This is a genomic window from Azotobacter chroococcum, assembly GCF_004339665.1.
Classification (GTDB): Bacteria; Pseudomonadota; Gammaproteobacteria; order Pseudomonadales; family Pseudomonadaceae; genus Azotobacter; species Azotobacter chroococcum.
On record NZ_SMMU01000014.1, the window covers coordinates 1 to 57,671 of the forward strand.

46 protein-coding genes and 1 pseudogene (1 of these 47 running past the window's edge) are annotated in these 57,671 nt (G+C 66.6%); 22 read left to right on the plus strand and 25 right to left on the minus strand.

Features of this window, described 5'->3' with window-relative positions:
* Positions 1-107 precede the first annotated feature (107 nt).
* Positions 108-362 carry a hypothetical protein gene (locus EV691_RS13190; protein ID WP_131297379.1) on the plus strand — a complete coding sequence of 85 codons (255 nt, stop codon included), beginning with the start codon at positions 108-110 and terminating at the stop codon, positions 360-362.
* On the opposite strand, the gene EV691_RS13195 is transcribed toward EV691_RS13190, so the two are convergent.
* Positions 359-1,588 carry an MFS transporter gene (locus EV691_RS13195; protein WP_131297380.1) on the minus strand — a complete coding sequence of 410 codons (1,230 nt, stop codon included), beginning with the start codon at positions 1,586-1,588 and terminating at the stop codon, positions 359-361. The genes EV691_RS13190 and EV691_RS13195 overlap by 4 nt on opposite strands.
* 175 nt (positions 1,589-1,763) lie before the next feature.
* The gene (locus EV691_RS13200) at positions 1,764-2,042 is read right to left on the minus strand and encodes a peptidylprolyl isomerase (RefSeq protein WP_039803822.1); all 279 of its coding nucleotides are present in this window, start codon (positions 2,040-2,042) and stop codon (positions 1,764-1,766) included.
* 122 nt (positions 2,043-2,164) lie between these two features.
* Between EV691_RS13200 and EV691_RS13205 the strand changes: the two genes are divergently transcribed.
* Entirely contained in the window at positions 2,165-3,322 is a 1,158-nt protein-coding gene (locus EV691_RS13205; RefSeq protein WP_131297381.1) for a PilT/PilU family type 4a pilus ATPase, read from the plus strand.
* A 45-nt stretch (positions 3,323-3,367) separates the two neighbouring features.
* Here EV691_RS13205 and EV691_RS13210 read toward each other — a convergent pair whose 3' ends face one another.
* Positions 3,368-4,747, minus strand: coding sequence for a substrate-binding domain-containing protein (locus EV691_RS13210; RefSeq protein ID WP_131297382.1), 1,380 nt, complete (start codon positions 4,745-4,747; stop codon positions 3,368-3,370).
* A 134-nt stretch (positions 4,748-4,881) separates the two neighbouring features.
* Entirely contained in the window at positions 4,882-5,694 is an 813-nt protein-coding gene (gene xthA, locus EV691_RS13215; RefSeq protein WP_131297383.1) for an exodeoxyribonuclease III, read from the minus strand.
* Positions 5,695-5,829: 135 nt separating this feature from the next.
* Here xthA and EV691_RS13220 point away from each other — a divergent pair, with 135 nt between their 5' ends.
* The 4 genes from EV691_RS13220 to EV691_RS13235 all read left to right on the plus strand — a co-directional run bounded on the left by EV691_RS13220 (position 5,830) and on the right by EV691_RS13235 (position 13,410).
* Positions 5,830-6,468: a GNAT family N-acetyltransferase gene (locus tag EV691_RS13220; RefSeq protein ID WP_131297384.1), complete on the plus strand. Its 639-nt coding sequence runs from the start codon at positions 5,830-5,832 to the stop codon at positions 6,466-6,468.
* A gap of 76 nt (positions 6,469-6,544) precedes the next feature.
* A complete protein-coding gene (locus tag EV691_RS13225) occupies positions 6,545-8,269 on the plus strand; it encodes an autotransporter assembly complex protein TamA (protein WP_165496515.1) in 1,725 nt (574 codons plus the stop codon).
* Entirely contained in the window at positions 8,266-11,961 is a 3,696-nt protein-coding gene (locus EV691_RS13230) for a translocation/assembly module TamB domain-containing protein (RefSeq protein WP_131297385.1), read from the plus strand. The genes EV691_RS13225 and EV691_RS13230 overlap by 4 nt, the downstream gene beginning before the upstream one ends.
* A 105-nt stretch (positions 11,962-12,066) precedes the next feature.
* Positions 12,067-13,410, plus strand: a complete 1,344-nt coding sequence (locus EV691_RS13235) for an alanine/glycine:cation symporter family protein (protein WP_131297386.1) — start codon at positions 12,067-12,069, stop codon at positions 13,408-13,410.
* A gap of 209 nt (positions 13,411-13,619) precedes the next feature.
* On the opposite strand, the gene EV691_RS13240 is transcribed toward EV691_RS13235, so the two are convergent.
* Positions 13,620-15,002 (minus strand): aminotransferase-like domain-containing protein, encoded by a 1,383-nt coding sequence (locus EV691_RS13240; protein ID WP_131297446.1) that lies wholly within the window; start codon positions 15,000-15,002, stop codon positions 13,620-13,622.
* Positions 15,003-15,126: 124 nt separating this feature from the next.
* Between EV691_RS13240 and EV691_RS13245 the strand changes: the two genes are divergently transcribed.
* The 7 genes from EV691_RS13245 to nfuA all read left to right on the plus strand — a co-directional run bounded on the left by EV691_RS13245 (position 15,127) and on the right by nfuA (position 28,606).
* Positions 15,127-15,990 (plus strand): DMT family transporter, encoded by an 864-nt coding sequence (locus tag EV691_RS13245; protein WP_131297387.1) that lies wholly within the window; start codon positions 15,127-15,129, stop codon positions 15,988-15,990.
* Positions 15,991-16,447: 457 nt separating this feature from the next.
* A complete protein-coding gene (locus tag EV691_RS13250; protein ID WP_131297388.1) occupies positions 16,448-17,752 on the plus strand; it encodes an MdtA/MuxA family multidrug efflux RND transporter periplasmic adaptor subunit in 1,305 nt (434 codons plus the stop codon).
* Entirely contained in the window at positions 17,749-20,844 is a 3,096-nt protein-coding gene (locus EV691_RS13255) for an MdtB/MuxB family multidrug efflux RND transporter permease subunit (RefSeq protein ID WP_131297389.1), read from the plus strand. The genes EV691_RS13250 and EV691_RS13255 overlap by 4 nt, the downstream gene beginning before the upstream one ends.
* Before the next feature lie 88 nt (positions 20,845-20,932).
* A complete protein-coding gene (locus EV691_RS13260) occupies positions 20,933-24,040 on the plus strand; it encodes an efflux RND transporter permease subunit (protein ID WP_131297390.1) in 3,108 nt (1,035 codons plus the stop codon).
* Positions 24,037-25,569 (plus strand): efflux transporter outer membrane subunit, encoded by a 1,533-nt coding sequence (locus EV691_RS13265; protein WP_131297391.1) that lies wholly within the window; start codon positions 24,037-24,039, stop codon positions 25,567-25,569. Before EV691_RS13260 ends, EV691_RS13265 begins: the two co-directional genes overlap by 4 nt.
* A 73-nt stretch (positions 25,570-25,642) precedes the next feature.
* Positions 25,643-27,913, plus strand: a complete 2,271-nt coding sequence (locus EV691_RS13270; RefSeq protein WP_131297392.1) for a fatty acid cis/trans isomerase — start codon at positions 25,643-25,645, stop codon at positions 27,911-27,913.
* 108 nt (positions 27,914-28,021) lie between these two features.
* Positions 28,022-28,606 carry a Fe-S biogenesis protein NfuA gene (gene nfuA, locus EV691_RS13275; RefSeq protein ID WP_131297393.1) on the plus strand — a complete coding sequence of 195 codons (585 nt, stop codon included), beginning with the start codon at positions 28,022-28,024 and terminating at the stop codon, positions 28,604-28,606.
* Between the two features lie 163 nt (positions 28,607-28,769).
* Here nfuA and EV691_RS13280 read toward each other — a convergent pair whose 3' ends face one another.
* Together EV691_RS13280 and EV691_RS13285 are read right to left on the minus strand one after the other, a co-directional pair.
* Positions 28,770-29,036: a hypothetical protein gene (locus EV691_RS13280; RefSeq protein WP_039803844.1), complete on the minus strand. Its 267-nt coding sequence runs from the start codon at positions 29,034-29,036 to the stop codon at positions 28,770-28,772.
* 209 nt (positions 29,037-29,245) lie between these two features.
* The gene (locus EV691_RS13285) at positions 29,246-29,857 is read right to left on the minus strand and encodes a hypothetical protein (RefSeq protein WP_039803845.1); all 612 of its coding nucleotides are present in this window, start codon (positions 29,855-29,857) and stop codon (positions 29,246-29,248) included.
* Between the two features lie 373 nt (positions 29,858-30,230).
* Here EV691_RS13285 and EV691_RS13290 point away from each other — a divergent pair, with 373 nt between their 5' ends.
* Genes EV691_RS13290 through EV691_RS13300 form a run of 3 tightly spaced genes read left to right on the plus strand, consistent with a single transcriptional unit; the run spans position 30,231 to position 32,272 of the window.
* The gene (locus EV691_RS13290) at positions 30,231-31,064 is read left to right on the plus strand and encodes an undecaprenyl-diphosphate phosphatase (protein WP_131297394.1); all 834 of its coding nucleotides are present in this window, start codon (positions 30,231-30,233) and stop codon (positions 31,062-31,064) included.
* Between the two features lie 13 nt (positions 31,065-31,077).
* Positions 31,078-31,725 (plus strand): DUF1294 domain-containing protein, encoded by a 648-nt coding sequence (locus EV691_RS13295; RefSeq protein ID WP_131297395.1) that lies wholly within the window; start codon positions 31,078-31,080, stop codon positions 31,723-31,725.
* 34 nt (positions 31,726-31,759) lie between these two features.
* Positions 31,760-32,272 carry a DUF1993 domain-containing protein gene (locus tag EV691_RS13300; RefSeq protein ID WP_131297396.1) on the plus strand — a complete coding sequence of 171 codons (513 nt, stop codon included), beginning with the start codon at positions 31,760-31,762 and terminating at the stop codon, positions 32,270-32,272.
* A gap of 48 nt (positions 32,273-32,320) precedes the next feature.
* Here the strand turns inward: EV691_RS13300 and EV691_RS13305 are convergent, their stop codons facing one another.
* The 4 genes and pseudogenes from EV691_RS13305 to EV691_RS13320 form a co-directional block, all read right to left on the minus strand.
* A complete protein-coding gene (locus EV691_RS13305) occupies positions 32,321-33,910 on the minus strand; it encodes an ABC-F family ATPase (RefSeq protein ID WP_131297397.1) in 1,590 nt (529 codons plus the stop codon).
* Between the two features lie 37 nt (positions 33,911-33,947).
* Positions 33,948-34,153, minus strand: a pseudogene (locus EV691_RS24360) (site-specific integrase); the annotation flags it as partial.
* Between the two features lie 608 nt (positions 34,154-34,761).
* Entirely contained in the window at positions 34,762-34,983 is a 222-nt protein-coding gene (locus EV691_RS13315; protein ID WP_131253991.1) for a hypothetical protein, read from the minus strand.
* A 188-nt stretch (positions 34,984-35,171) separates the two neighbouring features.
* Positions 35,172-35,885, minus strand: coding sequence for an SOS response-associated peptidase family protein (locus EV691_RS13320; RefSeq protein WP_131297398.1), 714 nt, complete (start codon positions 35,883-35,885; stop codon positions 35,172-35,174).
* Positions 35,886-36,148: 263 nt separating this feature from the next.
* On the opposite strand from EV691_RS13320, the gene EV691_RS13325 reads away from it, so the two are divergent.
* Together EV691_RS13325 and EV691_RS13330 are read left to right on the plus strand one after the other, a co-directional pair.
* Positions 36,149-36,727 (plus strand): putative antibiotic biosynthesis monooxygenase, encoded by a 579-nt coding sequence (locus tag EV691_RS13325; protein WP_207390136.1) that lies wholly within the window; start codon positions 36,149-36,151, stop codon positions 36,725-36,727.
* A 620-nt stretch (positions 36,728-37,347) separates the two neighbouring features.
* Complete coding sequence (locus EV691_RS13330; RefSeq protein WP_131297399.1) at positions 37,348-39,837, plus strand: bifunctional diguanylate cyclase/phosphodiesterase; 2,490 nt, start codon at positions 37,348-37,350, stop codon at positions 39,835-39,837.
* Between the two features lie 29 nt (positions 39,838-39,866).
* Here the strand turns inward: EV691_RS13330 and EV691_RS13335 are convergent, their stop codons facing one another.
* Together EV691_RS13335 and gspG are read right to left on the minus strand one after the other, a co-directional pair.
* Positions 39,867-41,057, minus strand: a complete 1,191-nt coding sequence (locus EV691_RS13335) for a type II secretion system F family protein (RefSeq protein ID WP_131297400.1) — start codon at positions 41,055-41,057, stop codon at positions 39,867-39,869.
* A gap of 12 nt (positions 41,058-41,069) precedes the next feature.
* The gene (gspG, locus tag EV691_RS13340; RefSeq protein WP_131297448.1) at positions 41,070-41,498 is read right to left on the minus strand and encodes a type II secretion system major pseudopilin GspG; all 429 of its coding nucleotides are present in this window, start codon (positions 41,496-41,498) and stop codon (positions 41,070-41,072) included.
* A gap of 373 nt (positions 41,499-41,871) precedes the next feature.
* Here gspG and EV691_RS13345 point away from each other — a divergent pair, with 373 nt between their 5' ends.
* On the plus strand, positions 41,872-42,486 hold the full coding sequence (locus EV691_RS13345; RefSeq protein WP_131297401.1) for a lytic transglycosylase domain-containing protein: 615 nt from the start codon (positions 41,872-41,874) through the stop codon (positions 42,484-42,486).
* On the opposite strand, the gene queD is transcribed toward EV691_RS13345, so the two are convergent.
* Positions 42,487-42,843, minus strand: coding sequence for a 6-carboxytetrahydropterin synthase QueD (queD, locus tag EV691_RS13350; RefSeq protein ID WP_039803863.1), 357 nt, complete (start codon positions 42,841-42,843; stop codon positions 42,487-42,489).
* 276 nt (positions 42,844-43,119) lie between these two features.
* Here queD and EV691_RS13355 point away from each other — a divergent pair, with 276 nt between their 5' ends.
* Genes EV691_RS13355 through EV691_RS13365 form a run of 3 tightly spaced genes read left to right on the plus strand, consistent with a single transcriptional unit; the run spans position 43,120 to position 45,424 of the window.
* A complete protein-coding gene (locus EV691_RS13355) occupies positions 43,120-43,437 on the plus strand; it encodes a PepSY domain-containing protein (RefSeq protein WP_207390137.1) in 318 nt (105 codons plus the stop codon).
* Entirely contained in the window at positions 43,437-44,102 is a 666-nt protein-coding gene (locus tag EV691_RS13360; protein ID WP_131297403.1) for a response regulator transcription factor, read from the plus strand. The genes EV691_RS13355 and EV691_RS13360 overlap by 1 nt, the downstream gene beginning before the upstream one ends.
* On the plus strand, positions 44,099-45,424 hold the full coding sequence (locus EV691_RS13365) for a sensor histidine kinase (protein ID WP_131297404.1): 1,326 nt from the start codon (positions 44,099-44,101) through the stop codon (positions 45,422-45,424). The genes EV691_RS13360 and EV691_RS13365 overlap by 4 nt, the downstream gene beginning before the upstream one ends.
* Positions 45,425-45,520: 96 nt before the next feature.
* On the opposite strand, the gene nuoN is transcribed toward EV691_RS13365, so the two are convergent.
* The 11 genes from nuoN to nuoC form a co-directional block, all read right to left on the minus strand.
* A complete protein-coding gene (nuoN, locus tag EV691_RS13370; RefSeq protein WP_131297405.1) occupies positions 45,521-46,993 on the minus strand; it encodes an NADH-quinone oxidoreductase subunit NuoN in 1,473 nt (490 codons plus the stop codon).
* Positions 46,994-47,001: 8 nt separating this feature from the next.
* A complete protein-coding gene (gene nuoM, locus EV691_RS13375) occupies positions 47,002-48,531 on the minus strand; it encodes an NADH-quinone oxidoreductase subunit M (RefSeq protein WP_131297406.1) in 1,530 nt (509 codons plus the stop codon).
* A 27-nt stretch (positions 48,532-48,558) separates the two neighbouring features.
* Entirely contained in the window at positions 48,559-50,406 is a 1,848-nt protein-coding gene (gene nuoL / locus EV691_RS13380) for an NADH-quinone oxidoreductase subunit L (RefSeq protein ID WP_131297407.1), read from the minus strand.
* Positions 50,403-50,711 carry an NADH-quinone oxidoreductase subunit NuoK gene (gene nuoK / locus EV691_RS13385; protein WP_039803875.1) on the minus strand — a complete coding sequence of 103 codons (309 nt, stop codon included), beginning with the start codon at positions 50,709-50,711 and terminating at the stop codon, positions 50,403-50,405. The genes nuoL and nuoK overlap by 4 nt, the downstream gene beginning before the upstream one ends.
* A gap of 4 nt (positions 50,712-50,715) precedes the next feature.
* Positions 50,716-51,216, minus strand: coding sequence for an NADH-quinone oxidoreductase subunit J (gene nuoJ, locus EV691_RS13390; protein ID WP_131297408.1), 501 nt, complete (start codon positions 51,214-51,216; stop codon positions 50,716-50,718).
* A 13-nt stretch (positions 51,217-51,229) separates the two neighbouring features.
* The gene (gene nuoI / locus EV691_RS13395) at positions 51,230-51,778 is read right to left on the minus strand and encodes an NADH-quinone oxidoreductase subunit NuoI (protein WP_039803878.1); all 549 of its coding nucleotides are present in this window, start codon (positions 51,776-51,778) and stop codon (positions 51,230-51,232) included.
* A gap of 14 nt (positions 51,779-51,792) precedes the next feature.
* Complete coding sequence (gene nuoH / locus EV691_RS13400; protein ID WP_131297409.1) at positions 51,793-52,782, minus strand: NADH-quinone oxidoreductase subunit NuoH; 990 nt, start codon at positions 52,780-52,782, stop codon at positions 51,793-51,795.
* Positions 52,779-55,493: an NADH-quinone oxidoreductase subunit NuoG gene (gene nuoG / locus EV691_RS13405; protein WP_131297410.1), complete on the minus strand. Its 2,715-nt coding sequence runs from the start codon at positions 55,491-55,493 to the stop codon at positions 52,779-52,781. The genes nuoH and nuoG overlap by 4 nt, the downstream gene beginning before the upstream one ends.
* A 160-nt stretch (positions 55,494-55,653) precedes the next feature.
* A complete protein-coding gene (gene nuoF, locus EV691_RS13410; protein WP_131297411.1) occupies positions 55,654-57,003 on the minus strand; it encodes an NADH-quinone oxidoreductase subunit NuoF in 1,350 nt (449 codons plus the stop codon).
* Positions 57,000-57,494 (minus strand): NADH-quinone oxidoreductase subunit NuoE, encoded by a 495-nt coding sequence (gene nuoE / locus EV691_RS13415; protein WP_131297412.1) that lies wholly within the window; start codon positions 57,492-57,494, stop codon positions 57,000-57,002. The genes nuoF and nuoE overlap by 4 nt, the downstream gene beginning before the upstream one ends.
* 1 nt (position 57,495) lies before the next feature.
* Positions 57,496-57,671: the 3' end of an NADH-quinone oxidoreductase subunit C/D gene (nuoC, locus tag EV691_RS13420; RefSeq protein ID WP_089168244.1), read on the minus strand. It continues 1,606 nt past the right edge of the window; the window shows 176 of its 1,782 coding nt (coding positions 1,607-1,782); its start codon lies beyond the right edge, outside the window — the gene reads right to left on this strand; its stop codon occupies positions 57,496-57,498.

Consider the following 57,671-nt stretch of genomic DNA (forward strand, 5'->3'; position numbering starts at 1 on the left):
CCACACGTTATGAGAAGAAGGCCAGCCATTTCAAGGGAATGCTGGCCTTTGCGGCTGCTCTGCTATGGCTACGCTGATACGTCAACAGAACCTAGGGAAAGCTTCAGATGAACAATAATGATCCTGCACGTCCGACGGTGCGCAGCGCTCGATGCCGCCGGATCTTCGATATGCGGGCCCTTGTGCTGGCAACTTCGGTGGCTGGCCTCGTCATGCCGGGCACCGTCGAGGCGGCGACGCCGGGCAATGCCACTTACCTGAAGCCCTGCTGTCCCCAGTTCAACTTCAGCCCGCATCGAGAAGCTGGGACTGGCGCGGCCGGAGCGGCGGCACTGAGGCTTTCCGGTCGGCTGGGGCGCTAATCCACCTCGACCGTCGCCAGTTCCGTCTCGGCTTCGCTGGGTTGACGGGTGCTGCGGTACTGCAGGGCCAGGGTCAGGCCAAGGCCCAGGAAGGAGGCCAGCGCGCAGACCAGAAAGATCGAGCGGAAGCCGTGGCTGCCGATCAGCAGGCCGATCAGCGGGCCGGCGACGCCCAGCGCCAGATCGAGGAACAGCGAATAGGCGCCGATCGCCGCCCCGCGGTTCGATGCCGGTGTGCTTTTCACCGCTTCCACGCCGAGGGCGGGAAACACCAGCGAGAAACCGAAGCCGCTCAGCCCCGCGCCGAGCATGGCCGAGAGCGGGCCGGGCGCCGCCCAGAGCAGCAGCAGGCCGCCGCCCTCGACCAGCAGGCAGACGATGCCCACCCGGTAGCCGCCGAGACGGTCGATCGCCTGGGCGAACAGCAGGCGGGCGGCGATGAAGCTCAGGCCGAAGGCGGTCATCGCGTATGCCGCCCAAGACCAGCCGCGGCTGTCGTAGTAGAGGGTGATGAAGGCGGCGATGGTGCCGTAGCCGAGGGTCCCCAGGGCCATGGTCAGGCCGTAGGGGCTGACCCGTCCGAGCACGCTCATGAAGCTCAGCCGCTCGCCGACGACCACCGGCACGCCCGCCTTGCGCCAGGCCAGGGCGAGTCCGCACAGGGCGATCAGCAGCACGCTGGCGCCCATCCAGGGCAGGCCGTAGCGCTCCACCAGCCAGACCCCGAGCGGCGCACCCAGGCCGATCGCGCCATAGCTGGCGATGCCGTTCCAGGAGATCACCCGGGCGGTACCCGCGCTGCCGACCTGGCCGATGCCCCAGGCGATCGCGGAGGCGCCAAGCACGCTGTGGGCCGCGCCCAGCACCAGGCGGCTGAGCACCAGGGCGAGCAGGCTGAGCAGCGGCAGGGCCGGCCAGAGCGTGGCCAGCAGCATCAGCAGGCCGCCCAGGGCGCAGCCGATCAGCCCGTAGACCAGGGCCGGCTTGGGACCTGCGCTGTCGATCACCCGGCAGGAAAACGGGCGCACCAGCAGGGTGACCAGGTACTGCAGGCCGATCACCAGGCCGGCGATCAGGGTGCTGAAGCCCAGGTCGTGGTGGATCAGCCCCGGCAGGACGGCCATGGGGATGCCGATGCTCATGAAGCCGAGAAAGGTGAGGCAGACGATGGAAAGGATCTGCAGGGTGTTGCCCTGGACGGGCGGTGCCGAAGGCTCGCGGGACATTGGGGTTTTCCGGGCTGGATGCTCTGGTGAGGTATGTCATCAGACAACTATTTTGAGAGCGGCGCAACCGATGAGTGGTTCGCGGATGATTGATTCGTCCCCGAATGCCGGCGCTGGAAGCGCCTGACCGGAAAAGGCGTTCGCTGATCGCCCCAAAGGCGGCGGGCAGCGCCCCTCAGTCGCGATAGAACACCTGCACCAGGTGATAGCCGAACTGCGACTTCACCGGGCCATGGATCTCGCGCAGGGCCTTCCTGAAGATCACCTGGTCGATCGCGCGCACCATCTGCCCCGGACGGACCTCGCCGAGGTCGCCGCCACGCTTGCCCGAGGGGCAGAGCGAATGGCGGCGGGCTAGCTGGGCGAAGTCCTCGCCCCTGGCCAGGCGCTGCTTCAACTGCGCGGCTTCGGCCTCGCTGCCGAGCAGAATGTGACGTGCCATCGCTTTGGCCATAGAAGGAGTCCTCAACTTGGAAGTCTGCGCATTGTGCCAGATCGGAGGGGCTGGCTAGAGTGCCGCGAGCCGGTTTGACAACCGTTTGATTTTGAACGACATATGCCTCGCGGACTTATTCCATGGATATTCAATCGATGCTGAGAGTCCTGGCTACCCAGGACGGTTCGGACCTTTACCTGTCCACCGGCGCGCCGCCCTGCGCGAAGTTCAACGGCGTGCTCAAGGCGCTCGGCCAGGAGCCGCTGCAGCCGGGCGCCGTGGCGAAGATCGCCGAGGGGTTGATGGATGCCGAGCAGCGCGTCGAGTTCGAGCGCGAGCTGGAAATGAACCTGGCGATCTCCCTGCCGAACATCGGCCGCTTCCGCATCAACATCTTCAAGCAGCGCAACGAGGTGTCCATCGTCGCGCGCAACATCAAGCTGGACATCCCGCGCTTCGAGGACCTCAAGCTGCCGAAGATCCTCCTCGACGTGGTGATGGAGAAGCGCGGCCTGGTGCTGTTCGTCGGCGGCACCGGCTCGGGCAAGTCGACCTCCCTGGCGGCGCTGATCGACTACCGCAACCGCAACAGCGGCGGGCACATCATCACCATCGAGGACCCGGTGGAATACGTGCACCGGCACAAGAAGTCGATCATCAACCAGCGCGAGGTCGGGGTGGACACCCGCAGCTTCCACGCCGCGCTGAAGAACACCCTGCGCCAGGCGCCGGACGTGATCCTGATCGGCGAGATCCGCGACCGCGAGACCATGGAGCACGCCCTGGCCTTCGCCGACACCGGCCACCTGGCGATTTCCACCCTGCACGCCAACAACGCCAACCAGGCGCTGGACCGCATCATCAACTTCTTTCCCGAGGAGCGCCGCCCGCAGCTGCTCAACGACCTGGGCAACAACCTCAAGGCCTTCGTCTCCCAGCGCCTGGTCAAGACCCAGGACGGCAAGCGCCGGGCCGCTGTGGAGGTGCTGCTCGGCACGCCGACGGTGCGCGACCTGATCAAGCGCAGCGAGCTGTCCGAGATCAAGGAGATCATGGCGAAGTCGCGCAACCTCGGCATGCAGACCTTCGACCAGGCGCTGATCGAGCTGGTCAACGAGGGCGCCATCGGCGAGGAGGAGGCGCTGAAGAACGCCGACTCGGCGAACAACGTGCGCCTCCAGCTGAAGCTGCACCGCGACGGCGGGGTAGCCGGCGCCGACAAGCAAGGCGGGGAAAGCGCCTGGCAGGGGCTGAGCCTGGAGATGGTCGAGGAGCCGGAGGAGGCCGGCAACGGCTGAGTGGTTCGGGCGGGGCGCCGGGCGGGCGCCTCGCCGCCGCTGGAGTCAGTACACCCAGACCTCGACCCGGCGGTTCTTGATCCGGCCTTCCTCGCCGCTGTTGGCGGCCACCGGCAGGGCGTCGCCGAGGCCGGTGATTTCGCGGAAGGTCACGCCGCCCTTGGCCAGTTCGCGGCGCACCGCCATTGCCCGCAGCTTCGACAGCAGGGCGCTGCGTTCGCTGTCCTGCTTGGGATCGCCGAAGCCGACCAGCACCACCGAATTCTCCAGCTTGCCCTTCTCGCGCAGGTAGGCGAGCACGCGCTCGACATCGCGCAGGGCCTTGTTGTCGAGCAGGGCGCTGCCCTCCTGGAAGCGGAAGTTCACCGACAGGCGATTGGCCTCGCGAGCCAGCTGCAGGTAGCTCGGCGGCATGCCGGCGTGGGGGGCGACGTGTACCGCCTGTACCTTCTGGGCGATGAAGCCGTTCTTCGCGACCACCTCCTGGCCGCGCGGGCTGTGGGCGAACTCGACCAGGGCCTTGGTCCAAGCGCTGGGCTGTTGCGGCGGGTTGTAGAGGAACAGGCGCCGCGCCAGGGGATAGTCCTCGGTGGCGATCAGCGCGGGCTCGGGCGGCATCGGCCGGGAGTCGCCGGAGGAGATCGCCAGGGGCTTGGCCTGGCGCACGTAGGGCAGGCCGATGAAGCCGATGCCTGCCGGATCCTGGCTGACCGAGGCGGACAGCTGGCTGCTCGACTCGAAGCGCCTGGCGCCGATGGCGAGGGTCTTGCCCTGGGGCTTGAGCACCAGTTCGTTGAAGGTGTCGAAGGTGCCGGACTGGGCATCGCGGGCATACAGCTGGATCGCGCCGCCGCGACCGCCGAGTTCTTCCCAGGTCTTCAGCTCGCCGGCGAACACCCGGGCCAACTGCTCGAGGCTGAGCGCGCGCAGCGGGTTGTCCGGATGGAGGATGACCGCCAGGCCGTCGATGGCGATCACCTGCTCGGCCGCCGGGCTGCGCAGGTCGCCCAGCGCCGTCAGTGCGGCGACCTCGCTGTCCTTGATCGGCCGCGAGGAGGCGGCGAGATCGGCGCTGCCGTCCTGCAGAGCGGCGAAGCCGGTGCTGGAGCCGTGGGCGCTGATTTCCGCCAGCACCTGGCGGCCCTGGGCATCCAGGCCGACGACCCGCTGTTCGTTCGCTTGCGCGCCGTTCTCGACACGCACCTCGCGCAGGCCCTGCTGCTCGAACAGGCCGACCACCAGGGCCGGGCCGAGTTCGGCACCGATGGTGTTGGAACCCTGGATGCGCAGCACGGGGGACGGCGTGGCAGGCTTGGGCTGGGCAGCCCCCGCGCTCCACGGCAGGCTGGAGCAGAGCAGGGCGATCAGCAGGGAACGGGCAGGGCTTCGCGGGAATCGGGCAGGCACAGGCAGGGCGCGCGACATGGGAAGGGCACCTTCTTACTACACAGGGGGGAGGGTCGCGCGAGAATAAGTCTGTTTGGTTGCGGTTATGTGACGGTCGATCGACGGTGCCGACCAGTGTGCCCAGTTGTGAAGCCGGTCACGGTCTGCGGCGATCAGTCGAGTTCCAGCCAGACCGGCGCATGGTCGGATGGCTTGTCCATGGCGCGCAGTTCGTAGTCCACGCCGGCCTGGCGCAGGCGCGGACGCAGGGCGCGGGAGGTGAGGATCAGGTCGATGCGCAGGCCGCGCCGGGGATCGTCCTCGAAGCCGCGGCTGCGGTAGTCGAACCAGCTGAAGCGGTCGCAGACCTCCGGGTGCAGTTCGCGGAAGCTGTCCTGCAGGCCCCAGCCCTTGAGCCTGGCCATCCATTCGCGCTCCTCCGGCAGGAAGCTGCACTTGCCGGTGCGCAGCCAGCGCCTGGCGTTCTCCGCGCCGATGCCGATGTCGCCGTCCTCCGGGGCGATGTTGAAGTCGCCCATCAGCGCCAGGGGCTGGTCGGGGGCGAAGCGGCTTTCCAGCAGGGCCTGCAGGTCGGCGTAGAAGCGCGTCTTGGCGGGAAACTTCAGCGGATGGGCGCGGCTTTCGCCCTGCGGGAAGTAGCCGTTCATCACCGTGACCGGCTGCCCGCCGGCGTCGGCGTAGGTGCCCCAGATGAAGCGCTTCTGCGAGTCCTCGCCGTCCTCGGGAAAGCCCTTCTGCACCTCCAGCGGCGGCTGCCGGGAGAGCAGCGCGACCCCGTAGTGGCCCTTCTGCCCGTGGTAGTGCACGTGGTAGCCGAGCGCCTCGATCTGCTCGCGGGGGAATTGCTCGTCGGCGACCTTGGTTTCCTGCAGGCCGATCACGTCCGGCCGGTGCTTGTCGATGAGTGCCGAGAGCTGGTGCGGGCGGGCGCGCAGGCCGTTGATGTTGAAGGAGACGATCTTCATGGGGGACTGCCGGTTCGAAGCGGGGCCGCCATGCTAGCCGATCACCGCGCGGCCGGGCCAGCTGCCTGGCGGCTGCCGGAGCCCGGTGCTAACGTGCAGGAAGGGGAAACGAACCGCTGCCAGGAGGCCCTGCCTATGACCGCGCCTGCCGAAGTCCGGCTCATCGACGGGGGCTACCTGCGCGAGTCCTGCTCGCTGCTCTACCACGCCTACCGCCGCACGCCGACCTTCTCCTACCTGTTCGAGGCCGACCGGCCCGGCTACGACCAGCGGGTGCGCGCCACCGTGCGCGAGCTGCTGTCGCGCCACTTCGCCGACGACCTGCCGGCGCTCGGTCTGCTGCTCGGCGAGCGGCTGATCGGCGTGGCGCTGATCTCCCCGCCGCAGCGCCGGCTGGAAATCACTGAAAGCTGGAGCTGGCGGATGCGCATGCTGCTGACCGCCGGCTTTCGCTGCACCCGGCGCTACCTGGACTACCACGAGGCGGTGATCGCCTGCCTGCCGCCGGGCGCCTACCACATGCTGCCGCTGATCGGCGTGCGTCCGGAGTTCCAGGGCATGCACTACGGCGAACAGCTGCTCGGGGCCCTGCACCGCTGGTGCGTCGGCGACAGCAACTCGCGCGGCATCGTGCTCGACACCGGCGATCCGCACTATCTGGAGTTCCTCCAGCGCCAGGGTTATCAGGAGGTCGGTCTGGTCGAGCTGGGACCGGTGCACGAGCACATCCTCTTTCACCCCAGCCCGCAGCCGCTGGCGGAAACGGATGCCTGACCGGCACGCGAGTGCCGTGTAAACGCTTGGTAAGAGCGGTCGGAGCGCTCGAACAGCCGTGCTAGCATCCTTGCCCATGAGAGTTTTCATCCATACAGGGACGTTTCTGGGCCTGCTGCTCTGCGCTTCTGCAGTGTTCGCCCAGGCCCGCCTGGAGGTGCAGGTCGAGCCGGCCCGCGCCAGCCTGCGAACCAATATCGAGGGTTATGTCGGCGAACTCGGCGAGCGCGACGAGCAGGCCCTGCGCCGTCTCGCCCCGGCCGCCGAGGCGCAGGCCCGCAGCGCGGCCGAGGCGCTCGGCTACTACCATGCGCAGATTTCCAGCGAGGTCCGTCCCGGCGCTCCGCCGACCCTGCTCCTGCGCGTGCTCCCCGGCGAGCCGGTACGCCTGCGCCGCGTCGAGATCCGCATCGAGGGGCCGGCGGCGCAGCTCGAGGCGTTCCGCGTGCCGCAGGGCCGCCGTCTCAGGCCTGGCGCCCAGCTCAACCACGGCCGCTACGAGAGCGCCAAGAAGCTGATCCAGAACCAGGCGTCACGCTTCGGTTTCTTCGCCGGCCGCTTCACCCGCCAGCGCCTGTTCATCGACCCGGCCGCCGGCGTCGCCGACATCGAGCTGGTCTATGCCAGCGGGCCGCGCTACCGGCTGGGCGAGGTGGTCTTCGAGGGCGAAACGCCATTCGACGAGGCCTTCATGCGGCGCATGGTGCCCTTCGAGGCCGGCGCGCCCTACGACTCCGAGCTGATCGCCAGGCTGCAGCAGAACCTCCAGGCGCGCGGCTACTTCGAGGGCGTGCGGGTCGACGCCAGCCCTGCCGGCGTCAATGGCCAGGTGGTGCCGGTGCTGGTCCAGCTGCACATGCGCAAGCCGCGCAGCTTCGGCATCGGCGCCGGCTTCTCCACCGACGTCGGCCCGCGCGGGCGGCTCAACTGGACGCGCCACTGGGCCAATCCCCAGGGGCACAGCTACGGCGCGGAAATGGAGCTGTCGCAGCCCAAGCAGAACGTCGGCTTCTGGTACGACATTCCCCTAGACCCGCCGATGACCGACAAGCTGCGCTTCGTCGGCGGCTATCAGTACGAGGAACTGGCCGACACCGACACCCGCAGCCGGCTACTCAAGGTTGGCCCGGAGTGGCACCGCCGGCTGGACAACGGCTGGCAGCAGGTGTTCTCGCTGAAATGGCAGCGCGAGGACTACCGCTACGGCAGCGACAACGGCCTGAGCACCCTGCTGCTGCCGGGCGTGGCCTATTCCTACCTGAACAGCGACCATCCCCTCGACCCGAGCCGCGGCTATCGCCTGCAGGTGGAGATGGCCGCGGCGAGCGAGGGCCTGCTGTCGGACGCCAACCTGCTCTACAGCTCCGCGATGCTCAAGGGGCTGACCACCCTGGCCGGCCGCCACCGCCTGCTCGGCCGGTTGCAGGTCGGCGGCAACTTCACCGACGAATACGCCACGGTGCCGCCGTCGCTGCGCTTCTTCGCCGGCGGCGACCAGAGCGTGCGCGGCTACGAGTACCAGACGCTGTCGCCGACCAACTCCGACGGCGACCACATCGGTGGCCGCTACATGATCGCCGGCAGCCTGGAATACCAGTATGCGCTGCGCGACAAATGGCGCATCGCCACCTTCATCGACCAGGGCAACGCCTTCAATTCCGAGACCTCGCCCGATCTCAAGACCGGCGTGGGCTTCGGCGTGCGCTGGGTGTCGCCGGTCGGTCCGCTGCGGGTGGACGTGGCCCACGGCCTCGACGACGGCAGTTTTCGTCTGCACTTCTCCATGGGGCCGGAGCTATGAAGGGCTTGAGACTGGGGTTGTATGGCCTGCTGCTGGGGCTGGCGCTGCTATTGGCTGTTCTGGGTGGATTGCTCGGCACGGGCGCCGGCAGCCGCTGGCTGCTCGATCAGGTGCCGGGGCTGCTGGTGGAGGACTTCTCCGGGCGCCTCGCCGGCAGCTGGCAGGCCGGACGGCTGAGCTGGCGGCAGGACGGGCAGGCTGTCGAGCTGAGCGAGGTCGAGTTCGCCTGGCGACCGGCCTGCCTGCTGGGACTGACCCTCTGCGTGGACCGGCTGGTGGCCGGGCAGGTGAGCCTCACCTTGCCGCCGGGCGAAGACGAGGGGGCGGGCGGGCCGCTGCAACTGCCGGAACTGAAGCTGCCGCTGCAGATCCGCCTCGGCGAGGTGCGGGTCGGCCGCCTGCTGCTGAACGGCGGCGAACAGGCGCAGGGCCTGCATCTGGCGGCGCACTGGAGCGCCGAAGGCATCCGCATCGATACGCTGGAGGCCCGCCGCGACGAGCTGGCGCTGGACCTGCAGGGCCGCCTGCTGCCGACGGCCGGCTGGGCGCTGACGGCGAGCGGCAGCCTGCGTCTGCCGGCACCGGAGGGCCAGTCCTGGGAGCTGAGCCTGCAGGTGGAGGGCGATCTGCAGGACCGCCTGCGGCTGCAGGCCGACAGCCAGGGTTACCTGACAGGACGGCTGAGCGGCGATCTCCGGCCGCTCGCCGAGCAGGTCCCGGCCAGCCTGACCCTGACCGCCGACGGCTTCAAGGCGGCTGCCGGGCTGCCGGATACCCTGCGTCTGGAGCGGCTCGAACTCAGCCTTGACGGCGACCTGCAGGAGGGCTATGCGGTCAAGGGCGATGCCAGCCTGCCGGGCGAGGGCGGTGCCGTGGCGCTGGCTCTGCAGGGGCGGGTGACGGCCGAAGGCGCAGAGCTCGCGACGCTCCGCCTGGATGCCGGCAACAGGCAGCGCGTCGACCTGGCCGGCCGCCTGGACTGGCGCGAGGGACTGGCCGGCGAGCTGCGCATCGACTGGCGGGACTTCCCCTGGCGGCGGCTCTATCCAGCGATTGCTGAGCCGGCGGTGAGTCTCAAGCGCCTGACCGGCGAGCTGTCCTACCGCGACGGTGGTTATCTCGGCAACTTCGACGCCGCCCTCGAGGGGCCGGCCGGTCCCTTCAGCCTGGCCAGCCCGCTGAGCGGCGACTTTACCCAGCTCCACCTGCCGCAGCTCAGGCTGGTCGCCGGCCAGGGGCGGGTGCAGGGCGTGCTCGGCCTGCGCTTCGCCGATGGCTTCGGCTGGAATGCCGACCTGCAGCTGAGCGACCTCGATCCCGCCTACTGGCTCGCCGAGCTGGCCGGCCGCCTCGGTGGTCCGCTGAAGAGCCGGGGTCAATACCGCGACGGCCGTCTGCAGCTGGACGCCGCTGCCGACCTGACCGGCCAGCTGCGCGGCCAGCGGGCGCGCCTGCTGCTCGAGGCGAAGGGCGCGGATGGCGCCTGGGACGTGCCGAGCCTCGACCTGCGCCTGGGCGACAACCGCATCCACGGCAGCGGGCGGCTCGACGCGCACCTCAGGGGGCAGCTGGAGCTGGCGCTGCCGCAGCTCGGTCAGCTCTGGCCGGGTCTGCAGGGCAGCGCCAACGGGCGTCTCGAACTTGCCGGCACGCTGCAGGCCCCCCAGGGCAAACTGGATCTGGCCGGCCGCCGGCTGCGTCTGGACGAGCGGCGCCTGGACAGCCTGGCGCTGAACGCCCAGCTCGACGCTGCCCAGCGCGGCCGCGTAACCCTGAAGGCCGACGGCATCCAGTCCGGCGATACCCGCCTGGGGCGGCTCCAGGTGCTGGGGCAGGGCGACCGGCGCAGCCAGACGCTGACCCTCGACCTCGACGGCCCGCAACTGGAGCTGGCGCTGGCCCTCGACGGGCGTCTGGAGGAGCTGGCGCGGGGCTGGAACTGGCGCGGCCGGCTGAGCCGCGGCCAGGTGCGCAGCGGTGGCCAGGACTGGCGCCTGCAGGCTCCGGCGCGCCTCGAGCGGCTGGCCGACGGCCGGCTGCACCTCGCTGCGCACTGCTGGCGCTCCGGTTCGGCGAGCCTCTGCGGCGAGGACCAGCGGCTGCTGCCCGAGCCGCGACTGAACTACCGGCTGCGCGACTTTCCGCTGGACAGCCTGGCCGCCTGGTGGCCTCAGGACTTCGCCTGGCAGGGCCGGCTGAACGGCGAGCTGCAGCTCGACCTGCCGGCCGCCGGGCCCAGCGGGCAGATCCGTCTGGACGCCGGCAACGGCGTGCTGCGCCTGCGCAACAAGGGGCGCTGGCAGGAGTTCCCCTACCGCCAGCTGGTGCTCGACAGCCGCCTGCAGCCGCAGCGCATCGACAGCCGCCTGGCCTTCGCCGGGCCGCAGCTGGGCGAGCTGGAGGTCCGTGCGCAGATCGATCCGCGCGGCAGGGACAAGCCGCTCTCCGGCCAGTTCGCCCTGCGCGGGCTGGACCTGGCGGTGCTGCGCCCCTTCGCCGGCCCGGTCGAGGAACTGGCCGGCAGGCTCGACGGCAGCGGCAGCCTGCGCGGCAGCCTGCTGCAGCCGCAGATCGACGGTCGCCTCGAGCTGCGCGGCGGGCTGCTGGCCGGCAGCGACCTGCCGACTCGCATCGAGGATCTCGCCCTGCAGGTGCAGATCGTCGGCGACAGCCTGCGCCTGAACGGCGGCTGGCGCAGCGGCGAGCATGGCCGTGGCAGCCTCGACGGCACCCTGGACTGGCGCCAGGCGCTGGCACTGGACCTGCGCATCCAGGGCAGCCGCCTGCCGGTGAGCGTGCAGCCCTATGCCGAGCTGGAGGTGGAGCCGGACCTGCAGGTGCGCCTGGCCGGCGCTGCGGCCGACCGGCAGCTGACCCTGAGCGGCAAGCTGCGGGTGCCGCGCGGGGCGATCACCCTGCGCGAACTGCCGGCCTCGACCGTCCGGGTCTCCGAGGATGCGGTGGTGGCCGGCCGCGAGGTCGAGCCGCGGCGGAAGCTGGCGATGCGCATGGACATCGACGTCGAGGTCGGCCGGGACAAGCTGACCTTCAGCGGCTTCGGCCTGACCGCCGAGCTGGCCGGCCACCTGCACATCGGCGACAACCTCGACACCCGCGGCGAGTTGAGCCTGGACAAGGGCCGCTACCGCGCCTATGGCCAGCGCCTGGACATTCGCCGGGCGCGCCTGCTGTTCATCGGCCCGATCGACCAGCCCTACCTGGACATCGAGGCGATCCGCCGGGTCGGCGATGTGGTGGCCGGCCTGCGGGTCGGCGGCAACGCCCTGGAGCCGCGTACCGACGTGTTCGGCGAGCCGGCGATGGGCCAGGAGCAGGCGCTCTCCTACCTGCTGCTGGGCCGCGCGCCGGGCAGCAGCGACAGCGGCGACAGCGCCCTGCTGGCCCGCGCCGCGCTCGGCCTCGGCCTGGCCGGCAGCTCCTCGTTCACCGGCAGCCTGGCGGAAAGCCTCGGCATCGAGGAGTTCGAGGTGGGCACCCAGGGCACCGGCACGGACACCAGCGTGGTGGCCAGCGGCAAGCTTTCCGAGCGCCTCAGCCTGATCTACGGGGTCGGCGTGTTCGAGCCGCTGAACAGCATCGCCCTGCGCTACCAGCTGACTCGCCGGCTGTACCTCGAGGCGGCCAGCGGCCTGGCCAGCTCGCTGGACATCTTCTACAAGCGCGACTTCTGATGACGCGCGGCCCGGCGGCGAGCGCCGCCGGAGCCGTGCGTGCTGGTCCGCTTCGTGCTTCCATTGGCGGCTCAATCCGCCGCGCAACAACGAAGGAGCCTTCCGATGGAGTCCATCCACAATCTGGTCAACGCGCTCAACGGCATCGTCTGGGGGCCGCCGATGCTGGTGCTGATCCTCGGCACCGGGCTGTTCCTGCTGCTGGTGCTGCGCTTCATGCCCTGGCGGCGTCTGCCGACCGGCTTCGCCCTGCTCTGGCAGGGGCGCGCCAGGGGTTCGAGCGCGACCGGCGAGATCAGCCCGTTCGAGGCGCTGATGACCTGCCTGGCGGCCACCGTCGGCACCGGCAACATTGCCGGGGTGGCCACCGCGATCTTCCTCGGCGGTCCCGGCGCACTGTTCTGGATGTGGTGCACCGCGCTGGTCGGCATGGCCACCAAGTACTGCGAAGTGGTGCTGGCGGTGCACTACCGCGAGCGCGACGGGCGCGGCGAGCACGTCGGCGGGCCGATGTTCGCCATCCGCAACGGTCTCGGGCCGAAGTGGGCCTGGATGGGCGGCGCCTTCGCGGTGTTCGGCGGGCTGGCCGGCTTCGGCATCGGCAACATGGTGCAGGTCAACAGCATGGCGCATGCCCTGGAGGACAGCTTCGGGGTGCCGATGTGGGGCACCGGCCTGGCGACCATGGCGGTCACCGCGCTGGTGATCCTCGGCGGCATCAGGCGCATCGGCCGGGTCGCCGAGGCGCTGGTGCCCTTCATGTGCCTGACCTACGTGGCCGCCGCCCTGGTGGTGCTGGTGGTCAACGCCGAGGCGTTGCCCGGCACCTTCGCGCTGATCTTCGAGCACGCCTTCAGTCCGGCGGCGGCCAGCGGCGGCTTCGCCGGCGCGGCGGTGATGGCGGCGATCCGCTATGGGGTGGCCCGCGGCATCTTCTCCAACGAGGCCGGACTCGGCACTGCCGGCATCGCCCAGGCCGCCGGCACCACCACCAGCTCGGTGCGCTCCGGGCTGATCGGCATGCTCGGCACCTTCATCGACACCCTCGTCGTCTGCAGCATGACCGGCCTGGCGATCCTCAGCTCCGGCGTGTGGACCAGCGGCAAGAGCGGCGCGGCGCTCTCCGCGGCGGCCTTCGAGTCGGCCATGCCGGGCTTCGGCGCGGCGCTGCTCAGCCTGGCGCTGGTGATCTTCGCCTACACCACCGTGCTCGGCTGGAGCTTCTACGGCGAGAAGTGCTGGGAATTCCTCTTCGGCACCCGGGCGATCCTGCCGTTCCGGCTGATCTGGGTCGCGGCGATTCCCTTCGGCGCCATCGCCCAGCTGGACTTCGCCTGGCTGGTGGCCGACACCCTCAACGGCCTGATGGCGATTCCCAACCTAGTCGCGCTGCTGCTGCTTAGCCCGGTGGTGCTCAGGCTGACCCGGGAATATTTCGCCGGGCAATGAGTGACGGGCTCACTCGCTGCGGCGGATCTTCAGGATTCGGTTGCGTCTTCGATGGCATGCAGGTAGCGGCCGTCGGCTTCCTGTCCGTCCTGGAGCAGGGCGCTTGCCCGGGCGACTTGCGAGTGGGCGACTTTGTATTCCCAGCGTTCGGCCGCGCCGACGGGATAGAAGTGCTGCCAGGAAGCCTCTGGGAAACCCAGGGCGATTCACTATTCGGACAATGCTCGCGCCAGTACATCGAACACTCTGGCGTCCGTGGATTGCGCGGCATTGAAGCGCAGGAAGTTGCCTGCGCTCAGTGATTGGCTGAAAGCGTTGCCCGGTGCCAGCACCACCCCATTTTTCAAGCATGAGCGGGCAATGCTGGCAGCATCAACTCCCTCCGGCAGCCGACACCAGACGAACATTCCCGACCGAGGGACGAGCCAGGGCGTGATGCCAATTGCTTCGAGTCGGGTGATGGTCTTCCCCATCACCTCCGCAAGCCGGCCCCGAACCGCCTCCATATGCTTGCGATAGCCGCTGTCGGTCAGCACTTTCAGTAAGACGTCGGCGGCCAGTCTCCCGCCTCCGAAGCTGGTTGCGATCTTGAGGTCGGTGAGGCTGTCGATCCAGTCGGCACGTGCGGCAATGTAGCCACATCGTAACGAGGCCGAGATCGTCTTGGAGAAACTGCCGATATGGATCACGCGCGAGAGGCCGTCGAAGGCAGCCAGCCTGGGCGCCGGACTCAGCTCGAAATCGGCGAAGATGTCATCTTCGACAATCACAAGGTCCGAGCTTTCGGCAAGCTTCAATAGCCGGTGAGCCGTCACGGATGAGAGCGCCGCGCCGGTGGGATTGTGGATTCCGGAGTTGGTGATGTAGAGCCGGGGGGCATGCTCTTGCAAGGCCGCGCCGAACGCTGCTACATCCGGTCCATTCGAAGTGTAGGGGACGCCTACGGCCTTCACTCGATGCGCCCTCAGCAAGGCGTGGAAGTTGAAGTAGCAAGGATCGTCAACCAGCACGGTGTCACCCGGCTCCAACAAAAAGCGGCAGATGAGATCGATGGCCTGCGTTCCGGATTCGGTCAGCATGATCTGCTCGGGAGGCGCTTCGACGTCGCTGGCGGCCATGCGTCGGGCAAGAAGCTGACGCAGCGCCGGGAGACCAAGCGGCGTGCCATAGTCCGCGAGCACCGAAGTGTCGGCCCGCGCAACCGCCCGCAGCGCTCGGCGCATCCCGGCCTCATACATCCACGAGGCGGGAAGCCAGCCACATCCGGGCTTGAGCAACGTTGCGTCCGTCTCAAGCGATTGGCGCGAGACCCATAGCGGATCGATCTCTCGATCGAGTTTGGGGCCGATCTCTGCCAGTGCAAGCGGCGCGACGGGCCCAGATACATAGAAGCCCGATCCTGGACGAGAGCAAACTACGCCTTCTGCTGCCAAGCGCTCATAGGCCTCAACGACGGTTGAAATCGAGAACTGCATGGCCTTCGCCTGCGCGCGCACGGAAGGCAGCCGCATTCCTGGCAAATAGGTGCGAGCCGCAATTTTCGCCCGGACCGCATCCATGACGGCATCAATCCGTGTCCTGCTTCGTTTCACCTTCTTCGCCCTCAACTGTACTGCCAACATATACATAACAGTTATTTTAAATCGTTCTGGATTGTGCTTGGGCGATCCAATACCCCCTGTGCTCCACTGAGGGGCAACACAAAGGGGGTAAACGATGGACAAAGCGTCGAGTGGATGGATCAACGGTTTCATTGGGATAGTGATCTTTGCCGGCTCGCTGCCGGCGACACGCGCTGCGGTCATTGATTTCGACCCGACGTTTCTGACATGTGCACGCGCGACCATTGCGGCCCTGCTTGGCTTGACGCTTCTGCTCGCATTTCGACAGCGTCGGCCAGACTTTGAAGACGTTCCCTCGCTGGCGCTCGTCGCCTTGGGAGTCGTCGTCGGCTTTCCGCTGCTGAGCGCGTTGGCTCTGCAATATGTTTCATCCACCCACTCGATCGTCTTCGTGGGGCTTTTGCCGCTTTGCACCGCGATCTTCGGCGTGCTCCGTGGTGGTGAGCGTCCCCAGCCGGCCTTCTGGCTGTTCTCGATGCTTGGCAGTGGCCTCGTCGTTGGCTACGCCATGCTGGGGGAAGTCGAGATATCCCTCCAGGGCGACTTGTTGATGCTGGCTGCAATTGTCGTGTGTGGTCTCGGCTATGCCGAGGGCGCACGTCTGTCTCGCAAAATCGGAGGATGGCAGATCATTAGTTGGGCGCTGGTACTGTCGTTGCCTGTCATGCTCCCGATTGCTCTGCTCACCATGCCGACGTCATTCGACGATGTAAAAGCGCCTGCTTGGTTCGGATTCGCCTACGTCTCCTTGTTCAGCATGCTGATCGGCTTCGTATTCTGGTACCGCGGTTTGGCGCAGGGCGGCATCGTAGCGGTCGGCCAGTTGCAGTTGCTCCAACCTTTCTTGGGTCTCGGCCTTGCGACGCTGTTTCTTCACGAGACAGTGAACGGGATGATGTTGTTCGTGACGTTTGGCGCAGTGGTCTGTGTCGCGGGAGCAAAGAGGTTCGCCAGCTGATCGAAGGTTCGGGGCGGTGTTAGGGTGAACGAGCCCCCGAGGGGGACAAAGAAAACTGAGTCCCTTGCGTGTGCAAGGTGCTAGGCCATGAATGCCGACAGTGCGGTCAGGATGGCCGCGCTCGCCGACAGCAGAATCCCGACGAAGGGCGCCGGGCGGCATTTGCGCGTTGGGGGCGAGAGAGAAAACGGGCATGGATGTCGGTTCCCTATATCGGGCGTGGTCTCGTTCTGTGCAGCATTCTATCCGGCAGCGACATGAGGCCGTGTCGGGCGGCTTCCGGCAATTGCATCATTTGGTGTTGCTGTGGTGGTGGAGCACGCGGCCATGTTTCGTGGGGCGGGGCCGGGCGATGGGCGAGGCCGTCGCCGGCACAGTGTAAATGAGCCGTAAAAACCCTTTGCTTGGTTGAGGTGACTACTTATCGTTCTGCCTCCCTTGAAAGTGGTTGTCCGTCATGTCCGAACCGAACCTGAATCCTCCTTCTCCCGCTCCCCGCCGCCGCTGGCTCTACGGGGTGCTGGCGTTGCTCGTCGTCGGCGCGCTGGCCGCCTGGTGGCAGTGGTCGGCGCTGTCCGGCCTCTGGGCACCGTCCGCTCCGACGGCGGCCGGTCCGGGGGCGGGTGGGCCGGGAATGGGGCGGCCGGGCGGTCCCGGCGGGCCAGGGGGGCCTTTCGGCGGATCGGTGCCGGTGCGGGTGGGCGAGGTGAGGCAGGGCGACTTCCCGGTCGAGCTCAGGGCGCTGGGCACGGTCACCGCCTACAACACGGTGAACGTGCGCTCCCGGGTCGACGGCGAGCTGGTCAAGGTGCTGTATCGGGAGGGGCAGCAGGTCAAGGCCGGCGACCTGCTGGCGGTGATCGACCCGCGCCTGTACCAGGCGGCGCTGAAGCAGGCCGAAGGCACCCTGCAGCAGAACCGCGCGCAGCTGCGCAACGCCGAGATCGACCTGGCCCGCTACAAGACCCTGTACGCCGAGGACTCCGTCGCCAAGCAGACCCTCGATACCCAGGAGGCGCTGGTCGCCCAGTACCAGGGCACGGTGCGCTCCAACCAGGCGGCGGTCGAGGAGGCTCGGGTCAACCTGGACTACACCCAGGTGCGCGCACCCATCGCCGGGCGTCTCGGCCTGCGCCAGGTGGACGTCGGCAACCTGGTCAGCAGTGGCGACACCACGCCGCTGGTGACCATCACCCAGACCCTGCCGATCTCGGTCAGCTTCACCCTGCCCGAGGGCGAGCTGCCGCAGGTGCTGGAGCAGCTGCACGCCGGCCAGCGCCTGAGCGTGGAGGCCTGGGACCGCAGCGAGCGCAACCGTCTGGCGCTGGGCGAGCTGGAGAGTCTGGACAACCAGATCGACCTGACCACCGGCACCGTGCGCCTCAAGGCGCGCTTCGAGAATGCCGAGCAGCGCCTGTTCCCCAACCAGTTCGTCAACGTCCGCCTGCGCGTGACCACCCGCCAGCAGGCCACGCTGGCGCCGGCGGCGGCACTGCAGTTCGGCTCCCAGGGCACCTTCGTCTACGTGGTCGACAGTGACGGCAAGGTGCAGTTGCGCTACGTGACCGCCGGCCCCGGCGACGGCACCACCACCCTGATCGAGCAGGGTCTGAGCGCCGGCGAGCGGGTGGTGCTGGAAGGCACCGACCGCCTGCGCGACGGCGGCAAGGTCGAGGTGATCGACGACAAGCGCCAGGCCAACGGCGAGGCGCCCAAGCCCGCGCCGGCCGGCCGGCCGCAGGCAGCGAAGCCCGACGCATGAACATTTCGCGCCCCTTCATTCTCCGTCCGGTCGCCACCACGCTGATCATGGTGGCGATCTTCCTCTGCGGGATGATCGCCTACCGCCTGCTGCCGGTTTCCGCGCTGCCCGAGGTGGACTATCCGACCATCCGCGTGCTGACCCTCTATCCGGGCGCCAGCCCGGAGGTGATGACCAGCGCGGTGACCGCCCCGCTGGAGCGCCAGTTCGGCCAGATGCCGGGCCTCAAGCAGATGACCTCGACCAGCTCCGACGGCGCCTCGGTGATCACCCTGCGCTTCAGCCTGGAGGTGGACCTGGACGTCGCCGAGCAGTCGGTGCAGGCGGCGATCAACGCGGCCAGCAACCTGTTGCCCGACGACCTGCCGACCCCGCCGGTCTACAACAAGGTCAACCCGGCCGATACCCCGGTGGTGACCCTGGCGGTCACCTCGGCGACCATGCCGCTGCCGGAGATCAACGACCTGGTCGACACCCGCATGGCGCAGAAGCTGGCGCAGATCACCGGCGTCGGCATGGTCAGCCTGGCCGGCGGCCAGCGCCCGGCGGTGCGCATCAAGGTCGACCCGCAGGCGCTGGCCACCTACGGCCTGAACCTCTCGGACGTGCGTGCGCTGATCACCGCCTCCAACGTCAACCAGCCGAAGGGCAACTTCGACGGCCCGACCCGGGTGTCCCAGCTCGACGCCAACGACCAGCTGAAATCCGCCGACGAGTACCGCAACCTGATCCTCTCCCACCAGAACGGCGCGACCCTGCGCCTGAAGGACGTGGCGCAGATCGTCGACGGCGCCGAGAACGAGCGCCTGGCCGCCTGGGCCAACCGCAACGCGGCGGTGCTGGTGAACATCCAGCGCCAGCCGGGGGCCAACGTCATCGAGGTGGTCGAGCGCATCCAGGCGCTGCTGCCGCAGATCGCCGCGACCCTGCCGGCCAGTCTCGAGGTGATTCCCCTTACCGACCGCACCCAGACCATCCGCGCCGCGGTGCGCGACGTGCAGTTCGAGCTGGTGCTGGCGGTGGGCCTGGTGGTGCTGGTGACCTTCGTCTTCCTGCGCAAGCTGTCGGCCACGCTGATCCCGTCGATCGCCGTGCCGCTGTCCTTGATCGGCACCTTCGGGGTGATGTACCTGGCCGGTTTTTCCGTCAACAACCTGACGCTGATGGCGCTGACCGTCGCCGCCGGCTTCGTGGTCGACGACGCCATCGTCATGCTGGAGAACATCGCCCGCCACCTGGAGGAGGGCGCGACGCCACTCGAGGCGGCGCTGAAGGGCGCGAAGCAGATCGGCTTCACCCTGATCTCGCTGACCTTCTCGCTGATCGCCGTGCTGATCCCGCTGCTGTTCATGGCCGATGTGGTCGGCCGGCTGTTCCGCGAGTTCGCCATCACCCTGGCGGTGTCGATCCTGATCTCCCTGCTGGTTTCGCTGACCCTGACGCCGATGATGTGCGCGCGGTTCCTCAAGCCGGAGGCGCCGCCGGAGCGCCAGGGCCGCTTCTACCGCGCCAGCGGCGCCTGGATCGAGGCCCTGATCGCCCGCTACGACCTCGCCCTGCACTGGGTGCTGCGCCACCAGGCGCTGACCCTGCTGATCGCCGTGGCCACCCTGGGCTTCACCGTGCTGCTCTACCAGGCGGTGCCCAAGGGCTTCTTCCCGGTCCAGGACACCGGGGTGATCCAGGGCATCTCCGAGGCGCCGCAGAACATTTCCTTCCGCGCCATGAGCGAGCGCCAGCAGCGCCTGGCCGAGGTCATCCTGCAGGACCCGGCGGTGGCCAGCCTGTCCTCCTATATCGGCGTGGACGGCGACAACGTCACCCTCAACAGCGGACGCCTGCTGATCAACCTCAAGCCGCATGCCGGGCGCGAGGTCACCGCCAGCCAGGTGATCGAGCGGTTGCGCCCGCAGCTGGCCGCGGTGCCGGGCATCCAGCTGTTCCTCCAGCCGGTGCAGGATCTGACCATCGAGGACCGGGTCAGCCGCACCCAGTTCCAGTTCAGCCTGGAGTCGCCGGACGGTGACTTGCTGGAGACGTGGACGCCGAAGCTGGTCGAGGCACTGGACGAGCTGCCGGAGCTGACCGACGTGGCCAGCGACCTGCAGACCCGCGGCCTGCAGGTCTACCTGAGCATCGACCGCGACGCCGCCGCGCGCCTCGGGGTGACCGTTTCCGCCATCGACGACGCGCTCTACGATGCCTTCGGCCAGCGGCAGATCTCGACCATCTACACCCAGGCCAACCAGTACCGGGTGGTGCTGGAAAGCCGCGCCGTCGACCGCCTGGGTCCGGCGGCGCTGGACGAGGTGCACGTGGCCAGCGCCGCGGGCGGTCAGGTGCGGCTGTCCTCGCTGGCGCGCATCGAGGAGCGGGCGGCGGCGCTGGTGCTCAGCCATATCGGCCAGTTCCCGGCGGTGACCCTGTCGTTCAACCTGGCGCCGGGCGTCTCGCTCGGTGCGGCGGTGGCGGCGATCGAGCGGGTGCAGCAGGAGATCGGCCTGCCGAATGGCATCGAGAGCCGCTTCCAGGGCGCCGCCGAGGCGTTCCGCGCCTCGCTGTCGAGCACCCTGCTGCTGATCCTCGCCGCCGTCGTCACCATGTACATCGTGCTTGGCGTGCTCTATGAGAGCTACATCCACCCGATCACCATCCTCTCCACGCTGCCTTCCGCCGCGGTGGGGGCGCTGCTGGCGCTGCTGCTCTCCGGCAACGACCTGGGGCTGATCGCGATCATCGGCATCATCCTGCTGATCGGCATCGTCAAGAAGAACGCGATCATGATGATCGACTTCGCCCTGGAGGCCGAGCGCCAGCAAGGCATGGAGCCGCGGGCGGCGATCCACCGCGCGGCGCTGCTGCGCTTTAGGCCGATCCTGATGACCACCCTGGCCGCGCTGTTCGGCGCCATCCCGCTGATGTTCGCCAGCGGCTCCGGCGCCGAGCTGCGCCAGCCGCTGGGCCTGGTGCTGGTCGGCGGTCTCCTGCTCAGCCAGCTCCTGACGCTGTTCACCACGCCGGTGATCTACCTCGCCTTCGACCGCCTGTCGCGGCGCTTCATGGGCCGCAGCGCGGCGGGGGTGACGGTATGAGCCTCAAGCCGTTTTGTGTGGGAGCGAATTCATTCGCGATTTGCGTTGCACCTGTCGTAAATGAATTTGCTCCTACAGGGGGGGCGGCATGAACCTCTCCGCTCCCTTCATCCTGCGCCCGGTGGCGACCCTGCTGCTGAGCCTGGCGATCCTTTTGCTCGGCACGGTGAGCTTCGGCCTGCTGCCGGTGGCGCCGCTGCCGAAGATGGACTTCCCGGCGATCACCGTGGAGGCCACTTTGCCCGGCGCCAGTCCGCAGATCATGGCCTCCAGCGTGGCGACGCCCCTGGAGCGGGCGCTGGGCGGCATCGCCGGGATCAGCGAGATGACCAGCCGCAGCAGCCAGGGCAGCACGCGGATCATCATCCTCTTCGACATCGGCCGCGACATCGACGCCGCCGCCCGCGAGGTACAGGCGGCGATCAACGAGGCGCGCACCCTGCTGCCCAGCGGCATGCGCAGCATGCCCACCTACCGCAAGGTCAATCCCTCGCAGGCGCCGATCATGGTGCTCTCGCTGACCTCCAAGGTGCTCGACAAGGGCCAGCTCTACGACGTCGCCTCGACCATCGTGGCGCAGAAGCTGGCGCAGGTGGGCGGGGTGGGGGAAGTGCAGGTCGGCGGCAGTTCGCTGCCGGCGGTGCGGGTCGAGCTGGAGCCGCGCCTGCTCGACCAGTACAACATCGCCCTCGACGAGGTGCGCGAGGCGATCGCCGCAGCCAACGTGCGCCGGCCCAAGGGCGCCGTGGAGGACGACGAGCGTCACTGGCAGGTGCAGGCCAACGACCAGCTGATGCGCGCCGCCGACTACCGGCCGCTGGTGATCCGCTACCAGAACGACGGCCCGGTGCGCCTGAGCGACGTGGCGACGGTCCACGACGGCGTGGAGGACCGCTACAACAGCGGCTTCTACAACGACGAGGAGGCGGTGCTGGTGATCGTCAACCGCCAGGCCGACGCCAACATCATCGAGACCATCGCCGCGATCCGCGAGCGGCTGCCGGCGCTGCGCGCGGTGATCCCGGCCAGCGTCGAGCTGGAGGTGGCGATGGACCGCTCGCCGGTGATCCGCGCCACCCTGCACGAGGCCGAGCGCACCCTGCTGATTGCCGTGGGCCTGGTGATCCTGGTGGTGCTGGCCTTCCTCGGCCACTGGCGCGCCGCGCTGATCCCGGCGCTGGCGGTGCCGGTATCGCTGGTCGGCAGCTTCGCGGTGATGTACCTGTGGGGCTTCTCGCTGAACAACCTGTCGCTGATGGCGCTGATCATCGCCACCGGCCTGGTGGTGGACGATGCCATCGTGGTGCTGGAGAACATCGCCCGGCACGTCGAGGGCGGCGAGAAGCCGCTGGAGGCGGCGCTCAAGGGCTCGCGCGAGGTCGGTTTCACCCTCTTGTCGATGAACCTGTCGCTGGTGGTGGTGTTCCTGTCCATGCTGTTCATGGGCGGCATTGTCGAACGGCTGTTCCGCGAGTTCTCGATCACCCTGGCGGTGGCCATCCTGATTTCCCTGGCGGTCTCGCTGACCCTGACGCCGATGCTCTGCGCGCGCTGGCTCAAGCCCGAGACCGAGACGCGTGCGCCAGGTCGCCTGCAGCGTTTCTCCGACTGGCTGCAGGCGCGGGTGCTGGCCGGCTACGCGCGCAGCCTGGACTGGACCCTGCGCCACTCGAAGCTGATGCTGTTCGGTCTGCTGGCGACCATCGCCCTCAACGTCTACCTCTATGTCGCGGTGCCCAAGACCTTCCTGCCGCAGCAGGACACCGGCCAGCTGATGGGCTTCATCCGCGGCGACGACGGGCTGTCCTTCCAGGTCATGCAGCCGAAAATGCAGGAGTTCCGCCGGGCGCTGCTGGCCGATCCGGCGGTGCAGAGCGTGGCCGGCTTCATCGGCGGCAGGGGCGGGATCGGCAACGCCATGGTCATCGTGCGCCTGAAGCCGATCGCCGAGCGCGGCCTCTCCGCCCAGCAGGTGATCGACCGCCTGCGCCGGAGCCTGCCGAAGGTCCCGGGCGGCCAGCTGTTCCTCATGGCCGACCAGGACCTGCAGTTCGGCGGCCGCCAGGGGCGCAGCTCGGAGAACGAGTACGTGCTCCTTTCCAGCGACCTCGACCTGCTGCGCACCTGGCTGCCCAGGGTGCGCGAGGCGCTGGCCGCGCTGCCGCAGCTCACCGACCTCGACAGCAATGTGGGCGAGGGCGCCCAGCAGATCCGCCTGGTGGTCGACCGTGAGAGCGCCAAGCGCCTGGGCGTGGACATGGACATGATCACCGCGGTGCTGAACAACGCCTTCAGCCAGCGGCAGATCTCCACCATCTACGACGAGCTCAACCAGTACAAGGTGGTGATGGAGATCGACCCGAAATATGCCCAGTCCCCCGAGGCGCTGGACATGGTCCAGCTGATCACCGACGACGGGATGCGCGTGCCGCTGTCGGCCTTCGCCCGCTGGGAGCGCAGCCTGGAGGAGGACCGGGTGCAGCACCAGGGCCAGTTCGCCGCGGAGAACATCGGCTATTCGATCGCGCCCGGCTACAGCGCCCTGGAGGCCAGCCAGGCGATCCAGCAGGCGGTGGCGCGGGTCGGTTTGCCCACCGACGTGCAGGGCATGCTCGGCGGCACCGGCGGTGCGCTGATGCAGGCGCAGAAGGCCCAGCCGCTGATGATTCTCGGCGCGCTGGTGGTGGTGTACATCGTCCTCGGTATCCTCTACGAGAGCTACGTCCACCCGCTGACCATCCTCTCCACGCTGCCCTCGGCCGGCGTCGGCGCGCTGCTGGCGATCGAGCTGGTCGGCGACCAGTTCAGCCTGATCTCGCTGCTCGGCCTGTTCCTCTTGATCGGTGTGGTGAAGAAGAACGCCATCCTGATGATCGACTTGGCGCTGCAGCTGGAGCGCCAGGAGCGGCTCAGTCCGCTGGAGTCGATCCGTCGCGCCTGCCTGCTGCGCTTCCGGCCGATCTTGATGACCACCCTGTCGGCCATCCTCGGCGCCCTGCCGTTGCTGCTGGACACCGCGGAAGGTGCGGAAATGCGCCGGCCGCTGGGCATCGCCATCGTCGGCGGGCTGGTGCTCAGCCAGCTGCTCACCCTCTACAGCACGCCGGCGGTCTACCTGTTCTTCGACCGCCTGCGCCACCGCTTCAACCGCTGGCGCGGCGTGCGCAGCGATGCCGCCCTGGATACCTCGTTATGACCGCATCCGTTTTATCTGCTCGACCGAACCGCCTGGCCTGGTCGGTGACGCTCGCCTTGGCTCTTACCGGCTGCACCCTCGGTCCGGACTATGAGCGTCCGCAGCTGGCCACCCCGGACAGCTTCAAGGAAGGCGAGGGCTGGAAGCTCGCCACGCCGGCCGACGAGGCCGAGCGCGGCCCCTGGTGGGAAATGTATGGCGATCCTATCCTCGACGAGCTGATGCGCCGGCTGGACGAGTCCAACCAGACCGTCGCCCAGTCGGTCGCCCAGTACCTGCAGGCGAAGGCGGCGGTGCGTGCGGCGAAGGCGGACTTCTTCCCGACCGGGCGGGTCACCGTCGACGAGACCCGCTCGGCGACGGCCAGCGGTGGCGGCGGTACGTCGCGCCTGCCCGACGGTTCGACGGTGAGTTCCGGCGGCGGTGGCGGCGACATCTCCAACAGCTACAACGCGGTCAGCAACATCAGTTGGGAACTGGACTTCTGGGGCAAGATGCGCCGTCAGCTGGAGTCGGATCGTGCCGGCCTGCAGGGCAGCGCCGCCGATCTCGCCGCGGTGCGCCTCAGCCAGCAGTCCACCCTGGCCCAGAGCTACCTGCAACTGCGTGTGCTGGACGGCCAGCGGCGCCTGCTCAGGGCCACGGTGGAGGCCTATGCGCGCAGCCTGCGCCTGACCGAGAACCAGTACCGCGCCGGCATGGTCACCAAGGCCGACGTGACCCAGGCGCTGACCCAGCTGAAGAGCACCGAGGCCCAGGCCATCGACCTCGACTACCAGCGCGCCCAGCTGGAGCACGCCATCGCCGTGCTGACCGGCGTGCCGCCGGCCGAGTTCGCCATAGCCGAGCTGGACAGCCTGCCGGATCTGCCGGAAATCCCCACGCTGCTGCCCTCGCAGCTGCTCGAGCGGCGTCCGGACGTGGCCGCGGCCGAACGCGAGGTGATGTCCGCCAACGCGCTGATTGGCGTGGCCAAGGCGGCGCGCTTCCCGACCTTCAGCCTGAGTGCGGCGGGCGGCTATCGTGCCACCCACACGGACAACTGGTTCGAGAAGGACAACCGCTTCTGGAACATCAGCCCGGAGATGGCCCTGACCCTGTTCGACGGTGGCCTGCTGCGCTCCCAGGTGGACCAGGCGCGGGCCACCCACCAGCAGGCGGTGGCGACCTACCGGCAGACCGTGCTGGACAGCTTCCGCGAGGTGGAGGACTACCTGGTGCAGCTGAGCGTGCTGGAGCGCGAGAGCCGGGCCCAGCAGGAGGCGGTGGACGCCGCCAACGAGTCGCGCCGGCTGATGGAGAACCAGTACAAGGCCGGCACCGTCGACTACAGCAGCGTGGTCGACGTGCAGACCGCAGCGCTGACCAACGAGCGCACCAGCCTGACCCTGCTGAGCAACCGGCTGACCGCCAGCGTGCAACTGATCGCCGCGCTCGGGGGGGGCTGGGACAGCGTCGAGCTGGACGAGCTGGAGAAGCTGGACGAGCAGCTGGAGCAGGCGCGGGCAAAGGAGCCGGAAGCGGATTGATGGCCTCCGGCGATAAGCGCCGGCAGGGGTGCGCTTGCGGTTAGAATGCCGCCCCGCTTCCAGGACCTGCTTCATGCCGCTTCGCCTTTTCCTCTTCGTGCTGCTGGCGCTGGGCGCCGTGGCGCGTGCCGAAGAGCTGTCGTACCGCCGCGACGTCCAGCCGATCTTCACCGCCAAGTGCGTGGCCTGCCATGCCTGCTACGACTCGCCCTGCCAGCTCAACCTGGGCAGCGGCGAAGGGGTGCAGCGCGGCGCCCACAAGCTGCCGGTCTACAACGGCCTGCGCACCGAGGCCCAGGCGACCACCCGGTTGTTCCTCGACGCCGAGGGCGAAGCGGCCTGGCGGCGCAAGGGTTTTCATTCGGTGCTCGGGGCTGACGGCCAGGCGGCGCTGCTGGCGCGCATGCTGGAACTCGGCCGCCGCCAGCCGCTGGAACACAATGCCCGGTTGCCGGAGGATCTGGAGATCGGCATCGGGCGCCAGAACAGCTGTCCGCTGCCCGGCGAGTTCGCAGCCTTCGCCCGCGACAATCCCCGGGCCGGCATGCCCTTCGCCGTCACCGGTCTGACCGACGGCGAATACGCGATCCTGAAGCAATGGCTGGCGCAGGGCGCGCCGGTCGACGCGGCACCGCTCGAACCGTCGCCGGCCGAGGCGGCGCAGATCGCCGACTGGGAGCGCCTGCTGAATGCCCAGGACAAGCGCTCCCGGCTGGTCGCCCGCTGGCTCTACGAGCACCTGTTCCTCGCTCATCTGCATTTCGAGGGCGGTGCGCCGGGGCACTTCTTCCAGCTGGTGCGCTCGCGCACACCGGCCGGCCAGCCGGTCGAGCCGATCGCCACGCGGCGCCCCAACGACGACCCGGGCAGCGATTTCCACTACCGGCTGCGGCCGATCCACGACGTGATCGTGCACAAGACGCACATCACCTATCCGCTCGGTCCGCAGAAGCTGGCGCGGGTGCGCGAGCTGTTCCTCTCTGGCGACTGGCAGGTGACCAAGCTGCCCGGCTACGGCGCCCAGCGCCGCGCCAATCCGTTCGAAACCTTCGCGGCGATTCCGGCGCAGGCGCGCTACCGCTTCATGCTGGACAATGCCGAATACTTCGTGCGCACCTTCATCCGCGGACCGGTGTGCCGCGGGCAGATCGCCAGCGACGTGATCCGCGATCACTTCTGGACGCTGTTCCAGGCCCCCGAGCAGGACCGCTACCTGACCGATGCGCAGTACCGCAGCGAGGTGACGCCGCTGCTCGTGCTGCCCGGCCAGCTCGACGACATCGCCGGCCTGTGGAGTCTCTGGGGCACCTATATGGAGCGGCTCAAGCGCTACGAAAGCCTGCGCCGCCAAGCCTACGCCGAGCACCCGGCCGAGTGGGCGGATCTGTGGAGCGGCAACGACAACGCGCTGCTGACCGTCTTCCGCCAGCACGACAGCGCCTCGGTGCGCAAGGGACTGGTCGGCGCGGTGCCGCAGACCCTGTGGTGGCTGGACTTCCCGCTGTTCGAGCGCACCTATTACCAACTGGTGGCGAATTTCGACGTGTTCGGCAATCTCTCCCACCAGTTGCAGACGCGCCTGTACTACGACCTGATCCGCAACGGCGCCGAACAGAACTTCCTGCGCCTGCTGCCGGCCGGCACGCGCCAGGCGATCCTCGACAGCTGGTACGAGAACAGCGGCCAGCTCAAGCTCTGGCTGGCCTATACCGAGATCGACGGCCAGACCCCGTCGGCCCTCGGACTGCCACAGCACGAGCCGATCCGCAGCTTCGCCGCGCACCTGCTGGAGCGGCATGCGGCGATCAACGCCCGTCCCGATCCGCTCAACCGCTGCCGCTTGGCGCATTGCCATCGCCCAGGGGTGGCCCGTGAGCTGCAATACGCCGAGCAGGCGCTCAGCCGTCTGGCCAGCCGGCCTGCCGCCAGCCTGCCGGCCGTGCTCGAGCTGCCGGAGGCCAGCCTGCTGCGCATCGAGTACGGCGAGGGGCGGCGGGAGATCTACAGCCTGCTGCGCAACCGCGCCCACAGCAACGTGGCGTTCATCTTCGGCGAGCAGCTGCGCTACCAGCCGGCGCTGGACAGCCTGACGCTCTATCCGGGCGTGCTGAGCAGCTATCCGAATTTCCTGTTCAACGTTCGCGCCGAGGAGGTACCGGCCTTCGTCGCGGCGCTGGAGCAGGCGAGGCCGGGGGCAGGCCTGGCGGCCGTTGTCGAGCGCTGGGGCATTCGCCGCAGCCATCCCGAATTCTGGCGCTATTTCAACGACCTCTCGGCCTGGCTGCGGGAAACCGAGCCGCTGGAGGCCGGGGTGCTGGACATGAACCGCTACCAGAATCTGTGAGGCGACCCGTCTGTGACGGACTTTCACGATTAATCCGACAATCATGCTAGGACTTTATCCCCCAGGATGCATGGCGTACACTCGGGAGCATATTCGCGAGGAGCTGCCATGAGCGCCATCATCATCACCGACGCCGCACACGACTATCTGGCCGAACTGCTGGCCAAGCAGAGCGGCACCGACATCGGTATCCGCATCTTCATCACCCAGCCCGGCACGCCCAGCGCCGAAACCTGCATCGCCTACTGCAAGCCGGCCGAACGGAATCCGGACGATACCGCCCTGGCGCTGAAGAGCTTCACCGCGTGGATCGACTCCGTCAGCGAGCCCTTCCTCGAGGATGCCGTCGTCGACTACGCCAGCGACCGCATGGGTGGCCAGCTGACCATCAAGGCGCCGAACGCCAAGGTGCCGATGATCGACGAGGACAGTCCGCTGGGCGAGCGGATCAACTATTACCTGCAGACCGAGATCAATCCCGGCCTGGCCAGCCACGGCGGCCAGGTGAGTCTGGTGGACATCGTCGAGGAGGGCGTCGCCGTGCTGCGTTTCGGCGGCGGCTGCCAGGGCTGCGGCATGGTCGACATGACCCTCAAGGACGGCGTGGAGAAGACCCTGCTGGAGCGCATCCCGGACCTCAAGGGCGTGCGCGATGCCACCGACCACAGCAACCGGGAAAACGCCTACTACTGACGGGTGAGGTTGGGGAAGAATGAGAAAAGGCGGCCATGGCCGCCTTTTTCGTTGCTGTGTTACCGGTTGTTTTGCGAGGGGTACGGTTTCTACCGTCTGGCTTCCTGCGCTGCGCCCTGTCGTGAAGCCTTGCCGGGGACAAGGCTTCATATTCGTTCGATGATCAGTCCGGCATTTTCCACGGGGCCAGGTCGAAGCCCTGGCGGGTCAGCTCCTGGCGGGTCTGCTGGATGACGGCGGCGAGTTTCTGCGGATCGGAATAGGTCGAGCAGGGAATGCGTTTGTGACCCAGGGTCCGCGTATTGCTGCGGTCCACTACGGTCAGGTTCAATTCACTGTTGATTTCCTGGGTCCAGGCGATGCACTGCAGGGGTTTGAACGCGCGGTTGGCGATCAGAAGAGCTTCATTGAAACGGAGCGGATTGGTCATGGGGCGATCCTTCATTTGAGTACCATGATAAGGCCGTCTGACGCGGCCATTTGTCGTTGCAGGTAGTTAAAAAGCCATGTCGCGCGAACGCGACAAGAGTTTGGAACTTACCTGGGCAAACGGGTTCCTTCCGCTGCCCTGAAACTCGCATAACATGACTGAAGTATAGTCCAGCCTTTCCGGAGAAATGCAAATTTTTCCGACGTATGTCATCCCAGCATGTCCGCCTGACGATAGAGCAGCAAGAGCTTGCGGGTGATGGTGTTCTGGATGTCGATCCGCTCGAAGTTGGACAGGTGGCTGAGCTTGCTGACCTGCAGGCGGTGCAGGTGGAGGTAGGGCAGCTGCTGGCCGAATTCGCGCAGGTCTCCCTTCATCAGGATGGGCAGGAAGACGTCGCCGAGCTTCTTCTGGTTGCTGATGATCTGCGCCAGCGCCTGCTTGAACGGCATGGTCTTGGGGATCGATCGGCTTTCGCCCAGCTGTTTCGCCAGCATCAGGCCGGGCTTGCCGAATACCCGGCCGGGCAGGACGAAGAGCCCCGTCGGGCGCACGGCGAACGCGTCGATGCCGTGCAGGGTGTCGTGGAAGGCATAGGGGTTGGGCAGCACCACCATCTTCCGCCCGAGGTCGCTTGGAAAGTGCAGGTTGTAGTTGGTGTACAGCTGGCGCACCGACTCCGAATAGACGCACAGTCGGTTCTCGAACAACTGGATGAAGCGCTCGGCCAGTTCGCGGCGGGCAATGTGGTCCAGCTCCCAGATCAGGTCGGGGTTGGCCGGTTTGCTGAAGTCGACTTCCTGATGCTTCATGCTGCTCATGCGTGACTCTTTCTTGCAATCTAGTAATGGAGCTGCCGAGCGGGCGGCAGAATACCTGGCAAGCAACGGGCCGGTGAGCACTCGCGCAACCGAGGTTTTGCCGCTGGGCGATCAGTGCTCAATTGGTACCCGCGTCCACAGCATCCCAGCCCGCCTGCATAATGCCAAGAAGCTATGACTCAACCAGTGCCGAACGTCATAGATTGAAGTTTGCGGCAGCGTCCGTTCCGCTCTGCTAGCATGCCGGCCCGCAAGAGGGGCGGGCAACCGGGATTCCGTTTCCTCCTGTACGGGTCATTGACAGGTGTTGTCCGCGCCTATCCATCACGGGCGAGCGGACGGCCGCATTTTTCGCATTTGGGAGAGGGGATCGATGGAGCTTTGGCTCGCCGCGCAGGCGTTCATCTTGGGGGTGGTCGAGGGCTTGACCGAATTTCTGCCGATATCCAGCACCGGACACCAGATCATCGTCGCCGATCTGCTCGGCTTCGGCGGCGACCGGGCCAAGGCGTTCAATATCATCATCCAGCTCGGGGCGATCCTCGCCGTGGTCTGGGAGTTTCGCCAGCGGGTCTTCGGGGTGATCGTCGGCTTGCCGCGCGAGCGCCAGGCGCAGCGCTTCACCGCCAATCTGCTGGTCGCCTTCTTTCCAGCGGTGATCCTCGGCGTGGCCTTCGCCGATCTGATCGAGCACTGGCTGTTCAACCCGATCACCGTGGCCAGCGCGCTGGTGATCGGCGGTCTGGTTATGCTCTGGGCCGAGAAGCGCCAGCACGCCGTCGAGGTGCAGACAGTGGACGACATGAGCTGGAAGCACGCCCTCAAGATCGGCTGCGCCCAGTGTCTGGCCATGATCCCGGGTACCTCGCGCTCGGCCTCGACCATCATCGGCGGCCTGCTGTTCGGCCTGTCGCGCAAGGCGGCCACCGAGTTTTCCTTCTTCCTCGCCATGCCGACCATGGTCGGCGCTGCCGTCTATTCCGGCTACAAGCACCGTGCCCTGTTCGAAAACGGCGGCGATCTGCCGGTCTTCGCGCTGGGCTTCGTCGTCTCCTTCATCTTCGCCATGCTGGCCGTGCGCGCGCTGCTCAGGTTCATCGCCAGCCACAGCTATGCGGTATTCGCCTGGTACCGCATCGGCTTCGGCCTGCTGATTCTCGCCACCTGGCAGATGGGCATGATCGACTGGAGTACGGTGCAAGGCTGAGGACGGAGCGTTCATGGAACGACGCGGGGTGCTGAAAAGCTGGGATGACGGCAAGGGCTTCGGCTTCATCCAGCCGGAGGCGGGAGGCGAGCAACTGTTCGTGCACATCTCGGCGATGCGTGGCGACCGCCGGCCCAGGGCGGGCGAGACGGTGCTGTTCGTCGCCGGGCGTGATCGGGAGGGGCGGATGCAGGCCAGGCACATGCGTCACGCCGAGTTGAGCCTCGACTGCCCATCGATCCGCGAGTCACGCCAGGCGACGGGTGGAGTGCGCAACCTGCCGGGCAAGCTCCTGGTCTTCTTGGCGTTCTGCGCATTGCCGCTCGGCGGTGCGCTGCAACTGTTGCGCGACGGTTCATTCTGGGTGCTGGGCGGCTACGCGCTGTTCAGCCTGGTCAGTTTCCTGCAGTACTGGCTGGACAAGCGTCGCTCGGCAACGGGGCGCTGGCGCATACCCGAGACCAGCCTGCATGCCGTCGAGCTGCTCGGCGGCTGGCCCGGTGCGCTGCTGGCACAGCAGGCGTTCCGCCACAAGACCGGCAAGGTCGCCTATCAGCTGGTGTTCTGGGGCATCGTGCTGCTGCACCAGGTGGTCTGGATCGACTACCTGTATTTCCAGCGGCTGTTCGCCTCGGCCATCGCGCAACGCTTTCTCGGCTAGGCTGGTATATCCCAACCCTTCAAGGAGCTGCACCATGCCGCTGTCCATGTATCAGGCGTCGATTCCCGTGTTTGTCCGCATGCTGGGCAACCTGTCGGCCATCCTGCACAAGGCCGAGGCCTATGCCGAAGCACGCAAGATCGCCCCTGCAGTACTGGTCAACGCGCGCCTGGCGCCGGACATGCTGCCGCTGAGCAGCCAGATCCAGATCGCCAGCGACACCGCCAAGGGCTGCGCCGCGCGCCTGGTCGGGGTGGAGATTCCCAGCTACCCGGACACCGAGAGCAGCTTCGCCGAGTTGCAGGAGCGCATCGCCAAGACCGTGGCCTTTCTCGAGAGCATCGACGCCGCGCAGCTCGATGGCAGCGAGGAGCGGCCCATCACGCTGAGCTTTCCCAAAATGGAGCTGAAGTTCGGCGGCAGCGAATACCTGTTCGGCTTCGTCCTGCCCAACTTCTATTTCCACCTCACCACCGCCTACGCCATCCTGCGCCACAACGGCCTGGATATCGGCAAGATGGACTTTCTCGGAAAGCCGCCGGCCTGATCCGGGGAACAAGCCCCGTGCGGGGCTTGTTCCTTCTGCAGCATGGCCTCAGATCAGCACACCCTGACTGCGCAGGTAGTCGTCGTAGCTGCCGCTGAAGTCGGTCACGCCGCTTTCGGAAAGCTCGATGATGCGGGTTGCCAGCGAGCTGACGAACTCGCGGTCGTGGCTGACGAAGACCAGCGTACCCGGGTAGTTCTCCAGCGCGAGGTTGAGCGCCTCGATGGATTCCATGTCGAGGTGGTTGGTCGGCTCGTCCATCACCAGCACGTTGGGCTTGTTGAGGATCAGCTTGCCGAACAGCATGCGGCCCTGCTCGCCGCCGGAAATCACCTTCACCGATTTCCGGATGTCGTCGTTGGAGAACAGCATGCGCCCGAGGGTGCCGCGGATCAGTTGCTCGCCGCCCTGGGTCCACTGGCCCATCCAGTCGAACAGGGTCATGTCCTGTTCGAAGTCGTCGGCGTGGTCCTGGGCGAAATAGCCGACCTCGGCGCTTTCGGTCCACTTCACCTCGCCGGACAGCGGCGGCATCTCGCCGACCATCGTGCGCAGCAGGGTGGTCTTGCCGATGCCGTTGGGGCCGATGATCGCCACCCGCTCGCCGGCCTCGATCTGCATCGACAGGCCCTTGAACAGCGCATTGCCGTCGAAGCCCTGGCTGACCTTCTCGAGGGTCACCGCTTGGCGGTGCAGCTTTTTGGTCTGCTCGAAGCGGATGAACGGGCTGACCCGGCTGGACGGCTTGACCTCTTCGAGCTGGATCTTGTCGATCTGCTTGGCGCGGCTGGTGGCCTGCTTGGCCTTGGAGGCGTTGGCCGAGAAGCGGCTGACGAAGGTCTGCAGTTCGGCGATCTGCGCCTTCTTCTTGGCGTTGTCGGCCAGCAGGCGCTCGCGGGCCTGGGTCGCCGCGGTCATGTACTCGTCGTAGTTGCCGGGGAACAGGCGCAGCTCACCGTAGTCCAGGTCGGCCATGTGCGTGCACACGCTGTTCAGGAAGTGGCGATCGTGGGAAATGATGATCATGGTGGAGTTGCGCGCGGTGAGCACGCCCTCCAGCCAGCGAATGGTGTTGATGTCCAGGTGGTTGGTCGGCTCGTCGAGCAGCAGCACGTCCGGGTTGGAGAACAGCGCCTGGGCCAGCAGCACGCGCAGCTTCCAGCCGGGGGATACGGCGCTCATCGGGCCGAAGTGCTGTTCCAGCGGAATGCCCACCCCCAGCAGCAGCTCGCCGGCGCGGGACTCGGCGGTGTAGCCGTCCATCTCGGCGAACTGCACTTCAAGGTCGGCGACCTTCATGCCGTCCTCTTCGCTCATCTCCGGCAGCGAATAGATGCGGTCGCGCTCGGCCTTCACGTTCCACAGTTCCTCGTGGCCCATGATCACGGTGTCGATCACCGTGAAGGCCTCGTAGGCGAACTGGTCCTGGCGCAGCTTGCCGAGTCGCACGTTGGGCTCGAGCATGACCTGGCCGGCGGAGGGCTCGAGGTCGCTGCCGAGGATCTTCATGAAGGTCGATTTGCCGCAACCGTTGGCGCCGATCAGGCCGTAGCGGTTGCCGTTGCCGAACTTGACGGAAACGTTCTCGAACAGCGGCTTGGCGCCGAACTGCATGGTGATGTTGGCGGTAGAGATCAAGGCTTAGTCCTGCGGGGGTTTCAGAGGGTAGTGGTTTTCAGCTGCACCACTTTTGTACCAACCTGGCCTTTTCGGGGGCTTTATCGAGCTTGTCGAACTCGTGCCAATCGGTACTGGAGTTGATTCAGCGGGCGTGGGTGGATAGTAACATTTGCACGCTATGCCCAAGTTGTGTCGCGATGAAAGCAGGGTTCATCCGGCCATGAGGCATAGGGTTGCGTAGGCCTGCCGGCAGTTGTACGGAGCCTGCAGTCCAGTTCGTCCAGACGCAGCAGCATGCTCTTCGCCGCGGCCGGTGTGGCGCGTACCTGGGAAACCGTCTCGGCTGAGGCTGCTTTCCGGTGGGATATGAACAGGAGAGGGAATGGCCGGTTACGCCGGCTAGTCGGGCAGTGTGTCGCCGCTGGATGCCTGCCAGCAGGATGGGGCTGATGAACCCCCAGACTTGCAGATTACTCAAACAGGCTGCGCGCCTTGCCGGGAACCGTGAAACCCGGCGTGACCATCTCTTGGCAATGGCCAGCTGACGCCGCTTGCATGCCGATCTGCCGACGGCATCTCCATAATACACAAATGATAATTATTATCAATTGAGAAATTGCAAGACCGTCACTGCAGGGGAGTTCGGGTCAGCATCAGGAGAATATGGCCGGCTGCTCTTGGTAGGGCCTCGACCCTGTACGTGGGCGGTCTATTGCCACGCTGCCGGCTATTCCTGTTCCGTCGGCTTGCCAAGGGGCCCATGTCGAGCGCATGGAGCGCGGCATTTCCGGCGCCTTTGCTGGCCGCCAGGAGGCCGGTGGGCGGTGTGGCGCTGGGCGCCATCCGCCGTAGGGCTTTCCACTTCTGCATTACCGATCATTCGTCGCCCTGGGTCTTGATCGATCCTTGGCCAAAGGCGCGCTGCCTGAAATGACTTGTCCCGTGTGCCTCTTCTGGATGGCTCTGGCTTTTTCCTTCCAGTAGGCATCGCCTTTGGGTTTGAACCGACGAGGTTTCATCGCAATGCGGATCGCTATTGCCACAGCCGCCGTCACTGCAATCACTGTGGCGCTAATCCAAAGGGTGTCCATAGGGGGGTGTCCTTGCTAATCAAGCGGCTGGAGGGGGAATGCCTTGGCTCTGCTCGTCAAGGCGGAGTTCGACCCCGGATCTTTCTTGCCCGAGCTGTCGGCCTGCAGGTAGACGAGGGGCCATAAGGGGCGCGATCTTGCCAGTTTTTGACCTGGCCTGCCCAGCGCGGCGGCGCCCGGAGCCTGGCTCAGCCTGCATTCACCGGCCCCATTGGCTGAATCAGTCCGGCCCCCTCGTTGTGCACGTTCCCCACCGCCAGCCCGATCGGGTACCACTCGAACGCCTGCGTCGGTAGTCCCCGATGCAGGGCAATCTCCTCGGCCTGGGCCGGGGTCTGCTGCGGATCGATCCAGGCGCGGGCCATCTCGGCTCCCAGGACCAGCGGCTGGCGGTCGTGGATCGCGCTCATTCCCCCATCGCTCATCCGGGTGATCAGCGCGAAGCCGTCGCCTTCACGCGCTGCTGCGCCCTCGTGCGGAAACCGGCCGATGGCCGGGAAGAACAGCGGTTCGCCGCTCTTCAGGCGAAAGAAGAAGGGCTGCTTGCGCCCCGTAGCGGCCGCATTCTGCTGCCATTCATACCAGCCATCGGCCGGCACCAGGGCGCGTCCGGATTTCCAGGCCTCCCGCCAGAAGCGGCTGCTCGCCAGCGTTTCTACCCGGGCATTGATCGCCGGCGGCCGCGCTCGTGGCCCCTGGGCCCAGGCCGGTGCGTATCCCCAGGGGACGGGCTCCAGGCGCAACCCGTCGGCATCCGCGTGGATCAGCAGCACCCGCGTATGCGGGGCCACGTTGTAGCGGGCAATCGGCGCGGGTTCGAGGCCGGCCGCCAGCGGCAATCCGCTGTGCAGCGCCTGCAGGTAGTCGATCGCCGCCCGGTACTGCACGAATCTGCCGCACATGCCGGCCTCCGCTGCAAGGTCTGTCCCTCGGCAAGTATTGTCAGCGCTGGTGCGGGAGGCCAGGGAACCTGTCGGGAGGAGGGCGTTCGGCCCGGCAGCTCAGGCAAGCGGCCATTGCCGAGCCATTTCCGCTGCCTGCGGGGCTTGGTTCCGGGCCGCCGTATGGGGTAGGTTTGAACTGCCTTGCGGAGCGTCTTACCCAGACCCTCCGTTTCTTCGGCAGGCCCTACCCGGGTAGTCGGATACTCAAAAGGAGATACAGGATGTCTAACGACCCCGTCACCCTCATGGTGGCGCGCCGCGTGGCTCGCGGACGCTACCGCGCTTTCAGCGTCTGGCTGGACGAAGGCCGCGGCCTGGCCGCCAGCTTCGATGGCTTTCTGGGCTCCGGCGTGCTGGCACCGCCGCCTGGCGATGACGAGTACCAGATCATCTTTCGTTTCCGCGACGAATCCACGCTGGCCGCCTGGGAGCATTCCGCCGCGCGGTATGCCTGGCTGGCACGCGGCCTGGGCCTTTTCGATGCGCCCCAGGAGCACCGTGCCACCGGGCTGGGCAGTTGGTTCCACGATGCCGTAGTCAACGGCCCGCCGCGCTGGAAACAGGCCACGGCCATCTGGCTGGCGTTCTTTCCGGTTTCCCTGGCGTTCCAGTGGCTGTTTGGCGATGCCCTGGGCACGCTGCCGCTCGTCCTGCGGATACTACTTAGCACCTTGCTGATGACGCCGCTGATGGTCTTTCTCTTCATCCCGCTCAGCACCCGCCTGCTGGCCCCCTGGCTCAATGGCCGTTCCTCCGCCGGCGGACGTCTGGAGCGCCTGCTGCACCCTGGCCGCGCATAGCCGCGGGCCGCTCGGCTCCCGGCCGCCCGCCAGGGGCGGCGGAAGCCGAGTCGTTGCGCTGGGCCGCAAGAGACTTCATCCGCTTTTCCCGCACAGAAGAGTGTCAGGTCGTCCATACCGAACCAGCCTCGGGCTGTTGCGAGTAAGGCTGCCGGTTGGTCTTTTCGGGAGGGCGATACAGTGCAGTATTCGGGCCCTCTATATCGGCTCCGTACTTCCGGACTTGAGTTGTCCAATCAGCCAAACAGGGTACCCATCGGCTGTTTTTTTGAGCCTCTCATTTCAAGACAGTGCAATTACAGTGATGCCTTCCTCATCACGGCTTGATTGTGCATATGGCCAGGCCTGCCGCTATGCGATCAATACTGCCGTCCTGTCGGAGCCGGATCGAGCCGTGAATCCAGGTGAGATGTTGCCAGTGCCGCCACTCGCTCGAAACCAGATGGTTTTCCCCACTTTCGACGCGTCTATCCGTCGGCATGAATCGATACGGCATCCGCAAGCATGCAGTCCTTGCCAGTAAGCTGTCTGCAAAATATGGAGCGCAAGCATTTTGTATTTGATGACATGGATACGTTTTATTCGACCGCAGCCTGTCTTGAGTTGTGGTGGCGTCCGACATGCAGAGAAATAAGTATGTCGGCAGTTGCCGGTTTTGGGCATCGCTGCTGCTGGGCGGCTGGATTCTGGTTTATCTATTTGGTGATTCGCTGCCGCCGATAGGGCCTTTCCTGATACTGCATCAGGTACTGGAAACAGCCTCTATCATGGTAAGTGTGCTGATCTTCGTCATTGGCTGGCATACGTTCAGGATGCACGCAAATCATGCCATCCTGATTGTTTCCTGTACTTTCCTGGGAGTGGCGATTTCCGACTTCTCGCACATGCTGTCTTATACGGGAATGCCCGACTTTTTCGGTCAAAATTCCCCGGAGAAGGCGATTGGCTTCTGGCTGCTGGCACGTTATTTAACGGCAATAGGCATGTTGATCATGGCCTGCCTGCCCTGGCGAGTGCTGGCCTGCAGTCATTCTATCTCGACCAATAGAGATAGATATATAGCCCTTCTTGTTACACTGTCGGTCATGTCTTTGGCCATCCTGACTTTGCTCCTTTTTCCAGAGGCTATCCCGAAGACCTATCAGGAAGATGTCGGCCTCACGCCATTCAAACAGGGGGCCGAATTTGCAATTATTGCAATCTATTGCACCAGCATCGCCTTGCTCTTGATGCGAAGGCATGTCGATACGGGGCTTGAAACAAGTCTCCTGGTATGTTCCTTGTCGGTCATGGTGATGAGCGAGGTTTTTTTTACGGTATATCGCAATGTCACGGATGCATATAACCTGTTTGGGCATATATATAAAATTACAGCCTATGTGATTTTATACAGAGCCATTTTTGTGGAGTCTATTCTGGCACCCTACAAGTCACTGAATGACTCGAGGCAACATATTCAGGTCCTCATGGAGGCATTGCCAGACATTATTCTCGAGACGCGTCTCGATGGCCTGCTTCTCAGTACCCATGTTCCGGCGGATGGAAGGCTGTTCAAGACGCAGGATCTGGAGGCAGGGCGTTATCTTCAGGATTTGCTTCCGCCCCAGGCTTTAGAGTGCCTGGTACGAGCGATGCGCGCAGCAGAGCACGACGGCCAGGTCGCGGGCCTGAAATTCCAGCTTGGCAGGGCCGGAGAGGAGCTGGTTTTCGAGGTTTCGGCGTCGCTGCTCGCCCACTGGCCTGACGAGAGAAGTCATTTCATGATTTTGATTCGGGACGTGACGGAGCAAGCCAGAAATCAATCCAAGATCGAGCAGATGGCGCATTTCGATGCGCTCACCGGGCTGCCGAACCGTACGCTGTTCAATACACGCTTTGAAGTCGAGGCCACGCGCTGCGAAAAGAATCAGCAGCCCATGGCGCTGATTTTCATGGATCTCGACAACTTCAAGAATGTCAACGACTCGCTGGGCCACAAGGTCGGCGATGCGCTGCTGATCAAAATTGCGTCTCGCCTGGAAAGGATCCTGCGCCCGAGAGACATGGTGTCTCGCCAGGGTGGGGACGAGTTCATGTTCCTGTTTCCCGAGGCGGATGCGCATCTGGCTGGACAAATGGCCGAGTGCATCAAAAGCTCCATCGAGCTGCCCATTCAGGTGGGGCAATATACGCTGCATGTCGCCGCCTCGATAGGAGTCTGCATCTTCCCCCAGGATGGCCGTGATCTCGACACCTTGTCCAGTCATGCCGATATCGCCATGTATCGGGCAAAGCATGAGCGGCGCAGCCATTACGAACTCTTCACGGAGGAAATGCAGGCCCGCACGGCTCGGACCCTTCTGCTGGAGGGGGCTCTGCGCGAGGCGATTCAATGGGGACAGCTGGACGTTTATTACCAGCCGCAGTTCGATATAACGGGCACGCGGCTGGAAGGGGCCGAGGCACTAGTGAGATGGCAGCATCCCGAACTGGGCTTCATCAGTCCTGCCGAGTTCATTCCGATCGCCGAAGTCAGTGGGCAGATCATCAAGATAGGCGATCTGGTTCTGCACAAGGCCACACAGCAGATGAGGCATTGGCTGGATGAGGGCTTTCCCGGGGACATGAGCATTGCAGTCAATATCTCCATGGCGCAGTTCCGTGATACAGCCCTGCTGGAGAAGATCGACAGGGCGCTTGCTGACAATGAGTTGCCGCCATGGGCACTCGAACTGGAACTGACCGAAAGCGTGGCCATGGAGAATCCGGAGAAGGTCGGCGAGATCGTGAGCAGTTTGCGTTCCCGGGGTGTGAAGCTTTCCATCGACGACTTCGGAACGGGTTATTCGTCGCTCAGCTATCTGAAAAAGCTGCAGGTGCACAAGCTGAAGATCGACCGCTCCTTCATCCAGGCCATTTCAGCCGGCAGCAGCGATCAAACCATTGTCAGGGCCATCATCGGCCTTGCCAGGGATCTGGACATGCAGACCATCGCCGAGGGCATCGAGACCGAAGAGCAGCGCCAGATACTGGAGGAGCTGGGCTGCGATTCGGGACAGGGATATCTGTTCTGCAAGCCGCTGCCGGCAGCGGAGTTCCTGCCCAGGCTGCTCGAGCATTCCGTGAGCTGAGCGTTCCCTCCCGCCACTCCTTCCCGGGGCTACTGGATACTCGACGCCAGCTCGAAGATCGGCATGTACATCAGGATCACGATCACGCCGATGACCAGGCCGATGAAGGTCATCAGCAGCGGTTCGAACAGGCGCACGAACCAGTCGATCCAGCGGCCGGTTTCCTCGTCGTAGAAGTCCGCGGTGCGCTCCATCATGACCCCGAGGTTGCCGGCCTGTTCGCCGGCACGCAGCATGCGCAGGGAGACCGGGGTCGCCAGGCGATTTTCCTCCAGCGAGCGGGACAGGGCGTGGCCTTCGCGGATGAGCTCGCCGGCCCGGTCCAGACGAACGCGCGAGGCGGGGCCGAGCAGGCCGCGGACCATGCCCAAGGCGGTGAGGATGGGGATGCCGCCCTGCAGCAGGATGCCCAGGGAACGGTAGAAGCGCGCCATCTCGTAGATGAACAGGCGCTCGCGGATGGTCGGGACTTTCTCGACCAGCCGGCCGAGGGCTCGCCTCACCCGTTCCTGGCGCAGCAGGACGACGAGGGCAGCCAGGACCGGCAGCAGGCTGCCGAGCAGTGCATTCTGATGGGTATGAATGAACTGCCCGACGCTCAGCAGCACCTGCGACAGCCATGGCAGGTTGGAGCCGAGCCCCTCGAAGACCAGGCTGAAGCGCGGCACCACGTAGCCGATCAGAAACAGCAGCACCCCGTTGCCGACCAGCAGCAGCAAAAGCGGATAGACCGAGGCGCTGATGATCTTCTGGCGCACCTCGTCCATGCGCGTGCGGTAGGCGACGTAGCGTCCCAGAGCGTCGCCGACCGCACCGGTCTTCTCGCTCGACTGCACCAGCGCCACATAGAGCGGGGGAAAGATTGAGGGAAACTCGCCCAGCGCCTGGGAGAGGGACTTGCCCTCGTAGAGCAGGCGCACCAGGTCGCTGAGGATCTTGCGCGCCTGGGCGTCGGATTCCTTCTCGGCAAGGCTTTCGAGGGCGTCGATCAGCGCCAGGCCGGCGTTCAGCAGGGTGGTCAGCTCCTGGCTGAACAGCACCAGCGGGAAGGCTTCGCGGCGCCGCCAGCGGGCCGGCGACCAGCGCCTTTCGGCGCGCAGGCTGAGCACCTTCAGGCCCTGGTGTTCGGCCAGGCGCAGGGCGTCGGTCGGGCTCGGGGCGTCGAGGATCAGCGACACCACTTCCGCCGTCTTGCGCATGCCCTTGATCTGAAAGCGCATGTCCGGCTCCCGTCACTGCCAGCTGGTGATTTCCGCGTTCTCGCCTTCGCCGCCGGGCTGGCCGTCCTTGCCCAGGGTCAGCAGGTCGTAGTCGCCGTTCTCGCCCGGCGAGCGGTAGACGTAGGCGCGGCCCCAGGGGTCCTGCGGCACGCCCTTCTGCAGGTAGGGGCCGGACCAGCGCGGCTCGTCGCTGGGCGCCGCGACCAGGGCGTTGAGGCCCTGCTCGGTGCTGGGGTAGCGGCCGGTTTCCACGCGGTAGATGTCCAGCGCCTTGCTCAGGCCCTCGATCTGCGCGCGTGCGACCTTGGTTTCCGAGCGGCCGAGCTGGTTGAAGTATTTGGGACCGACGATGCCGGCCAGCAGGCCGAGCACGACCAGCACGACCAGCAGTTCCAGCAGGGTGAAGCCCGGACTGCAGCGGGCCTGGGCAAGGGTTTGCATCCGTTTCATCTGGCTGACCTCGGGTTCCGGTGACAGAAGGGGCCATGTCGCGACAGTGCCTGCAGCAGCCGCTCCCGCAGGAGGCTCCCTGCCGATAGGCAATCCGCACATGGCCGGAGAAAACGCCGGAGCGCGCCGGGACTTCAGCAATCTTCAGGCCAGCCGTCGGAGGCCATTTTCCGCGGCACCGGGTGCCTGCCCGCTGGGGAATTGGGGATTTTCACCCACCATTCCCCGCTCCGGGCGCCGCCCCGGGAGCACCAGGGCCCGATGGCGTGGGCGCAGGAGAGCCTTTCCCGCTGCAGCACGATTCTTGCTCGGCTGCTTCGCCAGGAAGCCGCCGGGAGGCGGGCCGGAATCGGGAGAAGGAAGCATGGGACGAGTGGCGGCAGTTCTGCTCGGTATGCTCGCCGCGCTGGGATTGGCGATGCCCGCGTATGGCGATATCTACCGGGAAGTGGCGGCGGACGGCAGCATCACCCTCACCAATGTCTATCGCAAGGAGCGCAAGAGTGTGCGCCTGCGTCGCGAGGCGCCAGCGCCGCCGGCCATGCCGGTGGCGACAGCGAAGAGGCAGAGGGGGGAGGCCGGTGCGCTGCCCTATGCCGCGCTGGTGGCCGCCGCGGCAGTCGAGCACGGCCTGCCCGAGGCGCTGCTGCATGCGGTGATCCGCGCCGAGTCCAACTACGACCCGTATGCCGTCTCGCCGAAGGGGGCGGCCGGATTGATGCAGCTGATGCCGGATACCGCCCGCGAACTGGGAGTGGCCGACGTCTGGGACCCGGCCGCCAACATCCGCGGCGGCGCCCGCTACCTGAGGCGCCTGCTGGAGATGTTCGACCAGGACCTCAGCCTGGCCGTGGCGGCCTACAACGCAGGCCCCGGAGCGGTCATCGGCAGCGGCAGCGCCATCCCACCCTTCGCCGAAACCCAGCGCTATGTACCCAAGGTGCTCGAGCACTACCGGCGCCTGCAGAGCGGCGGCTGATCAGTCGCCGCGGTATTCGCAGCCGCTGGTGCAGGTCTCGTGGATGCGTACCCGGGAGAGTTCGGGCAGCCGGGGCTTGAGCTGCTGCCAGATCCACTTGGCGAGGATCTCGCTGGTCGGGTTCTCCAGGCCCTCGATCTCGTTCAAGTAATTGTGATCCAGCCGCTCGTAGATCGGCTTGAAGATCTCCTTGATCTCGGAAAAGTCACGAATCCAGCCGGTGTAGGGATCGACCTCGCCCTCGATGTAGATGGCCACGCGGAACGAATGGCCGTGCAGCCGGCCGCACTTGTGGCCGGCCGGGACGTGGGGAAGGCGGTGAGCCGCTTCGAATACGAATTCTTTGAATAATTCCACTGGTAGAGCCTTGAATGAGGTGATGGGACGCTTCCCGCCCTGGAGAGCGCATCCCGCAGGCGTGCAGGGTGGATTTTAACCCCGGGACCGGCTTATGGTTCAGCAGGGGCGACCGGAAGTCGCCGTTCAGCGTGAATTAAGGTGCCGGCCGCAAACTGAGCGAGGCTCTCTCCCGGGCTGGCAGACCTGCCGACAACCTTCCCCATCAGGCTTTTCGAGGGAAATTTCCATGCACGCTTTTGCCGTCCCGCTCGCGGGACCCGCTTTTGGCCGGTGATGCGTTCGCGCGCCCGCTTCGGGGCTGGTGGACTTGTCCTGCTTTCCGCTCTCTGCCTGCCGAGTGCGAGCGCCCGGGACCTGGATCAGGATCAGGCCCTGCGTCTGCGTCAGGCGGGCGCCATCCAGCCGCTCGAGCAACTGGTCCGCAATGCCCTGGATCGTTATCCGGGGGCCCGTCTGCTGGAGGCCGAGCTGGAGGAGGAGCATGGACGCTATGTCTACGAGGTGGAGATACTCACCGCGCAGGGCGTCGTGCGCGAGCTGGAGTTGGATGCCCGCGACGGGCGCATCCTGAAAGACGAGGAGGACGACTGATGCGCCTGCTGCTGGTGGAGGATTCGGTCGGACTGGCCGATGAACTGGTGACCGGCCTGCAGCGCCAGGGCTATGCCGTGGACTGGCTGGCCGACGGGCGCGATGCGGCCCGTCAGGGGAGCTGCGAGCCCTACGACCTGATGATTCTCGACCTGGGGCTGCCCGGCAAGCCGGGGCTGGAGGTGCTGCGCGACTGGCGTGCCCAGGGAGTGGCTACGCCGGTGCTGGTGCTGACCGCCCGCGCCTCCTGGGCGGAGCGTATCGAGGGGCTGAAGGCGGGCGCCGACGACTACCTGTGCAAGCCCTTCCATCCCGAGGAGCTGCAGCTGCGCATCCAGGCGCTGCTGCGCCGTGCCCACGGACTGGCCAACCAGCCGCAGCTGGAGGCGGGCGGGCTGCAGCTCGACGAGGCGCGCCAGGTGGTGCGCTGCGGCGCGGAGGATATCGAGCTCACCGCCGCCGAGTTCCGCCTGCTGCGCTACCTGATGCTGCATCCCGGGCAACTGCTCTCCAAGGGACAGCTCGCCGAGCACCTCTACGACGGCGAGACCGAGCGCGACTCCAACGTCATCGAGGTGCACATCAACCGCCTGCGCGGCAAGCTCGGCCGGACGGCGATCGAAACCCGTCGCGGCCAGGGCTACCGCTTCGCGGGCGTGCGTTGAGGTCGATCCAGCGCCGGCTGGGCTTCGGCCTGATCGGTGTCCTGCTCGGTGCCGGGCTCCTGCTGGCGCAGAGCACGTTCTGGATGCTCGATGCGGGGCTGCGCCGTTACCTGCAGGATGATCTGCGCGAGCAGGCCGAAGCCTTGCTGACCAGCCTGGCCCGCGGGCGGAACGGCGTCCAGCTGGACGAGCCGCGTCTGCCGGGTGTCTATCAGCGTCCCTATTCCGGACACTATTTCCGCATCGATCTGCCAGGTGAGAGCTGGCGCTCCCGTTCCCTCTGGGATCATGCCCTGACGGATTCGTCCACCACGGGCCTGCAGGCCGGGCTGGTCGATGGCCCGGGCGACCAGCGGCTGCTGCTCTATCGCGCCGACTACCGGCGCTTCGGGCAGACCATCTCGATCAGCGTGGCCTCCGACTACACGCCGATCCTGCAGGCCTACCGGCGCGTGCAATGGGTCGGCTGCCTGCTCGGGCTGGGCGTGCTGGTGCTGGTCGTGCTGCTGCAGCGGCTCACGGTGCGCCGGGCCTTGCGGCCGCTCGAGGAGGTGCGCCGACAGGTCGAGCAGCTGCAGCAGGGGCAGCGTCAGGCGTTGGACCCCGGAGTACCGGTCGAACTGGAGCCGCTGGTGGCGCAGATCAACCATCTGCTGCGGCAGACCGAGAGCACCCTGCAGCGTTCGCGGCATGCGGTCGGCAATCTCGGCCATGCGCTGAAAACCCCACTGGCCGTGCTGAGCAGTCTGGCCGCGCGGGTCGAACTGGCGGCCTGTCCGGAGCTGCAGGCGTCGCTGCAGGAGCAACTGGCGCAGATCGAGCAGCGCCTGGCCCGCGAGCTGGGCCGCGCGCGGCTGGCCGGCGAGGCGCTGCCGGCCAGCCATTTCGATTGTGCGGCGGAACTGCCCGGGCTGTTCGCCACCCTGGCGATGGTCCACAACCGCGGGCTGGCGCTCGACTGGCAGGCCCCGCCGGGACTGCGTCTGCCCTGGGACCGGGAGGATGTGCTGGAACTGCTCGGCAATCTGCTGGACAACGCCTGCAAGTGGGCGCGGACGCGGGTGAGTCTGGAGATCGCCGGAGCGCCGGAGGGCTGGGTGGTCCGGGTCGACGACGACGGTCCGGGGATGGCCGCCGAGTTTCGCGGCGAGGCGCTGAACCGGGGGATACGCCTGGACGAGCAGGTCGCCGGTCACGGACTGGGCCTGGCCATCGTGCGCGATATCCTCGATGCCTGGCACGGCCGGCTGGCGCTGCAGGATTCGCCACTGGGCGGCTTGCGGGTGGCGATCGAGTTGCCGGCGCGGCAGGAGGCGAGCTGAGCTCGGAGGGGGTGTTGCGGGAGGAGCGGGGGGAGAGTGTCGCGGGGGAAGGCTATCGCGGAGCGAAAATCGCTCCGCGATAGCGGACGTGCGGCGTTAGCCGACCAGCAGGCCGCTCTGCTGCACCAGCTCCAGCAGGGGTTGCGGGTAGACGCCGAGGCCGAAGGCCAGCAGGGCGATGAGCAGCAGCATGATGCCGCCGCTGCCCAGGTTCCAGTTGAGCGGAGCATCGCGACGCTGCAGCTTCGGCTCGACCAGGAACAGGGTGACCATCACCCGCAGGTAGTAGTAGACGCCGATGGCGCTACCCACGACCAGCGCAGCGAGCAGCCACCAGAGCCCGGACTCGACGCCCGCGGCGATCACGTAGAACTTGCCGATGAAGCCGGCGGTCAGCGGGATGCCGGCCAGCGACAGCATCATGGTGGTGAGCACGGCGGTCAGGTACGGACGGCGCCAGAACAGGCCGCGGTACTCGTACAGGGCGTCGGCGTCGCGGCCGCTGTAGGGCGTGGACATCAGGGTGATCACCCCGAAGGCGCCGAGGCTGGTCAGCACGTAGGACGCCAGGTAGACGCCGATCGCCTCCACGGCCATGCCCTTGCTGGCGATCAGCGCCACCAGCAGGTAGCCGAAGTGGGCGATGGACGAGTAGCCGAGCAGACGCTTGAGGTTGCTCTGCAGCAGCGCCAGCAGGTTGCCGAGCAGGATCGAGGCGATGGCGATCAGGCTTAGCAGGTCGTTCATCCAGCCGCCGGAGGTCGCCGGGGACATCTGGTACAGCCGCAGCAGCACGGCGAACACCGCGACCTTGCTGGCGGTGGCCAGGAAGGCCGAGACCGGTGCCGGCGCACCCTCGTAGACGTCCGGGGTCCACAGGTGGAAGGGCACCAGCGACAGCTTGAAGGCCAGGCCGATCAGCATCAGGCCGATGCCGACCTGCACCAGGGTGCCCTGCACGCCGCCCGGCGCCATGGCGTTGCCCAGGCTGGCGAAGCTCAGGCTGCCGGATTCGGCGTAGAGCAGGGCCATGCCGAACAGCAGGAAGGCCGAGCCTGCGGCCGACAGCACCATGTACTTGATGCCGGCCTCCAGCGAACGCCGGCTGAAGAAGGCGTAGGCGACCATGCCGTAGACCGGCACCGAGAGCAGTTCCAGGCCGATGAACAGCCCGGCGAGGTGCTGGGCGCCGACCAGCACCAGCGCGCCGGCGGCGGCGAGCAGGATCAGCAGGTACATTTCCTCGCGGTTGCCGGGATAGCCCGGCGCGCCGCTCTTGTCGCCCATGTAGGCATGGATCAGGGTCACGCAGGCCAGGGTGGCGACCAGGATCAGCGCCATGTAAAAGCCGGCGAAGCTGTCCATCTGCAGCAGCGGGGTGACCGCCAGCGGCGCGACCTTGACCGCCGGAATGACCGACAGCAGGGCGAGGTTGAGACCGGCCACCGAGAGGGTGAAGGTCAGCGAGTGATTTCGCCTCCAGGCGATGCCGAGCATCACCGCCACGACAGTGGCGGAGGTGATGAGCAGCGGCAGCAGGGCGATGAGATGTTGAGTCGTCATGTGCATGGCTCTACTTACCGGGCCGAAACGAGTTGGGTGAGGGCGGTGCTCAGCCACTGCTGCACGCCTTGCATGCTGGCGGCAGAGGTGTCGAGAACCGGCTGCGGGTAGACGCCGAGGAGGATCAGCAGTCCTGCCAGACCGAGCACCATGCTCAGCTCGCGGCCGTTCAGGCCGAGCAGGGCGCCTTCCGTCCTGGCCGGGCCGAAGTAGGCGCGGTGGATCATGATCAGCGAGTAGACCGAACCGAGCACCAGGCCGGTGGAGGCCAGCACGGTGATCCAGGGGGCCTGCGGGAAGGTGCCGATCAGGACCAGGAACTCGCCGACGAAGTTGCCGGTGCCCGGCAGGCCGAGCGCGGCGGCGGCGAAGAACAGGCTGACCGCCGGCAGCCACGGCATGCGGCTCCAGATACCGCCCATCTCGCGCATGTCACGGGTGTGCAGGCGCTCGTAGAGCTGGCCGCAGAGGATGAACAGCGCGGCGGCGGAGAGGCCGTGGGCGATCATCTGCACCACCGCACCCTGCAGGGCGATCTGGCTGCCGGAGTAGATGGCGATCAGGATGAAGCCCATGTGCGACACGCTGGAGTAGGCCACCAGGCGCTTGATGTCGGTCTGTGCGAAGGACACCAGAGCACCGTAGACGATGGCGAACACGCCGAGGCCCATGGCGATCGGCGCGAACTCCGCCGAGGCGTTGGGGAACAGCGGCAGGGCGAAGCGCAGCAGGCCGTAGGCGGCGGTCTTCAGCAAGATGCCGGCCAGGTCCACGGAGCCGGCGGTCGGTGCCTGGGCATGGGCGTCGGGCAGCCAGGAGTGGAACGGAATGACCGGGAACTTCACCGCGAAGGAGATGAAGAAGCCGAGCATCAGCAGGAACTCGGTGCCCGGGGCCAGCTGGGTCTTCAGCAGGTCGGCGTAGTTGAAGGTGAGCACGCCGCTCTGGCTGTAGTGGACGAACACCAGGCCGAGGATGGCCACCAGCATGATCAGGCCGCTGGCCTGGGTGAAGATGAAGAACTTGGTGGCGGCAGTGATGCGGGTGTTGCCGGTGCTGCCGCTGTGACCCCAGAGCGCGATGAGGAAATACATCGGCACCAGCATCATTTCCCAGAAGAAGAAGAACAGGAACAGGTCGACGGCGAGGAAGACGCCGACCACGCCACCGAGAATCCACATCAGGTTGAGGTGGAAGAAACCGATCTTCTGCTGGATTTCCTTCCAGGAGCAGAGGACCGAGAGCACACCGAGCAGGCCGGTGAGCACCACCATCAGCATCGACAGGCCATCCAGGGCCAGATGCAGCTCGATGCCGAAGCGCTCGATCCAGCTCAGCCGGAACTCGGCGCTCCAGAGCGGTGCGGCTCCCGGTGCGGGGGCCAGGGTGAAGTCTCCGGTGGCCCACAGCCAGAGGCCGAGAACCAGCAGCAGGGACATGGTCAGCAGCGCGATCCAGCGCGGCAGGGTGGCGCTGTAGCGCTCACCCTGCCAGCACAGCAGGCCGCCGATGAAGGGGATCAGGATCAGCCAGGGCAGAATCATGACGGGCTCAATTCCTTTCGCAAAATGTCAGGCCAACAGCACGATGCCGAGCAGCAGCACGGCACCGCCGACGATGGAGCCGGCATACCAGCGCAGCTGGCCGGTCTCGCTGCGGCTCAGCACCCCGTGACCGCCGCGCGCCAGGCGCGGGATCACGTTGATGCCACGGTCGATGGGGTCGCGGCCGAGCAGGCGGCAGAGCTGCAGGTAGGGAGTGACGAACAGCCGGTCGTAGAGCCAGTCGAAGCCCCAGGCGGCATACCACAGGGGAATCAGCCGGCGTGCCGGCTCGCTCTGCGCGATGCCGTCGAGCAGCCTGCGGTCGCCGAGGAACAGCCGCGCGGCTAAGGCGATGCCCACCACGGCGATGATCGCGGAGATGACTTCCAGCACATGCTTGGCCCCGCCACCGGCGTGGCCGACGCTTTCCGGCAGCACGCCGTGCAGCGGCGGCACTATCCAGGCGCCGACGAAGGTGGACAGGACGATCAGCACCGCGAGCGGCAGGTTGTGGGCGATGCCGTGTCCTGCATGCACCTCGCCCTTCGCCTCGCCATGGAAGGCGATGAAGATCAGCCGGAAGGTGTACAGGGAGGTCAGGAAGGCACCGGCCAGGCCGGCGAAGAGCAGCAGGACGCGGCCGCTGGCGTAGGCTTCCCAGAGAATCTCGTCCTTGGAGTAGAAGCCCGCGGTCAGCAGCGGCAGGGCCGCCAGTGCGGCGCCACCGACCAGGAAGCTGGCGTAGGCCAGCGGCAGCTTCTTCCACAGCCCGCCCATCTTGAAGATGTCCTGTTCGTGGTGGCAGGCGAGGATCACCGAGCCGGAGGCGAGGAACAGCAGAGCCTTGAAGAAGGCGTGGGTCATCAGGTGGAAGATCGCCGCATCCCAGGCGCCGACGCCCAGGGCGAGGAACATGTAGCCGATCTGGCTCATGGTCGAATAGGCGAGGATGCGCTTGATGTCGGTCTGCACCAGGGCGGCGCAGCCTGCCAGCAGCAGGGTCACGCCGCCGACGATGCCGACCAGGTCGAGGATCTCCGGAGTCAGCAGGAACAGGCCGTGGGTCCGGGCGATCAGGTAGACGCCGGCGGTCACCATGGTCGCCGCGTGGATCAGCGCCGAGACCGGGGTAGGGCCGGCCATGGCGTCGGCCAGCCAGGTCTGCAGCGGCAGCTGGGCGGACTTGCCGACCGCGCCACCGAGCAGCATCAGGGTAGCGATCCACAACCAACTGTCGCCTTCGGCATATTTCTGCGGGGCCAGGCTGACCAGTTCCTGGATATTCAGGGTGCCCACATTGAAGAACAGGATGAACAGGCCGATGGCCATGAACACGTCGCCGACGCGGGTGACGATGAAGGCCTTGAGCGCCGCATTGCCGTTCTTGCGTTCGTGGAAGTAGAAGCCGATCAGCAGGTAGGAGCACAGCCCCACGCCTTCCCAGCCGAAGTACAGGAACAGCAGGTTGTCGCCCAGCACCAGGAACAGCATGCTGGCGATGAACAGGTTGGTGTAGGCGAAGAAGCGCGAGTAGCCTTCTTCACCGCGCATGTACCAGCTGGCGAACAGGTGGATCAGGAAGCCCACGCCGGTGACCACGCCGAGCATGGTGACCGACAGGCCGTCCAGGTAGAGGGTGAAGCTCGGCGCGAAGCCGGCCACGCTCATCCACTGCCACAGCGTCTGGGTGAAGACGCCGCCTTCCGGCGGGGCGCTGTTGAACTGCCAGATGACATGGGCGGCGGTCAGGGCCGAGAGGCCCACGGAGCCGACGCCGATCAGCGCCGACAGGTTCTCGGAGAAGCGTCCGCGGGAGAAGGCCAGCAGCAGCCAGCCGATCAGCGGAAACAGACAGGTGAGGAATAGTAGGTTCATCCGCGCATCTCGCTGGCAGCGTCGATATCGAGGGTATGGAAGCGGCGATACAGCTGCAGCAGGATCGCCAGGCCGATGCTGGCCTCGGCGGCTGCCAGGGTGATCACCAGAATGAACATGATCTGGCCGTCAGGCTGAGCCCAGCGGCTGCCGGCAACCACGAAGGCCAGGGCGGCCGCGTTCATCATGACTTCCAGGCTCATCAGCACGAACAGGATATTGCGCCGCACCATCAGGCCGACCAGGCCGAGGCTGAACAGCACGCCGGACAGCGCCAGACCGTGTTCCATGGGGATTGCATTCATCGGGTCACTCCTTGGCTTCGTGGCGGCCGAGGTGGTAGGCGGCAACCAGCGCGGCGAGCAGCAGCATGGAAGCCAGCTCCACCGCCAGCAGGTAGGGTCCGAACAGCGCGATGCCGACGGCCTTGGCGTCCACCGTCTGCTGGCCGATGACGGCACCGTTCGAGGTGCCGAACAGGACATACAGCAGTTGCACGAGCAGCAGGGCGGACAGCACCGTCGGTCCGGCCCAGATGCCGGGCTTGAGCCATTGCCGTTCCTGCTCGGCGATAGCCGGACCGAGGTTGAGCATCATCACCACGAAGACGAACAGCACCATGATGGCGCCGGCGTAGACGATGATTTCCAGCACGCCGGCGAAGGGAGCGCCGAGGCTGAAGAAACACATCGAGACCGCCAGCAGGGAAACGATCAGATAGAGCAGGGCATGCACGGGGTTGGTGTGGGTGATCACCCGCAGGGTGGACACCACGGCGGCCCCGGCAGCGAAGTAGAACGCGAATTCCATCTTTCCTGGGTCCTTAAGGCAGCAGGCCTTTCACGTTGATCGGCTCGGCTTCGTTCTGCGCGGTACCTTTCGGCTTGCCGGCGATCGCCATGCCCGCCACGCGGTAGAAGTTGTAGTCCGGGTATTTGCCGGGACCGGCGATCAGCAGGTCCTCCTTCTCGTAGACCAGCTCCTGGCGCTTGAACTCGGCCATCTCGAAGTCCGGGGTCAGCTGGATCGCGGTGGTCGGGCAGGCTTCCTCGCAGAGGCCGCAGAAGATGCAGCGCGAGAAGTTGATGCGGAAGAATTCCGGATACCAGCGGCCGTCGTCCTTCTCGGCCTTCTGCAGGGAGATGCAGCCGACCGGGCAGGCCACCGCGCAGAGGTTGCAGGCCACGCAGCGCTCTTCGCCGTCGGGATCGCGGGTCAGCACGATGCGGCCGCGATAGCGTGGCGGCAGGTAGACGGGCTCTTCCGGGTACTGCAGGGTGTCGCGCTTGCGGAAGGCGTGGGAGAACACCATCACCAGGCTGCGCAGCTGGGTGAAGGTGCCGTACAGCACCTCTCCAATGTATTTGAACATGGCGTGTTTTCTCCTTACTGGGCCGCCAGCACGAGCGCGCCGGTCGCCAGCAGGTTGAGCAGGGTCAGGGGCAGGCAGAACTTCCAGCTGAAGGCCATCACCTGGTCATAGCGCGGGCGCGGAATGGCGGCGCGCAGCAGGATGAACAGCATGATGAAGAAGGCGGTCTTCAGGGCGAACCAGAGGAAGGACAGCTGCGGCAGGATGCCGAACGGGCCGTGCCAGCCGCCGAAGAACAGGGTCACCAGCAGCGCCGAGACCAGCACGATGCCGATGTACTCGCCGACGAAGAACATGCCCCACTTCATCCCCGCATACTCGATGTGGTAGCCGTCGGCCAGTTCCTGCTCGGCTTCCGGCTGGTCGAAGGGGTGACGGTGGGTCACCGCGACGCCGGCGATGAAGAAGGTACAGAAGCCGAAGAACTGCGGGATGATGAACCAGAGGTGCTGCGCCTGGTACTCGACGATGTCGCGCATGTTGAAGGAGCCGGCCTGGGCAACCACGCCCATCAGCGCCAGGGCCATAAACACCTCGTAGGAGATGGTCTGGGCCGAGGCGCGCAGGCTGCCGAGCAGGGCGAACTTGTTGTTGCTCGACCAGCCGGCGAAGAGCACCGCGTACACCGCGAGGCCGGCCATGGCGAAGAAGAACAGCAGGCCGATGTTGAGGTCGGCCACGCCCCAGGTCGGAGTCACCGGCACCACGGCGAAAGCCATCAGCAGCGCACTCATGGCGACGATCGGCGCCAGGGTGAAGATCAGCTTGTCGGCGAACGGCGGCGTCCAGTCCTCCTTGAAGAACATCTTCAGCATGTCCGCACCGAGCTGGAACATGCCGAACGGGCCGACCCGGTTGGGACCGTAGCGATCCTGCCAGAGGCCGAGCAGGCGGCGCTCGACGAAGCTGAGCAGGGCGCCGCAGACGACCACGGCCAGCAGGATGACGATGGCCTTGAGAACGGCGACGACGATTTCGATGAGTTCGGGAGTGATCCAGCTCATTGCACAGCCTCCTGCAGAGCGCTGGCCAGACGGCCGAAAAGCGTGGCGGGGATGCCCGGCAGGCCGGCCGGCAGGGCCACCAGGCCGATGCCCAGGTTGGCGTCCACCCGCAGCGGCAGGCGCAGTTCCACGCCGTCGATGCGCAGGCTGAGCAGGGTTCCCTCGTGGACGCCGAGACGCTCGGCCTCGGCCTCGGCCAGGGCGATGTAGGGCTGCGGGATGCGCTCCTGCACAGGGGCGGCAAGCGCGCTGGTTTCCTCGCTGCCGAACAGGTGGTGGAAGGGCACCACCTGCCAGCTGCCCCGCGGCGGGTTGAAGGCTGCCGGCGGTTCGGCGAACCAGGTCAGGCGATCGCCCTGCGCCTCGATCAGGCGGATGCCCGGGTCGCCGGCGCGCAGGTGGCCGCCGACCTCGGCCTGGAACTTGTTCCAGGCCTGCGGCGAGTTCCAGCCCGGCGACCAGGCGAAGGGGATCTGCTGGCGATCCTCGGTGCTGCCGGCATAGCCCTCCATGGAGAAGGCGAAGGCACTGTCCTGATCCTGCGGCGCGCGCGGCTCGTGCACGCTGATGTTGGCGCGCATGGCGGTGCGGCCGCTGTAGCGATGCGGTTCGCGGGCCAGCTTCAGGCCCTTGATGCGGAACGCGGCATTCGGCGCGGCGTTGCGGATGCCGGCCAGCTGCGGATGGGCATCGGCACAGGCGGCGGTGACCTGGTCGAGCTGGGTCCAGTCGACAGTGCGGCCCTGCAGGGCGCTGTGCAGGGCATGCAGCCAGCGCCAGCCCTCGCGCACCAGGTTGTCGGCGTCGTAGTAGCTCGGCTCGAAAACCTGGAAGAAGCGCTGGGCACGGCCTTCCTGGCTGACCAGGGTACCGTCGGCCTCGGCGAAGCTGGCCACCGGCAGCCGCAGGTGGGCCCGGGCTGCGGTGGCGGTCTGCTGGTGATCGGCGACGATCACCGCCTTCGCGGCCGCCAGGGCGGTATCCACCCGGGCCGGATCGGCACGGCGATACAGGTCGTTTTCCAGGATCACCACGGCATCGGCCTCGCCGCTGGCGAGCTGCTCGAGCGCAGCGTCCAGCGAGTGGCCGCCGAGCAGGGCCAGGCCCAGGCTGTTGGCTTCCGGCGCGACCAGGCTGATGCCGGCGTTCTTCTGCCGCTTGTGCAGGGCCTTGGCGATGTTCGCCGCGGCTTCGAGGATGGCCCGGGAGCCCAGGGAAGTGCCGGAAACCAGCAGCGGGCGCCTGGCGGCCAGCAGGGCGTCGGCGATGCGCCGGGCCAGTTCGGCGGCCTCGGGCTCGAGCCCCTCGACGGCCGGTGCTTCGGGATCGATGGCATGGGCCACAGCAAAGCCCAGGCGGGCCAGATCGTCCGGCGCGGCATGCACGCATTCGGCCGCCACGTCGTCCAGCCGGGTGGCGGCCAGGCTGGCGATGAACAGCGGGCTCAGCGCGCGCTGGGCGATGTTCTTCACTGCCGCATCCAGCCAGGGCTGGACCTTCATGCTGGCGGCCATCTCCTCGGCCTTGCCCTTGACCGACTGGCGCAGGGCCAGAGCGATGCGCGCGGCAGTCTGGGTCAGATCCTCGCCTAGCACGAACACCGCATCATGGTTCTCGATCTCACGCAGCGAGGGGGTTGGCAGCGGGCCTTCCTGCAGGATCTGCAGGGCCAGTTGCAGGCGTTCCAGTTCACCCGCCTCGATGCCGCTGGAGAAGTTCTCGGGGCCGACCAGCTCGCGCAGGGCGAAGTTGCTTTCCAGGCTGGCGCGTGGCGAGCCGATGCCGATCACGCGACGATCCTTGAGCAGGGCGACGGAGTGGTCGAGGGCGGCGTCGATTCCGAGCTTCTTGTCGCTGCCCAGGAGCGGCTGACGCGGGCGATCGATGCGGTTGACATAGCCGTAGCCGAAGCGGCCGCGGTCGCAGAGGAAGTAGTGGTTCACCGAGCCGTTGTAGCGGTTCTCGATGCGTCGCAGTTCGCCGTAGCGCTCGCCGGGGCTGATGTTGCAGCCGACCGAGCAGCCATGACAGATGCTCGGGGCGAACTGCATGTCCCACTTGCGGTTGTAACGCTCGGAGTGGGTCTTGTCGGTGAACACCCCGGTCGGGCAGACCTCGGTGAGGTTGCCGGAAAACTCGCTCTCCAGCACGCCGTCCTCGACCCGTCCGAAATAGATGTTGTCGTGGGCGCCGTAGACGCCCAGATCGGTGCCGCCGGCATAGTCCTTGTAGTAGCGCACGCAGCGATAGCAGGCGATGCAGCGGTTCATCTCGTGGGCGATGAACGGACCGAGCTCCTGGTTCTGGTGGGTGCGCTTGGTGAAGCGGTAGCGGCGCATGGTGTGGCCGGTCATCACCGTCATGTCCTGCAGGTGGCAGTGACCGCCTTCCTCGCACACCGGGCAGTCGTGCGGGTGGTTGGTCATCAGCCACTCGACGACGCTCTCGCGAAACTGCTTCGCCTCCTCGTCGTCGATGGAGATCCAACTGTTGTCGGTGGCGGGGGTCATGCAGGACATGACGAGGCGACCGCGTTTGTCGTTCTCGTCGTTGTACTGCTTGACCGCGCACTGGCGGCAGGCGCCGACGCTGCCTAGCGCCGGGTGCCAGCAGAAGTAGGGAATGTCGAGTCCGAGGGACAGACAGGCCTGGAGCAGGTTGTCCGCGCCATCGACTTCGAACGTCTTGCCGTCTACGTGGATAGTGGCCATGGTTCAGTTTTCTTCAATACCCGCCGGAGCGGGTGTGGCTAATGGAATCCGGTCTGTGGCGCTGCATGGGGCAGCCGCCGACGCAGGTCGGGGCGGGCACTGGAGCCCGGCGGGCCATGGATCGGGCCCCGGCTCCGTTCGACCTGCGTTTCGAGCAAACTCAAACCTGTGAAGCGGCGACGCCCGGGCGTGTCTCGTTGGGGGTTCCCCGCACGCCGGCCTCGAACTCCTGGCGGAAATACTTGAGGGCGCTGCCCAGCGGCTCGACGGCACCCGGTGCGTGGGCGCAGAAGGTCTTGCCCGGGCCGAGGAAGTTGACCAGCTGCTCCAGGGTCTCCAGGTCGCCGGGCTGGCCTTCGCCACGCTCCAGGGCGCGCAGCAGCTTGACGCTCCACGGCAGGCCGTCGCGGCAGGGGGTGCACCAGCCGCAGGATTCGCGGGCGAAGAACTCCTCCATGTTGCGCAGCAGCGAGACCATGTTGATGCTGTCGTCCACCGCCAGGGCCAGGCCGGTGCCCATGCGGGTGCCGACCTTGCCGATGCCGCCGGCGTACATCTGCGCGTCCAGGTGTTCGGGGAGCAGGAAGCCGGTACCGGCCCCGCCGGGCTGCCAGCACTTGAGCCGGTAGCCGTCGCGCATGCCGCCGGCGTAGTCCTCGAACAGCTCGCGGGCGGTGATGCCGAAGGGCAGTTCCCAGAGGCCGGGGTTCTTCACCTTGCCGGAGAAGCCCATCAGCTTGGTGCCCATGTCCTCGCTGCCGGGGCGGGCTAGGGACTTGTACCAGTCGACGCCGTTGCCGACGATCGCCGGCACGTTGCTCAGGGTTTCGACGTTGTTCACGCAGGTCGGCTTGCCCCAAACGCCGACGGCGGCGGGGAAGGGCGGCTTGGAGCGCGGATTGGCGCGACGGCCCTCGAGGGAGTTGATCAGCGCGGTTTCCTCGCCGCAGATGTAGCGGCCGGCGCCGGTGTGCACAAACAGCTCGAAGTCGAAGCCGCTGCCGAGGATGTTCTTGCCGAGCAGGCCGGCGGCCTTGGCTTCGGCGATGGCGCGGTTGAGATTGCGAGCCGCATCGACATACTCGCCGCGCAGGAAGATGTATCCGCGATAGGCCTTCAGCGCCCGGGCGCTGATCAGCATGCCCTCGATCAGCTGGTGCGGCAGCTGCTCCATGAGCAGGCGGTCCTTCCAGGTGTTCGGCTCCATCTCGTCCGCGTTGCACAGCAGGTAGCGGATGTTGATGGATTCGTCGGCGGGCATCAGGCCCCATTTGATGCCGGTGGAGAAGCCCGCGCCGCCCCGGCCCTTGAGGCCGGAGTCCTTCACGGTGGCGACGATGTCGGCCGGCGACATCTCGGCGAGCGCCTTGCGGGCCGCGGCATAGCCGTTCTTCTGCTGGTACTCGTCGAGCCAGACCGGCTCGGCATCATCGCGCAGGCGCCAGGTCAGGGGATGGGTTTCCGCCGTGCGGGGAGTACGGTTGGCGGGACCGATGGAGGTAAGGGTCATGGGTAGGCCTCCAGCAGTTGGTCGATGCCTTCGGGAGTCAGGTTGCCGAAGGTGTCGTCGTCGATCATCAGGGCCGGGGCCTTGTCGCAGTTGCCCAGGCAGCATACCGGCAGCAGGGTGAAGCGGCCGTCGCGGGTCGTCTGGCCGGGGGTGATGCCGAGCTTCTGGCGGATGGCGCCGAGCACGTCCTCATGGCCGCCGATGTAGCAGGTCATGCTGTCGCACACGCGGATCACGTGGCGTCCCACCGGTACACGGAAGATCTGGCTGTAGAAGGTGGCCACGCCTTCGACGTCGCTGGCCGGAATGCCGAGAATCCCGGCGATCGCCGCGATGGCGCCGTCTGGCACCCAGCCGCGCTCTTTCTGGACGATCTTCAGCGCCTCGATGGAGGCGGCGCGCGGGTCCTCGTAGTGGTGCATCTCGTGCTCGATGGCCGAGCGTTCGGTTTCGCTGAGGACGAAACGGTCGGTCTGGATAATTGAGTTCATGTCAGCGGTCCACGTCGGCCATAACGAAGTCGATGCTGCCCAGATAGGCGATCAGGTCGGCCACCATGCTGCCGCGGATCACCGAGGGAATCTGCTGCAGGTGGGCATAGCTCGGGGTGCGGATCCGCGTACGGTAGCTCATGGTGCTGCCGTCGCTGGTCAGGTAGTAGCTGTTGA

Coding starts and splice junctions, on each gene's coding strand:
- EV691_RS13235 (WP_131297386.1), top strand. CDS start 12,067: ATGGAGTCCATCCACAATCTGGTCAACGCGCTCAACGGCATCGTCTGG.
- EV691_RS13295 (WP_131297395.1), top strand. CDS start 31,078: ATGGAACGACGCGGGGTGCTGAAAAGCTGGGATGACGGCAAGGGCTTC.
- EV691_RS13290 (WP_131297394.1), top strand. CDS start 30,231: ATGGAGCTTTGGCTCGCCGCGCAGGCGTTCATCTTGGGGGTGGTCGAG.
- nfuA (WP_131297393.1), top strand. CDS start 28,022: ATGAGCGCCATCATCATCACCGACGCCGCACACGACTATCTGGCCGAA.
- EV691_RS13220 (WP_131297384.1), top strand. CDS start 5,830: ATGACCGCGCCTGCCGAAGTCCGGCTCATCGACGGGGGCTACCTGCGC.
- EV691_RS13355 (WP_207390137.1), top strand. CDS start 43,120: ATGCGTTCGCGCGCCCGCTTCGGGGCTGGTGGACTTGTCCTGCTTTCC.
- nuoL (WP_131297407.1), bottom strand. CDS start 50,406: ATGAACCTACTATTCCTCACCTGTCTGTTTCCGCTGATCGGCTGGCTG.
- EV691_RS13230 (WP_131297385.1), top strand. CDS start 8,266: ATGAAGGGCTTGAGACTGGGGTTGTATGGCCTGCTGCTGGGGCTGGCG.
- nuoK (WP_039803875.1), bottom strand. CDS start 50,711: ATGAATGCAATCCCCATGGAACACGGTCTGGCGCTGTCCGGCGTGCTG.
- EV691_RS13210 (WP_131297382.1), bottom strand. CDS start 4,747: ATGTCGCGCGCCCTGCCTGTGCCTGCCCGATTCCCGCGAAGCCCTGCC.
- nuoH (WP_131297409.1), bottom strand. CDS start 52,782: ATGAGCTGGATCACTCCCGAACTCATCGAAATCGTCGTCGCCGTTCTC.
- nuoF (WP_131297411.1), bottom strand. CDS start 57,003: ATGACCCTTACCTCCATCGGTCCCGCCAACCGTACTCCCCGCACGGCG.
- EV691_RS13315 (WP_131253991.1), bottom strand. CDS start 34,983: ATGGACACCCTTTGGATTAGCGCCACAGTGATTGCAGTGACGGCGGCT.
- EV691_RS13300 (WP_131297396.1), top strand. CDS start 31,760: ATGCCGCTGTCCATGTATCAGGCGTCGATTCCCGTGTTTGTCCGCATG.
- EV691_RS13285 (WP_039803845.1), bottom strand. CDS start 29,857: ATGAGCAGCATGAAGCATCAGGAAGTCGACTTCAGCAAACCGGCCAAC.
- EV691_RS13250 (WP_131297388.1), top strand. CDS start 16,448: ATGTCCGAACCGAACCTGAATCCTCCTTCTCCCGCTCCCCGCCGCCGC.
- nuoG (WP_131297410.1), bottom strand. CDS start 55,493: ATGGCCACTATCCACGTAGACGGCAAGACGTTCGAAGTCGATGGCGCG.
- gspG (WP_131297448.1), bottom strand. CDS start 41,498: ATGCAAACCCTTGCCCAGGCCCGCTGCAGTCCGGGCTTCACCCTGCTG.
- nuoE (WP_131297412.1), bottom strand. CDS start 57,494: ATGAACTCAATTATCCAGACCGACCGTTTCGTCCTCAGCGAAACCGAA.
- nuoN (WP_131297405.1), bottom strand. CDS start 46,993: ATGCACATGACGACTCAACATCTCATCGCCCTGCTGCCGCTGCTCATC.
- EV691_RS13260 (WP_131297390.1), top strand. CDS start 20,933: ATGAACCTCTCCGCTCCCTTCATCCTGCGCCCGGTGGCGACCCTGCTG.
- EV691_RS13190 (WP_131297379.1), top strand. CDS start 108: ATGAACAATAATGATCCTGCACGTCCGACGGTGCGCAGCGCTCGATGC.
- EV691_RS13280 (WP_039803844.1), bottom strand. CDS start 29,036: ATGACCAATCCGCTCCGTTTCAATGAAGCTCTTCTGATCGCCAACCGC.
- EV691_RS13205 (WP_131297381.1), top strand. CDS start 2,165: ATGGATATTCAATCGATGCTGAGAGTCCTGGCTACCCAGGACGGTTCG.
- EV691_RS13225 (WP_165496515.1), top strand. CDS start 6,545: ATGAGAGTTTTCATCCATACAGGGACGTTTCTGGGCCTGCTGCTCTGC.
- xthA (WP_131297383.1), bottom strand. CDS start 5,694: ATGAAGATCGTCTCCTTCAACATCAACGGCCTGCGCGCCCGCCCGCAC.
- EV691_RS13245 (WP_131297387.1), top strand. CDS start 15,127: ATGGACAAAGCGTCGAGTGGATGGATCAACGGTTTCATTGGGATAGTG.
- EV691_RS13335 (WP_131297400.1), bottom strand. CDS start 41,057: ATGCGCTTTCAGATCAAGGGCATGCGCAAGACGGCGGAAGTGGTGTCG.
- EV691_RS13345 (WP_131297401.1), top strand. CDS start 41,872: ATGGGACGAGTGGCGGCAGTTCTGCTCGGTATGCTCGCCGCGCTGGGA.
- EV691_RS13325 (WP_207390136.1), top strand. CDS start 36,149: ATGTCTAACGACCCCGTCACCCTCATGGTGGCGCGCCGCGTGGCTCGC.
- EV691_RS13255 (WP_131297389.1), top strand. CDS start 17,749: ATGAACATTTCGCGCCCCTTCATTCTCCGTCCGGTCGCCACCACGCTG.
- nuoM (WP_131297406.1), bottom strand. CDS start 48,531: ATGATTCTGCCCTGGCTGATCCTGATCCCCTTCATCGGCGGCCTGCTG.
- EV691_RS13265 (WP_131297391.1), top strand. CDS start 24,037: ATGACCGCATCCGTTTTATCTGCTCGACCGAACCGCCTGGCCTGGTCG.
- nuoJ (WP_131297408.1), bottom strand. CDS start 51,216: ATGGAATTCGCGTTCTACTTCGCTGCCGGGGCCGCCGTGGTGTCCACC.
- EV691_RS13195 (WP_131297380.1), bottom strand. CDS start 1,588: ATGTCCCGCGAGCCTTCGGCACCGCCCGTCCAGGGCAACACCCTGCAG.
- EV691_RS13330 (WP_131297399.1), top strand. CDS start 37,348: ATGCAGAGAAATAAGTATGTCGGCAGTTGCCGGTTTTGGGCATCGCTG.
- nuoI (WP_039803878.1), bottom strand. CDS start 51,778: ATGTTCAAATACATTGGAGAGGTGCTGTACGGCACCTTCACCCAGCTG.
- EV691_RS13320 (WP_131297398.1), bottom strand. CDS start 35,885: ATGTGCGGCAGATTCGTGCAGTACCGGGCGGCGATCGACTACCTGCAG.
- EV691_RS13200 (WP_039803822.1), bottom strand. CDS start 2,042: ATGGCCAAAGCGATGGCACGTCACATTCTGCTCGGCAGCGAGGCCGAA.
- EV691_RS13270 (WP_131297392.1), top strand. CDS start 25,643: ATGCCGCTTCGCCTTTTCCTCTTCGTGCTGCTGGCGCTGGGCGCCGTG.
- EV691_RS13360 (WP_131297403.1), top strand. CDS start 43,437: ATGCGCCTGCTGCTGGTGGAGGATTCGGTCGGACTGGCCGATGAACTG.